The organism is Paenibacillus sp. FW126-R14 (assembly GCF_058789495.1).
Genome location: NZ_JBYTBS010000043.1, coordinates 1 through 56,114, shown reverse-complemented (window position 1 = coordinate 56,114; position 56,114 = coordinate 1). Strand labels below are relative to the sequence as shown.

The following is a 56,114-nucleotide window of genomic DNA, read 5'->3' as shown; positions in this document are numbered from 1 at the left end:
TGATTGCTCTCCGCAAAGACGTGGAGCGTGAGTGCGAAGTTCGGCTTTTGACGCCGGAAGGCGATGTCATTGCTTCGCTCCGCGAGCCGGTAACGGGACAAGCCACCTTAACCAACCGGGCGACAACAAACACATGGACACTGGATGTCGCGAATCCGAAGCTATGGTGGACGCATGACTTGGGCGAGCCTTACTTGTATGAGTTGGAAGTGCTGCTTTATGCGAATGGCGAGCTTGTCGACCGTTATCAGAAGCCTTTGGGAATCAGGACCATTGAACTTCAGCTGCACAATGAACAAGGCGAGCATGCATTTGCCTTCCTTCTCAATGGCGTCAAGCTATTCGCCAAAGGCGCGAACTGGATTCCTGCCGATCACTTTATCGGAAGTATCCCCGATCAGCGCTACCGCGATTTGATTGATCTTTCCGTGGGTTCGAACATGAATATGCTGCGCATCTGGGCCGGCGGTGTTTATGAGAAGGACGTGTTCTACGAGGAATGCGACAAGCGCGGTGTGCTGGTTTGGCAGGATTTTGCTTTCGCCAATGCCCTCTTCCCTGATTTTAACCAAGATTTTATGGACAATGTTCGCAAGGAAGTCATTTATAACATTAAGCGTCTGCGCAATTATACGTCTCTTGCTCTGTGGTGCGGAAACAACGAAATCGATTGGCTCTATGATATGAAATCGTCCGGCGGCGACATTAACTGCCCGTTCTGGGGAGAAGTCATTTACCATGAACTGATCCCGGAAGCGCTTGAACTGCTGGATGACAGCCGGGCTTACTGGCCCTCCTCACCTTTCGGCGGCAATGACGCGAATGATCCGGACGTCGGCGACCGCCATAATTGGCAGGTGTGGCACGGCTCCGTCTATCCCCGCCAATTCGGCGATGCCCCCTTGCTGGACTACAGCATCGAAGGCGTCACGTTTAAAAATTACAAAAAAGACTTCACCCTGTTCAGCAGCGAGTTCGGCATGCATGCTTCAGCTAATCGCTATACGCTTGAGAAAAACATTCCGGACGGCCAATTTTACTGGAACAGTGTAGAGATGGCCTATCGCAATAAAGATACGAACCATCAGAAGGGCATCCTGCTTATGGAGGGGTACACCGGCATTCCGTCCAACATTGAGGAGTACATGAACTTCTCCATGTTGACCCAAGCCGAAGGCTTGAAGTACGGTATCGAACATTACCGCCGCAATAAGCACCGTACGAGCGGATCGCTTGTCTGGCAGCTTAACGATAGCTGGCCGGGTACAAGCTGGTCGCTGATCGACTATGAACTGCTTCCGAAAGCCTCCTATTATTACGCGAAAAAGTTCTATCATCCGCTGCTTCTTTCACTCGATCATGAGCCAGGGCAGCCGCTCCAGGTTTGGGCGGTTAACGATACCTTGAACGCTCTCCAGGGTGAAGTCATACTGTCTGTGTATAACTTTTCAGGCGAGGAGCTCTTCCGCCATGCTTTCCATGCGGAGGTTAAACCGAATGCAGCCGTGCATCTCGGCAGCTTGGAAGAAACAGACGTACTGAACGGTACTTCGCCGGATCAGGTCGTCGTCAAGCTAAGCACTGCGGCTTGGGATGCGCCGGATAACCTGTTCTACCTGCGTGATCAGAAGGATCTTAAGCTTCCTGCTGCCTCGCTGGAAGTCCAAGTGGATGAAGCTGCGCAAACCGTTCAAATTACGGCTAATGGCGCCCACGCACGCTTGGTCAAAATCGATGTCCCGCAAGGAAACCTTCGCTTCAGCGATAATTTCTTCGACTTGCTGGCCGGTGAGCAAAGGATCGTTCACGTCAGCGACCCGTCCGGAGGCAAAGTTTCATTGAACAATGTGTCCGTAAGTGCTCTGAACTCATAATTCATCTTCGTATATAAAATAGGGCTGTCTCGCCAGGTGATTCTTAACCCGGCAGGACAGCCCTCTTCTTTTAAACGCTTTGCAAGTATGATTCCATGGCTTTCGCCAGCTTTTGCATCCCGAGAATTGTGTTCTCGCGATCTGTATGCGTGTAGTTCAGACGCATGGTGTTGTACTGCGGATTCTCGGCGTAGAAGGTGGAGCCTGGAACAAAAGCCACGCCCTCTTTTACCGCGATTTTCAGCAGATCCTCTGCGCGAATATGCGGCGGAAGCTCCACCCATATGAACATGCCGCCCTTCGGATCTTCCCACTTCAGACCTGGCCAGTTCAATTCCTTCAAAAGGCCAGACATGAATTTCATCCGATCCAAATACTGCTCGCGGATCAAAGAAATATGTGCATCGAGATCGAAGTGCTCTAGCAGATGATACAGCGTTTGCTGATCGATCGTACTGGAGTGCAGATCTGCCGATTGTTTAAAACGGGCGATTTGACGAATCAGGTTTTCGTCTCCCATCACCCAGCCCGTCCGGAAAGCAGGCGCTACCGTCTTGGAGAAGGTGCTCGTGTACACGACATTCCCGCCTTCGGCTTTACCGCCTAGCGAGAAGATGGATGGGTAATTTTCATTTTCATCAAATTGAATTTCCCCGTATGGATCATCCTCAAGGATAAGCACATCCGCCTCGCGGCAAATATTCAGCAAGCCTTGACGGCGTTCCAAGCTCCATGCCCGGCCTGCCGGGTTCGAGAACGTAGGAATGACATAAACCAGCTTCGGATTGTGCTGCGCCACTTTGGCGGCGAGATCTTCGAGAATCATGCCGTCGTTGTCGCTGTCGACCGAATAAATTTTCGCGCCTTTGGCTTGAAATACTTGAATCGCCGCCAGATATGTCGGTCTTTCGACCAGAATGACATCGCCTTCATCAATGTATACGCGCGTCAACAAATCGATCGCTTGCTGGGAACCTGTCGTCAGCAGCATCTCGTCCGGTGTGACGATCATATTTTTGGCGGCCATCCGTTTGCATAACGACTCGCGCAGCGGCTTGTACCCTTCGGTCAATCCATACTGCAGCGCTGACTTCCCGCCGCCAACAACTCGTTTAAACGCCTCGCTCACCGCGTCCAATGGGAAAAACTCTTCAGCAGGCAATCCGCCGGCAAAAGAAATGATCGAGGAGCCTTGTGTCAGCTTAAGAATTTCTCTTACTGCCGAGGATGAGAAGCCTTCCAGCGATTTAGAAAATCGATATTTCATATATGGACGCATCCTTTCGCATTTGCAGAAAGCACCCCTCCTCTAGCTTGGAGGTGAGGTGCTTATCCGGTAGTCCCTTGGACCCTGAGTAATTATATCAACGTAACGTTGCTTCTGTTGCTTGTTGGAGTTTTGCGTTTATCGATGAGTCTGTTCAAAGCGTCCAAGTAAGCCTTGGCGCTTGCTTCGAGAATATCGGTCGAGATGCCGCGTCCTTGAACGGACACATCGTTCTGTTTCAGAACTACGTGTACTTCGCCGAGCGCATCTTTGCCGTGAGAAACGGACTTAATGGAATAGTCATCCAGCTCGACGTCTTCCTTCGTCGCTTTATCGATCGCATTGTAAATGGCGTCGACGGAACCGTTGCCCACAGCGCTTTCCGCCACCTCGCTGCCGTCTTGGAAGCGAACATGCACGGTTGCTGTCGGCGTCATCTGGTTGCCGTAAGCCACTTGAAGCGTGCCCAGAGCGAAAACTTCCGGCGTTTCAATCAGCTTCTCTTCGATCAGCGCGCGAATATCTTCATCCTCCACCTGCTTCTTGCGGTCAGCCAAATCCTTGAACTTGGCGAACGCTGCGTTCACTTGCTCCTCGGCCAGGTCGTAGCCGAGGTCGATCAACTTCTCGCGGAACGCATGGCGGCCGGAGTGTTTACCCATTACGAGCTTGCTTTCCTTGACACCAATGGTTTCCGGGGAAATAATCTCGTAGGTCGTTTTCTCCTTGAGCATTCCATCCTGATGGATGCCCGACTCATGCGCGAACGCGTTAGCGCCGACGATCGCTTTATTGCCTGGCACCACCATGCCGGTCAGCTTGCTGACCAAACGGCTGGTGCGGTAGATCTCGTTCAACACAAGCGATGTTTTCGCTTGGTAGAAGTCCTGGCGTGTTTCCAGCGCCAGCACGACTTCCTCGATCGAGGTGTTCCCTGCCCGCTCGCCGATGCCGTTGATGGTGCCTTCGATTTGGTCGGCACCATTCAATACCGCCGCTAGCGCGTTGGCTGTCGCCATGCCAAGGTCGTCATGGCAGTGCGCGCTCAGCTGGATTTTCTCAATGCCTGGGACGGTGTCCTTCAGCATTTTGAAAATATTCCCGTAGTCGTACGGCGTCATATAACCGACTGTATCCGGAATATTCACGACCGAAGCCCCGGCACGGATGGCCATCTCCGTCACTTCCGCGATGAAATCGAGCTCCGTGCGGCCGGCGTCCTCGAGTGAAAACTCGATTTTGCTGAAATACTTCTTCGCATATTTAATCGCGGCTTCCGCGGTCTCCAGCACTTGGTGCTTCTCCATCTTCAGCTTATGCTTCCGATGGATCGGGGACGTTGCCAAAAATAAATGAATACATGGGTCCTGAGCGCCCTGCAGCGCTTCGCGAACGGCCTCGATGTCCGTCTCTTTCGAGCGGGACAGACCGATCACTGAGGCGTTCTTAACGGCTCTCGCTACGGCATTAACGCCTGCCAAGTCACCAGGTGATGCAGCGGGGAAGCCGGCCTCCATTCGATCGACACCCAGCTTCTCAAGTTGAAGCGCGATTTCGACCTTCTCCTGTGTGTTCAGGTTCACGCCTGGCGATTGTTCTCCGTCTCTGAGCGTTGTATCAAAGATGTAGATTTTGCGCACCATGGTCACCTCCTAAAAGATTTCTAGCAAATGGATTAAAACCTACTTCAACTGCCGACCGTTCCGTTCTTCAGCATTTGTCTCCGATCGTTTCTTGAAAACTTGTCCCCTCATCTAAATAAAACAAAAGGTTGGGACATGTTTTCAAATACGAACGCTTCGCTTCTCCGACAAACACTGAGCCCTCCACTGAGCAATTCCAAGAAGGTTTTAAAAATTTACGATAAATTTATACTCGTCTAAATAGTATTCACAGGGAGTGACTGGGAAATTCTCCTCAATCACTCCCTGTGGGATGTATAACTATATGATTCAATAAAGCGTTACATTACTTTTTGATCCAGTGCATCATTTCACGCAGTTCGGCACCAACAACCTCGATTGGGTGTTGAGCTTCGTTGCGGCGAGTCGCGTTCATGAACGCGAAGTTGGATTGGTTTTCCAAGATGAAGTCGCGAGCGAATTTACCTTGTTGGATATCTGTAAGAACAGCTTTCATTTCTTTTTTCGTTTCAGCTGTAATGATGCGTGGTCCTGTTACATAGTCACCATACTCCGCTGTGTTGGAGATGGAGCTGCGCATGGAGGAGATTCCGCCTTCATACATCATGTCAACGATTAATTTCAGCTCGTGCAAGCACTCGAAGTAAGCCATTTCTGGTGCATAACCAGCTTCAACCAAAGTTTCGAAACCTGCTTTAACCAGTTCAGACGCACCACCGCAAAGAACGGCTTGCTCACCGAACAAATCAGTTTCTGTCTCTTCGCGGAAGGAAGTTTCGATAACCCCTGCACGCGTACAGCCGATACCTTTTGCATAAGCAAGACCGATTGCTTTCGCGTTGCCCGTAGCGTCTTTCTCGATCGCGATCAAGCCAGGAACGCCGAAGCCTTCAACATAAGTACGACGTACCATGTGACCTGGGGATTTAGGAGCAACCAAGAATACATCCGTACCTTCAGGAGCTACGATTTGACCGAAATGAATGTTGAAACCGTGGGAGAACATCAAGGCTGCGCCTTTTTTCATGTTCGGTTGAATGGACTCACGGTATACGCGAGCTTGTGTTTCATCCGGCATCAAGATTTGAATAACGTCAGCGCGTGCTGCCGCTTCTTCAACGGATACCACTTCGAAACCGTCATTTTTAGCTGCGTTCCAAGAACGGCCTTCACGAAGACCGATGATTACGTTCAATCCGCTGTCACGCAAGTTTTGTGCTTGTGCGTGCCCTTGGGAACCATACCCAACCACTGCGATTGTTTTACCTTTAAGTACCGCTAAGTCTGCATCTTTTTCATAGTAAGTAGTAACTGCCATTTCGTATAAATCCTCCTTTGATATGATGAATCCGTATTGTCTACCCCTTGAGTGGGTGTTTCAACGGCTACCCCGGCTGCATGACCGGGCAGTTGACGAAGGTCAACGACCAGCCTTTTAAAGCGCTAAAGAGTCCACCGCTCAAAGCCCCACTCAAGGAGGCTTGCCTACTTTTTCACATTGCTGTATTTGATTCTTTATCTAACTGAGCCCCGGATCATGGCCGTTGCTCCCGTACGGGAAAGCTCACGAATGCCATAAGGACGAAGCAATTCTACCATTGCATCTATTTTATCTGAATCTCCCACAACTTGCACGATAATTGACGATGGGCCAATGTCGACAACCGCTGCGCGGAATGTTTCTACAATTCCGAGAATTTCAGGACGCATGATCGGTTCTGCATTTACTTTAATGAGCGCAAGCTCTCTGGCTACCATCGGGTTTGAGCTGAGGTCAACCACTTTGATAACGTCGATCAACTTGTACAGCTGCTTGGAGATTTGCTCCAGCGTGCTGTCATCCCCCGTTGTTACGATAACCATCCGGGAAAGTCCGAGTTCTTCGGACTCCCCTACCGTAATGCTTTCAATATTGAAGCCTCGGCGTCCGAACAAACCGGAAACGCGCTGCAGAACACCGGGCTGATTGTTTACGAGTACGGAAACTGTATGTTTAGTTGTCGTCATTCCGAATCCCCCATTAACATATCGCTAATTGTATCGCCCGCTTTAACCATTGGGAACACGTTCTCTCCTTTTGGTACGACGAAATCAATCAAGACCGGTCCAGGTGTATCAAGCGCTTCCTGCCATGCTTTTCTTGCTTCTTCTTTCGTCGTAGCGCGCAAGCCCTTAACGCCGTATGCTTCCGCAAGTTTCACGAAATCCGGGCTGCCGGCCAGATCGATGTGGCTGTAGCGGTTTTCATAAATGATTTCCTGCCATTGGCGAACCATACCGAGTACTTGGTTATTCAAAATAACGATTTTCACCGGAATGTTATGAATCGCACAGATGGCAAGCTCTTGCGCACACATTTGAACGCCGCCGTCACCGTTGATGGAAACAACCAGCTTATCCGGGTTGCCCATTTGCGCGCCGATCGCGGAAGGGAAGCCAAAGCCCATCGTACCGAGTCCGCCGGAAGTGACCAGAGAGCGCGGGTTTTTGAACTTGTAGAACTGAGCGGCCCACATTTGATGTTGACCAACGTCCGTTGTTACGATCGCTTCGCCTTTCGTCGTCTCGCTAATCATTTCAACGACGAATTGCGGTTTCAGTTCAGTTTCCGTGTCGCCGTATTTCAGCGGGAATTTCTCTTTGTTCGCTTGAACTTCAGCAATCCATGCTTCGCTCTTCGCAGGCTTAGCTTTCTGATTGGCCAAAGCCAGAACAGCTTTCACATCGCCGACGCACGGGATATCGGTTTTCACGTTTTTGCCGATTTCCGCAGGATCCACATCGATATGAGCGATTGTTTTCACCTTAGGAGCAAAACCGTTCAAGTTCATTGTCACACGGTCATCGAATCTCGAACCGATGGAGATCAAGAGGTCCGCATTCTGAATGGCTGTGTTCGCTGTGTATGTTCCGTGCATCCCCGGCATGCCGAGCCACAGCTCGTGTGCGCTTGGGAAGCCGCTGAGTCCGAGCAGCGTTGTCGCCACTGGAATTTGCGTAGCATTCACGAACTCGATCAATTCTTTGGATGCGTCTGCGTATACAACGCCGCCCCCTGCAATGATCACCGGACGCTCTGCTTCTTCGATCGCTTTCAGCAGCTTGTCGACTTGCAGCTTGTTCGGCTGTACCGTTGGATTGTAGCCGCGGATATTAACATCCGTTACAGGTTTAAATATCGTTTTATGAGCGGAGACATCCTTTGGTATGTCAATGAGAACCGGACCTTTACGACCTGAGTTCGCAATATGGAACGCTTCATGAATGATGCGCGGCAGATCGTTGACATCGCGAACCAAGTAGCTGTGTTTCGTAATGGGCATTGTAATCCCCGTAATATCTGCCTCTTGGAATGCGTCCGTACCGATAAAGCTTGTTGCAACATTCCCTGTTATAACGACGAGCGGAACGGAATCCATATATGCGGTAGCTATCCCAGTGACGAGGTTCGTAGCCCCCGGCCCGGATGTAGCGATACATACGCCAACCTTGCCTGTGGAACGTGCATATCCATCGGCTGCGTGAATGGCTCCTTGCTCATGTCTTGTCAACAGGTGGTTAAAATCGGAAAAGCCATGCATCGCATCGTAGATGTACAAAACAGCGCCGCCCGGATATCCAAAGACGCAGTCCACACCCTCCAGCAATAAGCTTCTTAGCAAAATTTCGGAGCCTGTGATCAGATCCGGTTTCATCAGCTTGTCAATCAGTTCTTCTTTTGACCTCTTTGGTTCAGTTTGAACATTCATTGTGATCCTCCTCTCAAAAAATAAGTTCATGTCATGCCTCGAGCTTTCTTAGACAATAAGAAAAACCCCTGTTCATCCCGCACACGCACTTAGCGTGCTAAACGGGACGAAAGGGGTTTAAGCTTCCGTGGTACCACCCAAATTTGCCACATGCCTCACAGCACATAGCCTTAGCAGGTATGTTCGATAAGAACAATACCCTCAGCACGATAACGTGTGCTTTTCCGATTCTCCCTACGCTTGCGGCCAATGCCGTAAGTTTCAGGAAAACAGCTCCGAGGTGACTTCGTACGTAAGGGATTAAGGCGATGGTTTCAGCAATTCCAACGCTCTCTGCGCATAAGTGCCCTTATGACTTCTTCCTCTTCATAGCCGATTCATTCGTGTAGATCATCGGATAAGATGATTTAGAGATTATTATATGCATCCCCGAAGCATTAGTCAATAGCAGAAAAAATAAAAGAAGCGGAATTGAGGGAATATACCATCAATTCAGGAAATAAAGGCTTCTGCCATTGGCTTGGGACAAGCTCTTTCTCAAGCTCGTCCCGATCCAATGGCCGCATAACCAAGGGGTACGCTGCGCTCACCCCCAGCCCAAAATAAAAAAGCTTGCCCCCTTACGGGGACAAGCTTTCAGAACGCTAAGCGAAGCTTACGCGTTTACTTTTGCTTTTGCAGCTGTTGCCAAATCGTTGAACGCTTTAGCATCGTTAACAGCCAAATCAGCCAAGATTTTGCGGTTGATGTCGATACCAGCCAATTTCAGGCCGTGCATCAATTTGCTGTAGCTCAAGCCGTTTTGACGAGCGCCTGCATTGATACGAGTGATCCACAGTCTGCGGAAATTACGTTTCGTTTGGCGACGGTCACGGTAAGCATACACTAAAGATTTCATTACTTGCTCTTTAGCTGTTTTAAATAAACGGTGTTTGGAACCGAAATAACCTTTTGCCAGTTTCAAAATTTTCTTACGACGGTGAGCGCGAATAAATCCGCCCTTGACTCTTGCCATTGTTAACTACCTCCTGGGATGTATAAATAATGTTCGAATGCTAAAAATTAGCCTTTAATAAGTGTCAGTTGTTGTTGCAAACGACGTACATCGCCAGGAGCCATTACTGGGTTCGTGGACAAAACGCGTTTTGTACGTGAAGATTTACCGGAAAGCAAGTGGTTCTTACCTTGTTTGTATCTCATCACTTTGCCTGTGCCAGTAATCTTGAAACGGCCTTTCAGGCTGCTGTGTGTTTTCATTTTCGGCATGGTGTATTTCCTCCTAATTTAGTATATCGCCTAGGTTGTCGCCTTCGGCGTTAAGATCATGATCATGCTTCTTCCCTCAAGCTTAGGAGCGCGCTCCTGCGAGGAAATGTCTGCTGTTTCAGTAGCCAGACGTTCAAGCACTCTGCGACCAATCTCCGAGTGCGCTATTTCGCGCCCGCGGAACCTGACGCTGGCTTTCACTTTATCGCCATCGCCAAGAAATTTAACCGCATTGCGAAGCTTCGTTTGGAAGTCATGTTCATCGATCGTCGCGCTTAAGCGAATCTCTTTGATATCCACGATCTTCTGATTCTTACGAGCTTCTTTCTCTTTCTTCTGTGTTTCATAACGGAATTTACCGTAATCCATGATGCGGCATACAGGCGGCTTCGCCGTCGGTGCCACGTTCACTAAATCCAAGTTCGCGTCGAGTGCGATTTGAAGAGCTTCGCGAATCGGCGTAATGCCGAGTTGTTCTCCGTCCGCCCCGATCAGGCGTACTTCCTTCACACGAATCTCGTCATTGATCATATGCTCTTTGCTAATAGTGTTCCACCTCCAAAAAGTATGTACCTCTCTATCCAATATAAAAAAGATGCGGGCACTGGTAACGGCCCACATCTTCATAAACAACAGGTTTAAGCAACCTATTCAGCATTCATGATGATTCATTCAAACCAGCCAACGGGTTGTCGGTCAGGTGAGAAGCGGGCGCTTCTGCTTTTACTTGAAGTATAATATCATCTCGGCGATGAAAAGTCAACTCACTTGTTTGCTTTTCATTTCATCCAGGCGAATGACACGCGTATGCTCCGTGTGGCTCCATTGTTTGTTGTTCTGCGTGAAGAACGCATAGAACGTAATCGGCCACCAAGACAGCATGAACACGGGATATAAAATTAAATATTTATACACTTTGCCAGGCGCCTTCTCAACCAGCATGGAGAGCGGCAGCAGCACATAGATCGCGATGCTCACGCTGTTGAAGAAAATCGGGTTGATGTCAGCCAGCATTGGCGTACCCGCCCATCCCGGCGTTACAGACTTGATCCATAGCAGCACGGAGATAATCGCTCCGAAGAAAAAGTTATATACGTTGGCAGAGTAAACAGCCGCGTCGATCTTCGTCCAGCTGCCTTCTTTGATTCCTTGCCACAACAGTGGAAAGAAGTAACGCTTAGCCACGTCAAAGTGTCCTTGCATCCAGCGCAAGCGCTGTTTGGCGGAAGCTTTGAACGTAAGCGGCTTCTCGTCGTAAACAATAGCTTCGTAATTGTATGTCGGTCTGATTCCCATCTTGATGCAGCGCATCGAGAACTCCAAATCCTCTACAAGACTTGTAGCTCCCCAACCGATCTGCTTCAGGAGCTTGGACTCAAAACACATGCCCGTACCACCCAAATAGTTGGCAAGGCCCAAATTCGTGCGGGGCATCTGCCAGAAACGGTTTGCAAAGTAGTACGAAATCGCGTAAGAACCGGTAACCCAGGAATCGTTCGGATTTTTGCTATCCAGGTAAGCTTGAATGACTCTGGAGCCGGAGCACAGATCATTGTTCATGTGAAGCAGGTAGTCCGGGCTGGCGAGATTGTCGGCATCGAACATAACAACCGCGTCGTACTGACGTTCACGCTTCCAAAGTTCTTTCAGCATCCATTCGATCGCATAACCCTTGCCTCTGAGGTTCGGGTTGTGCCTCTCCATCGCGTAAACGCCATGGCTGCGTGTAATTTCCGCGGTATTGTCCGTACAGTTGTCACAAATCACGAAGATGTCATACAGCTCTTTGGGGTAATCCAAAGCCTTCAGATTTTCAATCAATGCGCCAACGACCTGCTCCTCGTTATGTGCTGCGACCAGAACAGCAAACGATTTTTGCGGCGCAAACTTCTGTTTGTTTCTAGGACGGTACCATCCAAAGAACGTTAAAAATAACTGATACGCACCGACAAGCGCCAAGCCAATCTGAAACGTAAGCACAATCTTGTCAAGCATGAAGCAAAGTCCCCCTTTTTGTTTATGCACACAAGCTGTCTTTTTATATGCGTAGTGTGCAATTATGTACAGGTGAATTAACCGCTCTTGATTTTCCTCTCTTTCCCCCTATTTGTCAAAGTCTGCTTAGAACGAAAAATAGCCGGTTCTCTGAGATTTAAGGGGAACGTGCACACACTTTGCAGCAAGTGCTTGAAATCAGTTCGTTAATGTCCTGTTTTCAACGTTTTTCATTTTATTGTGTACAAAAAGTTCACCATTTAGACCAACAGCAACCCCTCGTGTGATTCGGGTTTTATTATAATTCACCCGGGCTTACCCTGACAACTTTTGCCGATCCTGCCGTAAAACGGCTGATGCCGGTGAAATGGAAGGGATCCTTCATAGCATTCGAACTGCTTTCAGGCAAAGAGTCCGTCATCAGCCAATCTCATTCTTAAGGACTGCAACTGCCCGACATAAAGCATAACGGACTCATGGATCCAGATGCCATATGACCTAAGTACTGACTTTCGTTCGGGCAGTTTCAACCAGAAGCGTCTTGCATCGACAGCTTATTCAAAAAATCCCAAATTGAAAGGGCTTGCATTATAGATGTTATAGGCATTAAGGAATGGGATAACACTGCGGGAATTAGGTTACAATGTAAAAGGAATACTATTCCATTCTTTCCATGTTTTTATCCGCGGCGAACCAGCTTGAAAATGTAAACGCGACTTTCTTAACATTTATTACTGCGTTAATCTCTTTTTAATAAATGTTCATTATAATTTGAAATAGCTGGTATCTTAAACCCGAAGGAGGCTACTGCTCATGAGCAAAGTCGTGAACTGGCTTCAGCATCATGAAACTCGCATGTTCCACTTTGTGAACCAACGTATTCAGCACTTCTTCCTGGATCATTTCTTTTCTAGAATCACGCATCTGGGAGGAGCTACGGCTACGATTGTCATTTCTCTCTGCTGCGCTTTATTCGGGCAAGGGCCTCTGAGAACCGCAGGCATTCAAGCTCTCATCGCCCTTACGTTCAGTCATATACCGGTTGCCGTAATCAAAAAGAAATATCCGCGGCTTCGGCCTTATCTGGTGCATCCCCAAGCGATTACTTACAAAAATCCATTAACGGATCATTCCTTCCCGTCCGGACATACGACCGCCATCTTCTCCATCATCATTCCATTTATGACAGCCATACCTGTTCTTGGCGTTATCCTTCTGCCGCTTGCTCTCATCGTCGGGATATCACGTATCTATCTAGGGCTGCACTATCCATCCGATTGTCTAGTCGGGTGTCTGATCGGTACGGCGACTGCTCTAACAACCATAGCTTTATGGGGGTAAAATGAATGAATGCTGTGCAGGGTAAAAAACGGGTACTCATCCTCTCGGAAGGCTTCGGGGCCGGTCATACGCAAGCAGCTTATGCGCTCGCAGTCAGCTTGGAGAAGCGGTGCGCAAACATTGAAACGCGCGTATTGGAGCTCGGGGCTTTCCTGCATCCGACAATAGCGCCATGGATTTTCCAAGCCTACAAAAAGACGCTGACCGCAAGCCCCAAACTTTACGGACGGCTATACCGCTCCCAATACAAGAAATCGTTAAACCGGTTGACGCAGCTGGCGCTGCACCGCATTTTTTACGCGCAGACCGCAGAGATTATCCGGAATTGGGCTCCGCAGGCTATCGTCTGCACCCATCCTTTTCCGAGCGTCGTCGTTTCCCGGTTGAAGAGGGCCGGCCTTGCCATCCCGCTTTGCACCGTCATCACGGATTATGATGTACACGGAACCTGGATCAGCAGAGAAGTCAACAAATATATGGTCTCGACAGAAGATGTCAAAAATAAACTGCTTGGCCGGGGCATCCCCGCCGCTCAAGTCGAAATCACAGGAATCCCCGTTCATCCGAGTTTCCGGGAGGCGCACGACAAAGCAAAGATCCGGCAGCAGTTCCAATTGGCTGCGATGCCTACGGTGCTCGTCATGGGAGGCGGCTGGGGCTTAATCGGCGGCGATTCCCTCAGTGAGCATCTCGTCACGTGGAGAGACCGTGTGCAGTTCATATTTTGTCTCGGGAATAATGCCAAAACGTTAGCCAAGCTCGCCGCGGACGACCGTTATCGGCATCCGAACATCCGTCTGCTCGGATTTACACCGGACATCGACAAATTAATGGAAGTTTCGGATTTACTCGTTACGAAGCCGGGGGGGATGACCTGTTCAGAGGGGCTGGCCAAATCCATTCCGATGCTGTTCTATGATCCGATTCCGGGCCAGGAAGAGGAGAATGTGCATTATTTTACCGAGCAAGGCTTCGGTGAGCCGATTCGGTCCGCAGACACCATTGCCAACTGGTTGACGATGCTGGTCAGCCGCTATACGGATGTGCAGGCCAGACGCGTTTGGAACTACCGTCAAAGAATGAATTTGCCTTCGGCTGATTGTTCGGAGGTTATTCTCCAAGTGCTCGGCTAACCATAGCTTGGCGCAAAAAAGGCCCCCTTTCTGCTGTCATCGAACAGAAAGAGAGCCTTTGTATGCGTTATTCCGTTTTCGCTTTGTTTAATTGGTCCAGATGCGAAGCAAGCGCGTCCTGACCGATCACAACTTCGCAGCGGTGAATGTTCATGCCTTGTGTTGCGAATTTGGTTTCATATTCCGTCATAACGTGGTCCGGGTGAAACCCTTCCGCGTGAAGATTTAAGGAAATATTCCGCATTCTGAGTCCCATATCGGCAAAAGAATTGAGCGAGAATTCGAAGAGCGATTGGGAATCGGTTTTCAAATGAATTTCGCCGTTTGCATTCAAAATCTGCTGATATTTGGCCACAAAGCCCGGGTGCGTCAATCGTCTGCGAGCATGCTTCTTCTTCGGCCATGGATCGCTGAAGTTCAAATACACCCGCTCCAGTTCTCCTTCGGCAAAAGCTTCTTCAATGTGTTCAATGTTGAACAGCATCAGCTTCAAGTTCGGAATGCCCGGCGCAGACTCCGTCTCTTCCTCGGACTTGATCTCATGAGCGATCTTCGCTTTCTCGCTTGCTTTGCGAATAAGCTCATCGTACATATCGACGCCAATGAAATTAATATGGGGATACTTCTTGCTCATTTCACTGATGAAACGGCCTTTCCCCATCCCAAGCTCAGCATGAATAGGATTGTTGTTGCCGAATAACTCGGCCCATTTGCCTCTATAATCTTTAGCATTGAGAACAACAAGTTCCTTCTGACGTTCTATATCTTCTCTGATTCCTTTTCTTCCCCGTAACCGCATCTACAATTTGCCTCCTACACGTACAAGCTATCGAATACAAATCATAGACCATTCCAGGGAAAAAATCAAAGGGAATTACACTTCCAGTTTATGATATTCAATGGTGGAGGACGCAGCAGGGAACAGCTTGCGCTCTAAAGAACGAAGCACTTTTTGCCGGGCTTCCTTCGATAGATTCGGATCGGCCACGTACTTCACGCCACTGCATAGAACGAAAGCTTCCTTAACGGTCAGTTCAACCGACAAGGTTTCTGCCGGTAAAGATAATAAGGTTGGAACCGCCATGATTGATTTCACCTGCTTTCCTTTTCAGCCTTTTATCCTAGTTTTGGTTAGAGCTGAACGCTTTATGCTTGGCAGATCGTGGCTAATCAAAAACAAAGCTGTCCCCAGTCATTTCAATGACTTGTGGGACAGCCTTTTGTGCAGTTATGTCTTACTTATAGCTCTCATCTCTACTTCTATTGCCTCCCCGTAGACCGGCCAGTCCCAGCAATCCTACCAGACCAAGCCATCCCCAGTTCGAACCCGTATTCGTAGGTGTAGTCGCATAAGTACGATAAGAGGTCGTATCATAATTGCCGCGGTTCGTTGCCGTCGTACCTGTCGTGCTCATTCGGTCCATGAGATTGTTGCCATAACCGTTAATTTGGCCCATAACCCCTGTACCGGTTGTGCTTTTCCCCGTGTACGTGTTGGTGGTTGTTCCGCTCGGTCTGTACGTTCCATCGTATTTGCCAGGATACGTCGTAGTTGTCGGAGCAAGCGGACTTGCAAGCGGGGTCGCGTTGTACGTATTCGTATTGGTCATCGTCCCCGTTCCGTTCAACATACCCGTTCCCGCGCTAGTCCCCGTTGTAACATCATAATTGCTTCCCGTATAACCCGAAGTTGTCGTAGTCCCCGTTCCCGCAGTTCCCGTAGTTCCCGTTGTTCCCATAGTACCCATAGTTCCCATAGTTCCCGAAGTTCCCGTATGTGTGTTCATCGTCGGTGTACTTACGTTTGCGTGCGCCCCAACTGCCCCAAAGCTCAATGCTGCCGTCAAAGCTACCGTTAATGTCACTGTACGAAACTTTTTCACTTGTTCATTTCCCCTCTCGGCATATGATCGTCATGCAAAGTTATCATGCTCCGATAAGCCCTGTTTTAACGGGGAAGTTGGTGGAAAGGCAGGGGTCGCTTTCATGTTTAATTTTCGCTACAATAGGGTGGAAGGAAAGGAGTACGAACCCGATGTCTACATTGATACAAGAATCACCCCAACTATGGGGGGATAAACGTTTCCATACATGGAATTATGAAATGCGCGAAGCTTTCGGCGGCAAAGTATTCAAAGTAATGCTCGATGCAGGCTTTACTTGTCCGAACCGAGACGGCAATATTGCGACCGGCGGTTGTACATTTTGCAGTGCGAGAGGCTCAGGAGATTTTGCCGGAAGCCGCCGCGACGACCTCGTTACCCAATTTAACAAAATCAGAGATCTCCAGCATCTGAAATGGCCCGAAGCTAAATATATCGGCTATTTCCAAGCCTATACGAATACGTATGCGCCTGTGGAGCAGCTGCGCGAATATTATGAGGTCATACTGCAGCAGCCGGGCGTTGTCGGCTTATCCATTGCCACACGGCCGGACTGCTTGCCTGATGATGTTATCGAATATTTGGCAGAGTTGAATGAACGAACCTACTTATGGGTTGAAATGGGCCTTCAAACCGTTCACGAATCCACGTCTCAGCTCATTAACCGTGCCCATGACACCCAGTGTTACCTGGATGCCGTCGCCAAGCTCCGCAAGCATAACATTCGCACGTGCGCACACATTATTTACGGATTGCCGGGAGAAACGCACGACATGATGCTGGACACCGGCAGAGCTGTCGCGCAGATGGATGTACAGGGCATCAAAATTCATTTGCTTCATCTAATGCGTAAAACGCCAATGGTGAAGCAATATGAAGCCGGCTTGCTGCAATTTCTTGAAAAAGATGAATATGTGAAGCTCATCGTCGATACGCTTGAGTTTTTACCGCCGGAAATGATTGTTCACCGGCTTACAGGGGATGCCCCGCGGGATCTGCTGATCGGACCGATGTGGAGCCTCAAGAAATGGGAAGTGCTCAATAGCTTTGACAAGCTGTTGAGGGAACGAAACACTTGGCAGGGCAAGTATTGGAAAGGCAAGACCAACTGACCGTAAGCTCTGGGATCAACCCAAATCATTATGGCAAGCACTAACAGCATGGAGGCTATTTCGCATGGGTTTTGTTTCTGTATTAGGTTTTGCTCATCAACTTATCGCGCAGCGCGTTCAGCCGGGCGATACGGTCATTGACGCAACCCTCGGCAACGGCGTAGACACCGTCTTTCTCGCGAAGCTGGCAGGCCGCCGGGGCCGCGTGTACGGCTTCGATATCCAGCAGCAAGCGCTGGATCAAACCAAGATGCGTCTGGAGAAGGAGCTCCCGGACGCATCTTCTTCTGTGCACTTGAGCTTATGCAGCCATGCGCTCATGGAGACGGCTGTGCCGGAAGACCGCCATGGCAAAGTAGCCGCGGTCACGTTCAACCTCGGTTACCTGCCAGGCGCCGATCCGGCAACGATCACCAAGCAGGAATCTACCCTTCCTGCTTTGGAAGCCTCTCTCCGCCTGCTTCGCAAAGGCGGCATTGTAACCATCGTGCTGTACAGCGGGCACGATGGAGGCTCAGAAGAAGCAGCAGCGGTCGAAGCTTGGGCGCAGCGGCTCCCGCTCGCCGCTTATCAGGTGCTGCGCTACCAATTCATGAATACAAGCGCGCATGCGCCCTATCTTTTAGCTTTAGAAAAAAGATAGACCCATGATATAATGCTAGATAGTGATTAGCACTATTTTGCCATTAGACAGAAGAATTATAGAGAAAGTAGGGATAGCAGTGAAATCATACCCGCTTCAATTTCAACCTGAAATGAAAGAACGCGTCTGGGGAGGCAGAGCCCTGGAGAAGTTCGGCTTTCAACTGCCGGAAGGGGCGATTGGCGAAGGCTGGATGATCGGCGATCACCCGAACGGAACAACGAAGGTCATTAACGGAGAGCTCGCAGGTCTGGGACTAGACGAAATTCGCGAGAAATTCGGTAAAACGCTATTCGGGACTAAAGGCTTTTCCGAAAAAAACGGCCGTTTCCCCCTTCTCATCAAGCTTCTGGATTGTGAAGACGACCTGTCCGTGCAAGTTCACCCGAACGATAACTACGAGAATTTGGCCGCCGGTGAGCTGGGCAAAACCGAAATGTGGTACATTCTGGATGCAAAGCCCGGAGCCAAAATTATATATGGCATGAAGGAAGGCGTAACACGCGAAAGCTTGGCGCTAGCGATTAGCGAGAACCGGATTCTGGACTGTCTGCAGGAAGTGCCTGTTGAAGCAGGCGATTCTTTCTACATCCCTGCGGGAACCGTTCATGCGCTGGGCGCCGGCGTTCTGGTTGCCGAAATTCAGCAAAACTCAGACACGACCTATCGCTTATACGATTACAACCGTCCCGGGTTGGATGGCAAGCCGCGCGACCTTCATATTGAAGATTCGCTCAATGTCATCGCCTATGAGGGCTCAGGCTCCACCCGTATGAAAACGAACATGAATGAAACCAGCACATGGCTGACGCTGGCCGAGTCTCCTTTTTTCATCGTGGAAAAAGGGCTTGTAGGCCCCAAATGGGAGCTGAGCACATCCCCTGAAAGCTTCGTGATCCTTGTTATCGCAGAGGGCAGCGGAACGCTTCAGTGGGAAGACGGCAGCATCTCCGCCAAACCGGGCGATTGCTTCTTGCTTCCAGCCAACCTGGGCAGCTATGCGCTTGAAGGCGGCATGACCGTTATCCGCAGCTACCTGCCTTAACGCCTTATTCTTCAACCCGCGTTGCATACAAAAGCGCTCCAACCGTCATCATTCGAGATGCGGTGGAGCGCTTTTTTTATGCCTGCTGTTCTATTCTTCCGACAAAGAACTCTCTTTTAAAATAACATCATGCGCTCCGCCCTCTACCAAGCTGGTCGCCGAAACAAGCGCAATTCTCGCTTTGCTTTTCAGCTCTTCCAGGCTCAATGAACCGCAGTTGCACATCGTGGACTTGATTTTGCCAATCGTCTTGTCCAAATTCTCCTGCAGGCTTCCCGCATACGGCACGTAGGAATCGACGCCTTCTTCAAACAAAAGCTTGCTTTTGCCGCCTGTATCGTAACGCTGCCAGTTGCGGGCACGATTGGAGCCTTCGCCCCAGTACTCTTTCACGAAGTTGTTGCCTACTTTCAGCTTTCTGGTAGGGCTCTCGTCGAAACGGGCAAAATACCGGCCCAACATGACAAAATCAGCGCCCATAGCTAAAGCCAGCGTAACATGGTAGTCATGTACGATACCACCATCGGAACAAATCGGAATGTATATGCCTGTTTCTTTAAAATACTGGTCTCTGGCTTCGACGACTTCCATAATGGCAGACGCTTGGCCGCGGCCAATCCCTTTCTGTTCCCGGGTGATACAAATCGAGCCGCCGCCGATCCCTACTTTGACGAAGTCCGCTCCAGACTCCACTAAGTACAGGAAGCCCTCCCGGTCGACAACGTTGCCCGCTCCTATTTTCACATTGAAATTCTCTTTGACATACTGTACCGTTTCACGTTGATATTCGCTGTAGCCGTCGGAGGAATCGATGACCAAGATGTCTACGCCCGCTTCAACGAGAGCCGGAACTCTGTCTTTGTAATCCTTAGTATTGATTCCCGCACCAACAATGTAGCTTTTGTTTCCGTCTAGAAGCTCCATCGGATTTTCTTTATGCTCATCATAGTCTTTGCGGAAAACAAGCGTTTCCAGCCTCTGCTGTTTATCCACAATCGGCAAGCAATTGAGCTTGTGATCCCAAATTAAATTGTTCGCTTCCGACAAGGAAATTCCCGATTGGCCGTAAATCAATTTATCGAACGGTGTCATGAACTGATGAATCGGACGATCCAGCGGATCGCGGCTTTTCCGGTAATCCCGTCCTGTTACAATACCGAGCAGTACGCCATTTGCTGTCCCGTCATCTGTAATCGCTACTGTGGAGTGGCCTGTCTCTTCTTTCAATGCCAGCACATCGCTTAATGTGTGATCGGGCGTCAAGTTGGAGCGGCTAACGACGAAGCCTGCCTTGTACCCTTTCACTTTCCGTACCATCTGCGCTTCCGATTCAATCGACTGGGAGCCAAAAATGAAGGAAATCCCGCCGCAGCGTGCCAAAGCAATCGCCATTCCGTCATCGGAAACAGCCTGCATGACAGCAGATGAGAACGGGATATTGAGCGAAAGAGCCGGCTCCTCACCTTGATTAAATTTCACAAGCGGGGTCTTCAGCTTTACATTCGCCGGTGTACATTCCTTCGTTGTAAGATTAGGAATTAACAGAAATTCGCTGAACGTGCGGGATGGTTCTAAATAATACGTGGCCACTTTACAATTTCCTCCTCATCGATCCATAGGTAAATTTTTTCAATCTTATCATTGAACCTCACCTGTGGTCAATGGTTATTTCAGGAAAGCTGCTCATCGTAAGGATGACGGCAGCAGGGGCTTTGATTATACGGTCGCTGCCTCGTGCAGCGGCATGCTGTAGCAGCTAGCCGGAAGCTGGGCATCCGGCGGGAAGTGCACCACAAGCAGCTCCCGGCTGGAGGTGTCGATCTCGCCTGTTTGCAGATACGTCTGCAAACCGAAAGGCAGCACCTCGACCATCACATGCTTGTGAAGGTCTTTCTCGCTGATGCGGAGCTGGTGGAAGTCGCCGCTTACGCGCTCCGGCTGCTCGGCCAGCAGCCTGAGGTAGGCGTTCTGTTCGGACTTGTCCAGCGTGAAGTCCCACCAGATTTTACGCGGCTTATATTTATGTCCGAGGAAATAATCCAGCTTCATGAGGCCTTCGATGACAGGCATATTCTTCGCTTCACGATGAAGGAGGAACTCTCGCAAGCGGGTAAACAGATCCTCGAGCTGATGCCCGATTTTCTGCCAGCCGCGGCCTTCCCAGAAATCGCCGAACTCTTGAAAGAAATCGAACGCCGACGCAAATTCGTTCGCGATCAAATATTTGACCGTGTGGTCCATGCGGTGCGCGTTCCAATATTTCTCCAGCACGTCCTCTACCCGTTTGATCCGAATGAGATCCGTGAACGGCAGGATGTCATTGCCCAGAATCTCATACGGCGCATGATCCATATACACATAGCCGTATTTATGCGCGTCTTTGCGCATACCCGTGCCGCGCAGCATTTTGAGGAATCCGAGCTGCAGCTCTTCCGGTCCCAGCTCAAACACATCGTTAAATGTTTTGCGGAACGAATGATAGTCCTCTTCCGGCAGGCCGGCGATAAGATCGAGATGCTGATCGATTTTCAAGCTGTTTTTCACCTTGGAGACGGTGCGGCTCAGCTTCATGAAGTTTTGTCGGCGCTGCACCAGCTCATTGGTGGTATCGTTCGTCGATTGTACGCCGATTTCAAAACGGAACGTGCCCGGCGGCGCATTTTCAGCCAAATAATCCAGCACTTCCGGCCGCATGATGTCCGCCGTAATCTCGAACTGGAACACGACGCCGCGATGGTTCGCGATCAGGAAATCGAATATTTCCATGGCATAGTCGCGCTTGATATTGAACGTCCGGTCGACGAACTTGATCAGCTTCGCGCCGGAATCAATTAAATACATAATGTCCGACTTCGTCCGCTCCATGTCAAAGTAACGTACGCCAACTTCGATACTCGAGAGGCAAAATTGACAGGAGAACGGGCAGCCTCGGCTCGTTTCGAAGTACACGACGCGGTTGGCCAAGCTCGGCAAATCTTCTTTGAACCGGTGCGGCGACGGGATGTCGTTCAGATTCAGCTTCGGTCTGCCCGGCATGAGCACGACTTCCTCAACTTTACGGTAAGCAAGCCCGTACACAAAGTGATATTTGCGCGTCGTCGAAATTTCCGTCAGCAGCTGGTGGAAGGTCTCTTCCCCTTCGCCCATGACGATAAAATCGACTTCCGGGATGCGTTCCATCCAATAGTCCGTATCATAAGAAACCTCAGGACCGCCGAGCACGATGAGGATTTCGGGCCTGATTTTCTTAATCATTTTAATAATATGAATCGTTTCTTCGATGTTCCAAATGTAACAGGAAAAACCCAGCACGTCCGGCGCCTTTTGATACAGGTCGGAGACGACGTTCATCACGGGGTCTTTGATTGTATATTCGGTAATTTCAATATCAAAATCCTTTTCGCAGAACGCTTTCAAATAGCGCAGCGCCAAGGATGTATGAATGAATTTGGCATTCAGTGTCGTTACTAGTACCTTCATTGTAAAAAGACCTCGTTCTATTCGTTTATCGTTCACTCTAATTCTACACGAAATCCGAGGAAATACAAAGAAGCAGAGAATGGTACGCGCTTCGGAACGGTTACAGCACCATATCATCGTCCACGAGCGGATTTTCATAGGGGAACTGCAAATAGGAGGCTTCCTGGATGGCATTCTTCCAACGTTCGGCATGAGCGTGCAGCTGCTGCTCGACTTCTTGAATTCTTAGCTGCAGGTCGCTGTCAGCCTCGGTCGTTCCGCTTTGCAGCGCGTGCTGCAGAGACGAACGTTCTTCGAACCACTGCGTTAATTGATATAAAAGCATAGGGAAAACCACCTTTCTCACACGTAGGACTGGGTATAGGTGTAAGTATTCCCTTCACGGTTGGCGTGCATACAGCGGGCACTGGCTCCCCTGCAACCCAAACAAAAAAGAACGCAGCCGCTGCCTGCGCTCTCCTCATTCATCTTCGCTTAAATAATAATTGGCCAGCTTTTTATATTCGGCTGCTTTCAGGCAGTTATTCCTCTTCTCCTCCTGCTCCGACATCCAAACAGCCAGAATGCCCAGCCTTAATTCCGTGCTTGCTTTTTTTTCTATAAACCATTGGTCAAAAATTTCAGGCATAATTTCTTTCTGACGCATGGATTCAAACAGTCGCTCGCAGCTGTCGTACTTTGCCTCTCCGTTGTCATCCAGCAGCAAGGTCCGTCTTAAATGATCAAAAAATGCAAGAAGATCGCATTCGATCCTGCACTGGAGATACAAATTTTGCCGGTCCGTTTTCAAGATGGAATCTTCATTGTGGACAACCAGCTTTTTCAAATAATTAATATACACTTTCAAATTTTTTTGAGCCGTGGGTAACGGAACCGTCGGAAAAACCGCATCGCACAGATCTTCCCTTGTCGAAGAAGGCTGCACGACCAGATGCGCAAATATGTTTTTGGCATACCGTTTGTTCCAGCCGTCCAAAATCTCCCGACCGTTCAGGGTTACGCGAAAACCGTGTAAGAGTTCTACTTTCAGCACGGGTTCCGTATTTCTTTTACTAATAAATATGGTTTGTAAAAAGGATTCCTTCAAGAGCTGGATCGAATTCATGAATTCCGATTGTTCCGTGGGTCTCGCTCCCGCCGGCGTGCTCATCTTTTTTTGGATAAAGCTCTTGATCCACTGAACCGTAATATCTGGCTGATCGATGAATACCGCATTCCCGGCATTTGGAACGACATAAAACGTTGAATGCGGAATAAGTCCTGACGTCATATTTTGGAATGAAGGCGGATACACTGTATCACATTCCCCTGCAAGCAGCAAAGTGGGACTTTGGATAGCTCCTAATTCGTTTATTGGCCGTTGTTGATTTTGAAGCTTAAACAGTTTGGCGTATATCTCGACTGACACATTCAAATACATGTTGTACAAATGCTGCGCTTCCTCATGCTCAAAGGGAAAAACCGTCAAGGAAGGCACGAGAAAATTTTCGAGAATGTAGGGAATTCCGTACTTTTCAACCAATGTAATATAATTGTCGATGACGACGTTCCCATCCTCCGGAAACAGCACATTAATCGAGAGGAGAATGAGGCATTGCACGAACTTTGGATACCGGGCAGCAAAGCAAACCGCCAAGGACCCTCCAAAGCTATGGCCCAGCAGGTGAAAAGCTTGTATGTTCAAATGCTTGATCAGCGCATAAAGATCATCGGTATAGAGATCCCATGAAACTTCGCCCGGAATGGATTCGCTTTTCCCGCATCCACGCAGGTCAACGAGCAGAAGATGATAATCCTCTTTTAACCCGTCAATCAGGCGTCCCCATCGTGAGGAATCAAAACCGTTTCCATGCAAAAAAACGATCGTTTCAGCGGAGCTGCGTGCAGATGGGATAAGTTCGTAGTAGAGGCTAACGCCATTGACGCGCGCAAAAGACACCCAGTCACCTCCCTTCCATACTATGTTAGGTTCTATCATATAAGGAAAGGGATATTTAAACAATATGACTAGCTGTACAAAAATATTTGGAGGTTTCAACCTTTCAAAACGAAAAAAGCGCAATCCGCAGATTGCACTTTACAAGGAATTTCCTTCTTTAATTGGCGATGCGCAGCGATGTTTTGACGATGACCATGGCATTGGCAATCGTGACTCTGTAGCCTAGTTTAACAGCCTCGGACACAAGGGTCAGAACCTGCTCCTGATTCAGCCGGGAGGCCGGAAAAAAGGTTCGGTAGATGGCAAGCACATCCTCGTGCACCTTGTCCAAAATTTCAAACGGAGGAAGCACAGCCTTATAATACTCATCGATGAAAGCATCGCTATCAATGAAAACATCCTCTGCGGGCAGCCCGTAGCCCCTTGCTTCCAGCACCATTTTGGCCATACGATTGCCTTTAATCGCTGCATAACAAACAATATTGTCTCTCAGCAACCGCGCCTCGGCCAGATCTAAAGCGCGCAGCTGCGGCATTTCTCCTGTGAGGAAAACCTCCCACATTGTTTCCAGCATAACCTGTGTATTTTGTAAAAGCGTGTCCGCTTTGTCATCTATCGCGACTTTGGCTTTTAATAATATCGTTTCGCTGTTATCATTTAACGTCGTATTCACAATCGCCATATACGAGTCCAGCTTGGCTTGGCTGCGCTTGAATGCCGCTCTTTCTTGAGCGACCGCACCTTTTTCCAACTGCTCGTTTACAGCCTGAACGATTTCTTTCTGCTTGCTTACATACCAAGAGAAACGGCCCGCACCTTGCTCAAAGGACCCTTCAATCCAAAAAACAGGGCGCCTGTCGATCGTGTCGATCCCCCAGTCCGTTATGCTTAGCAGCGGAAAAAGCGCCATCGCTTTTTTATTTTGGTGAAGGAATGCGATATAATGATTCGTCACCGCAAGATAGCCCTGTCCTTGTCCAAGGAAATAAGCATCTGTAAGGAAATGCGGCGCTTGTTTGGTTTGCTCCCGAACATGCGTGACTGCTCTCGTTTTATGCAAAAATTGAATGCCTTGCAAGAAGATCCTGCGTGTGTATCGAAACGTTAAGAACTCCCATGAATTTCCCATTTTCCAAAAGCACCCGCTTTCATCTGTGTGAGAAGCATCATCTCGATGTAATTGCTTTTATCATACCTTTTTTGGGGTTACACAAAAGTTACAGGGAGGCACCTTCCCCTTAGGCGCAAGGAAAATTAACCGGCTGCGTTTCTTTTGTTTTTGTTAACATGATATATTGATAGACATACACGATTAGATCGGCATGCGAATGTATTGAAAAAGGAGGTCATTGCTATGAACAAAAAGCCAAACAATCATCAAAGTCCAAGAAAAAACCAAAATCATAACCCTAAGCTCAAAATCGGCAAAAGCCCGACGCATAAACCTGTTTCAACCAAAGCGGCCACGGAGGGCAACACACGCCAATATACGGTTAAGGAGCCTATGGAGCTGCTGCCCTTTTTATTAGAAAAGCTGTCCGGCGCAGGCCGTAATTCCGTGAAAGCCACGTTGGCCCGCGGGCAAGTTTCCGTGAACGGAAAAGCCGTCACTGCTTACAATCACCCGCTGAAACCCGATCAAACGGTAACTGTCAGCAAAGAAAAAATCGTAGAAAATATTCCGCTGGCCGGAATGTCCATTCTGCATGAAGACGAGGATGTCATCGTCATTCAAAAGGATTCGGGGCTTCTATCGATCGCCACCAACCCGGAGGAAAACCAAATTACCGCCTATCGCCAGCTCACGGCGCATGTGCGGAACCATGATCCGAAGGCCCGGATTTTTGTCGTACACCGGCTCGACCGGGATACGTCCGGCGTCATGATGTTCGCTAAAAACGAAAAGGCCCAGCAGCACTTGCAAAATACATGGCAGGAAAGCGTGAAAGAGCGCACTTATGTTGCTTTGGTAGAAGGCATGGTTAAGAAGCAAGAAGGAACCGTTTCTTCCTGGTTGAAGGAGCATGCCAAATCTCTCAAAATGTATTCGACGCCTTATCCGAACGACGGCCAGCATGCCGTTACGCATTACAAAACGCTGCAAGCGAACCGCAGCTTCTCCCTGCTTGAAGTCAATTTGGAAACGGGACGGAAAAATCAGATCCGCGTCCATATGCAGGACATCGGGCACCCTGTAGTCGGCGATAAGAAGTATGGCTCGAAAACAAAAGAAATCGGCCGTCTCGGACTCCATGCGCGCGTGCTTGCCTTTTTGCATCCGACAACAAGCCAACTGCTGCGTTTTGAAACGAACATTCCGAAGGTATTCATGAACCCTTTCCGTGAAATGCCGGCAAAAAAATAATAGGAGACTGTAGAAGATGCGAATTGTTGTGCTAGATGGTTATACATTGAATCCCGGCGATTTGGATTGGGATGGCTTGCATGCACTAGGCGAAGTAGTTATCTATGACCGTACGGCCGAAGATCAGATTATAGACCGTGCGGCGGACGCCGAAATCGTGTTAACGAACAAGACGCCGCTCTCCGCAGCCACGCTTGAGCGGTTGCCAAAGCTCCGCTATATCGGCGTCCTGGCGACGGGCTATAACATCATTGATTTGCAAGCGGCTAAGGAGCACGGCATCCTTGTGACGAATGTTCCTGCTTACAGCACGCAATCGGTTGCTCAGTTGGTATTTGCTTTACTGTTGGAGTTTTGCCATCGGGTACAGCGGCATAGCGACAGCGTCGTGAACGGGGACTGGGCCAGCTCGGTCGATTTCAGCTACACGGTATCTCCGCTCACGGAACTAAGCGGCAAAACCATAGGGCTCATCGGGCTAGGCCAAATCGGCAAGCAAACTGCGCTCATCGCACAGGCGATGGGGATGAAGGTGCTTGCGACAGGCAGCGGCAGACGGACGCCTGAGCCGGTCGAGGGTCTTACTTGGGTGGGGCTGGAGGAGCTTCTCCGGCATTCCGATGTGATCTCTCTCCACTGTCCTTTGACACCGGAGACCAAAGAACTTATCAAAGCAGAGCGAATTGCACTTATGAAGCCTACGGCTATATTGTTAAATACGGCAAGAGGCGGCCTTCTGAACGAAGCCGATGTTGCGCAGGCACTGAACGAAGGGCGTCTGGGTGGAGCCGGGCTTGACGTGTTGACGCTAGAGCCACCAGCGCCGTACAATCCTTTGCTGCATGCCCGCAATGTGCTTATTACCCCGCACATCGCCTGGGCTACCAAAGAAGCGCGAGCGAGGCTGATGGCCACTGCCGTCCTCAATGTGCGTGCTTTTATTGACGGGCAGCCGCAAAATTTGATCGGGTAAATAGAGAGGGGACCGAGATTCCATGGTTATTGGAATCTCGGTCCCCTTTTGTGTGCCTTGCTGCTATTTCAATAGTGCCGCATAATCCAACTGCGGCACGATTCCTGCCTCTGCCGCCCGCTGAAGCAAGGTCAAGACAGCGCCATAGCCGTCATCGCCGAGATTAGCGGTGAACTCGTTCACATACAGGTCGATGTGCGCTTGCGCGACCTGAGGGTCCATCTCCTGCGCGTGCTGCATCACGTAGTCACGCGAAGCTTCCGGATGCGCCCACGCGTATTGAACGGAGGCGCGGGCCCAGCCCGCAAGCGCCTCCAGATCCATCGAGCGCCGCGCGACAATGGCGCCGAGCGGGATCGGCAAGTTGGTGTCCTCTTCCCACCAACTGCCCAGATCTTTGAGAAGCGCTAACCCGTACGACGGGTAAGTAAAGCGCGCTTCATGAATCACGAGGCCGGCGTCGATGAGGCCGTCCCGTACGGCTGGCATGATCTCGTGAAACGGCATGACCACGATTTCACCGACGCCGCCGGGGACGTTCTGTGCCGCCCACAGGCGGAACAGCAAGTACGCGGTCGAGCGCTCGCTTGGCACGGCGACCCGGCGGCCGCTGAGCTGGGCCGGGTCAGGCGTTGTGCCGCCGGACTGCGTCAGCACCAGCGGACCGCAGCCTCTGCCCAAAGCGCCGCCGCAAGGCAGCAGCGCATACTCCTCCAGCACCCATGGGAGTGCAGCGTAAGAGATTTTGAGCACATCGGGGCCAGTGCCCTCTGCGGCCAGCCGATTCGTAATGTCGATATCGGCATATAAGACATCCAACTCCGGAGCGCCGGGGATTAAGCCATGCGCCCATGCATGGAATACAAAAGTATCATTAGGACAAGGTGAATACGCAATTTTCATCTTAAAGCACCTCCGCTAGGACTGAACTTGCTGCTTCTAGAGCTTTTAAAGCATCGCCGATGCGCCAGGCATCGCGATCACGGGGACCTACCGCGTTGGAAATCGCGCGGATTTCGATCACAGGCACGCCGCGCAGCGCTGCGGCCGTCGCAATGCCGAAGCCTTCCATGGCTTCGGCTGCGGCTCCCGGCACGCGTGCCGCCAGCCGGGCCTGCGTAGCGGCCGTCCCGGTGGCTGTCGCTACCGTGAGCACCGGCGCAGTGCGCGCCTTAAGGCCGGCGGCTGTGAGCGCCGCCGTCAACCGCTCGGCTGTGCCCGGGTCGACGCTGATGCGCGTCGACCCGAAGCCGAGCTCATCCAGGGAGCTGTAGCCATCCAGCAGCTCCACACCAAGATCCGCGGCGATGATCTCGCTCGCGACCACAAGCGATCCGATCTCCGCTTGTCCCGGGAACCCGCCGGCAATACCAGCGATAACTACCAAATCATATTGTGCGGCAGCGAGCACCATTGCGCCATTAGCGGCTGCTGCCGCAAGCCCTACGCCGGCCAAGGCGAACTCAAACCGGCTGTCATGGCCAAGTCCACGCTGTACGGCGTCTCTTTCAGGCGCTACTGCCGTCATAATTAGTACACGCATTGTTAGGCCTATCCCCTTTTTAATCAATCACCATGATGAACGCTATATAGATTATTTTACATGACCAGGACCAAATAAGAAACTTTTTGAACATTTCCGCCATAGCCGTATTGACTTCCCAATCTAATTTAATTATCATCTAATTAGATTAATGTCTAATTAGATTTAGAGAGGTGCTGCCACCATGCAGTTAGATAAAATTATCACCTACCACAAAGCGCTCTCCGACGCGACGCGTATACGCATGCTCATTTTGCTGGGGGAAGGAGAGCTGAACGGGCAAGTGTTAGCCGACAAATTGGGGGTTACGCCCGCTACCATCACCCATCATGCCGCTAAGCTTCGCGAGGCCAGCCTCATTCATGAACGCAGAGAAAAGAACACGATTTACTTTGCCTTGAACGAATATTTTATTCGCAGCAACGCCAGCGCTACAGCCGATCTCATTTTCAAACATCAGAAAGGAGGGTCATCGCTGCCCATGAAAGATACAGACGCCAATCACAACCTCAAGCAGTCCGTCATTCGCAACTTTATTACGCAAGACGGCAAACTTAAGCATATCCCTTCTCAGCTCAAAAAAAAGCTCATCGTACTGGAGCACTTCATCGGACAACTCGAAAAAGGTCGCACGTATACCGAGAAGGAGCTTAACACTTGGATTAAAAACTACCATCCCGATTTCGCAACGATTCGCCGGGAATTTATCATGCATCAATTTATGTTCCGGGAAAATGAAGTGTATGAATTGAATCCGCCCGAGATGTGGGCCAAGTGGGAAAACTTATCTTGATCGGCTAGGGACAATTTAAAGCACTTGAACAATTATAACACAAATGTTATAATATAACGAAAACGTTATATTTGAAACCTAAAAACAAAATAAACGAGGTGCATTCATGTATAAGATTATTCTTTACGAGGATGCCCGCGGCAACTGTCCATTTCTTGATTTCCTTAATACTCTCGATATTCAAGCAAAATCAGATAAGAAAGCAGCTGGTCTAAGAAAAAAGATTAACTACTGCATTGATCTGATTAAATTCGGGGGTACTCGCGTCGGAGAAAAGTTTACCAAACAAATTGACGGCAAATTATGGGAACTTCGCCCGGACGATCATAGAGTTTTCTTCTTCATGTGGAATGGGAATCATATTGTACTGTTACATAGCTTCCGCAAGGAAACTCAAAAAACTCCGCAGCATGAGATCGAAAAGGCGATAAGAGAAATGAATGATTGGACAAAGCGCATGGGGCTTGGAGTAGATCGATAAGCGCCTCCCGTCTCCATGAATACCTTTTTATTTTACAAAGCTAAAAAGAGGTGATATACACATGCGTAATTGGGACGATGTTAAGTTTAACAGCTCGTCTGTCCCCGAGGAGGAGCTTCGGGCCTTAGAATTTACAGCCATGCTCGTAGCGAAGATCATTCTGAGAAGAAAAGAGCTCGGCATGACCCAAACACAATTAGCTGAAGCGACAGGTCTAAAACAATCCGCAATCGCGAGAATAGAAAGTGCAAAAAGTATCCCGCGTATCGATACAATTCAAATATTAGCTAAAACTCTGGGAATGAAACTAGACTTGATCATTGATGAAGAAGCTGCCACAGCAATGGCTTATGCTTAAGCGTCATTTATCATCCCGCTCGAACACTTATATGGACACGTCCCCAATTAAAAAAAGCAAATCAGGACATTCATCCATACGCCCTCTAGATGAATGACATATATTGATTTTGTGAAGGGAGGGATAGACATGAGTTGTGAAACTGTAACACCCTACTACAATAGCGCGGCTGTTGTCCTCGTTTTGTTCATCCTCTTGGTTATCGTTCTTAGTACTTTTGGTTTTGGCTGGTAATAACGGGATAGCGGCTGAGACGATGAATTCGTTTCGGCCGCTTACTTTTTTGTGAGCTTTTACGCTATAATGAAAGCCTACAGCATGCTTTGCATGTATGACCTATTCAGGATGGAGACGAGGATTTGTGGCTACTCCGATTTTGACCATTGTGGTCCCTTGTTATAACGAAGAAGAAGTTCTTCCGGAAACGGTATTCCGGCTTAGCGGCGTGCTTGACGCCCTCATCTCGGATCAACTGGTTGCAAGCACCAGCACTATGCTCTTGGTTGATGATGGCAGCAAGGACGCTACTTGGTCGCTTATCGAACGTTTTCACGCCTCCAACTCTTTCGTTACCGGGCTTAAGCTAGCCCGCAATGCCGGCCATCAAAGCGCCTTGCTTGCCGGTCTTATGCAAGCCAAAGCTTATTCCGATTGCGTCGTATCCATCGATGCCGATTTGCAAGACGACACCGACGCTATTCGCGAGTTTGTCCTCAAATTCCGCGAAGGCTACGATATTGTATACGGTATCCGTCAGGACCGGTCCGCAGATACCTTTTTCAAACGGGCGACTGCGCAAGGCTTCTACAAGCTGATGACTTCCCTTGGGGTGAAAATTCATTACAACCATGCGGATTTTCGCTTGATGAGCAAGCGTACCCTCGACAATTTGGAAAAATTCCAAGAGGTTAACTTATTCCTGCGCGGCATGGTGCCTTTGCTGGGCTTCCCGTCCACTCAGGTGTACTATGACCGGAAAGAACGATTCGCCGGAGAATCCAAGTATCCGCTGCGCAAAATGCTTGCCTTCGCTTTCGATGGCATCACCTCTTTCAGCGTGACACCGATCCGATTCGTAACCGTGATGGGTTTCGTCCTATTCCTGCTCAGCGTGTGTGCCGGCATCTACGCCATTATCGGGAAAATGCTGGGAGCCAATGTCACAGGCTGGACTTCGCTGATCCTGTCTGTCTGGTTCATCGGCGGGGTACAGCTTCTGGCCCTCGGCTTAATTGGCGAATACATAGGAAAAATATATAAAGAAGTGAAGCAGCGGCCGCTTTTTGTCATTGAAAAAGAATTAAAAGGGAGCTCACAGGAACAAGCGGAGCTGCCTGCTGCCGCCCAGGCTATCCCTGCCGCTGCGGTCCGTCGATAACATGGCACAACGATTACGGGCTTTATTGTCAGGCAGCTTCATCCGTTTTCTACTTGTCGGCGTGTTCAATACATTGGTAGGTCTCTCCGCCAGCTTCGCTTTCTTTAATTTGCTGCATCTGAATTATTGGATCTCGACATTTGCGGGCAACACCATCGGCGCCGTCGTCAGCTATACACTCAACCGTACGTTTACATTTCGCTCGAGGGCAAGTGTCGGCAGCAGTTGGTGGAAATTTGCCATCGTTATTTTCAGCTGTTATGGCTTGTCTTATGGCAGCAGTCTATTATTGGTTGAAGCCGCAGCCTCCTTATGGCCAGACATGCCGGCGGATTTGGCGCATAATGCGGCCATTTTGCTTGGAAATGGCATGTACACCATTGGCAATTATTTGGGGCATAAATATTTTACATTCCGGACTAATGGTCTTTCGGGCAGCAGGGTATCCTAATCACCAAGAGGTGATGCCTAATGGCACGTAGAAGAAGCAACCGGGCCATCGTGCCCGGATCGGAGCACGGACTTGGAATGCTCAAGGCTCAGGTGATGCAAAACCAAGGCTATAAAGTGAATCCGGAGCGTCCTGACTTAGTCAAATACGAGGTTGCCCGAACGCTCGGCGTTCCCCTGCAGCAAGGCTACAACGGCCAATTAAGCTCGGAAGACGCCGGCAAAGTCGGCGGACCTATAGGCGGTGCCATGGTGAGGGAACTTGTGCGGATGGCGCAGCAGCAATTGGCGGAGCAGCGTCCGCCCCAATAACTCGCTTTGGGATCGATTGCCATAATCCGCCGCTGGTTCACATAAACTAATAGCAAGCTGCTTGCAGCGCTATTTTCTATGTAAAAGTCAGGTGATGATGGCCAATGAATCCTCCAGGCAACCGTCCGCCAAAGCCCGATTGGAAAGGGCTCTCGGCGCAAGCCGGCGATGTGCTTGGCCCCGAATTTTGGCAGGACATTGCCAGTATCATCCCGTTAACCGGGCCAAGAATTGATATGTATGAGACTCCGCAGGAGATGGTGGTTGTCGCTGAAGTTCCCGGGTTATCCTCACCCGAGCAAATTCAAATTTCTTTCCGGGATCAATCGCTTTTAATGCGTGGAATGCTTGTTCGCCCCTATCAGGTGCTTGATGAGCAGATGAGACTTTCCGAGCGTTTCTTTGGCGCCTTTGAGCGCGTCATTCGCTTGCCCGGCAGAGCTCAGACCGAGCAAATGCGGGCCCAGTATCATAACGGGCTGCTCATTATTCGAATTCCTCTGGCGCCGCCCGATGGGGAAAAAGTAATTCCTATTCAGTTCACATAACGCTCGACCGCCCTGTGCCCGCCGGTGACGCCGTCACCTGCCCGCTAAGAGATAAGGTTGAGCGTTATTTGTTATGCTTTTTGGGAAAAGAGATATGAATCTCCGTTTGTCCCCATATAAATAAAAAATAGAAATGCGGATATGGAGGGGATTATTGTGGTGCGCATCCAATTTCAATCAATTCATATCGACAGCCTGGCGGATTCATCCAGTGTAAACAAGGGCACGAATCGGATATATGGCAAGCGGGACTTCTCCAAAAGCAATCAGGGGCTCGGAGCCGTACATGGCGAACGCAATGTCATTATAGGCGGCAAGCATGCCGTTGACGATGGCGATTTTTTTGATTATAAACCCTTTATACGAAAGAGCTGAGAAACGATCATGTGGTTTCAAAAGAAAAAATCGCCGCCTCCCAAAGCGCAAGAAGCGAAAGCAGCGAAACCAGTGACACCGGTGACACCGCCGCCAGCTGAGGCAGCACCTCCTGTTAGAACGGAGCCTGTCTCAGCTCCCGCCTCTTCCTTAACCATTCAGCAGTTCGAGAGACGCCTGAAGAAATTAGAAGAGGAATTAGCCAGTCTGACCGCCAAACATCCGCAGATTCATATAGATGCCCTGCATATTCATCAGCCTGTTTTAGAAAATTTAACTTTTCGCTTGGATCATTTGGATATTAAGGAATTGAGCGGCTCCTTTAACTTGGGGAACAATTTTGGAGCCAAGCCGAACGAGAAGAAAGGCCCTCTCGATGAAGCTTTTAAACACGTTCAAGTGTCCAAAGAGCCTGCGACTGCCGCTTCCCGATCAACCCGCAGCGATAAGCCGCCCGCTGCCGCAGAGTCCGGCCGCGACAGCGCCGCGCCTGCACCGGAGCGAACCTCCACCGGCTACCGGTACACGCCACCATCCAAAACGAAATGAGGTGTTTCCCCTTGTCATCGTTCATGTCGCCAACGTTTATTATCGGCTCGATCCGGATCGGATCGGTGGAAAGTGCTTCCTGCATCAATATGGGTAACAATTGGCCAACCGATTTTCAAAGCAATCAAAAGACCGTACAAGGATTTGGCGCTGTTGAAGGCGACAACAATCAGTTAGTCGGAACCCGTTCCATGCTCAATGATTCCGATTTTCTGGATATGCTCAATGTCGGCGATAACGAAACACCCGAATGGCTGCAGGAGATGATTACAGCGCAGGCGGCAGCCTCCGGATTTACCCCGGCTGCAGCTGCAGGCAAGCCTCCGGAGGAGGTGGCCAGTACGCCGCAGGCTTCGGACTAAAGCCGCTGAAAGCGCGCGCTTCAGACCCGGCCTATAATGAGATCCCCTTTCGTGTAAGGCGCATCAATAATGTCATTATCATGAACCGTGTTGAGATTGTTAACCACATAATTGTTCTCGCCTTTTACTTCGCCAATACCGGAATTTTCCTTGCTGCTTGTCGCCCAGTACATTTGTGCATTCGTACCGATAAAAATACCGGAACAATCCGATATCGCATTCACATGAATGGCATCGAATTGAATGAGCGGCGGGTCCGGAGGAAGCACCGGAAAAGCGGCTTTCTGCATATGGCTCACCCCTTTTTCTGCTAGGCTTGATTCGTGACGGCCGGTTTGAAGTCCTGATCGTTAATCGGAGCATCGATAAAGTCGTTGTCGAAGATTACATTCAGGACATTGACGGATATGACATTGCCGACGAACTCTCCTGTTCCGTAATTGTTTTTACTGTGCGAATCCCAGCTCGACTGTGCATTCTCACCGATTCCGATGGTGGCATTTGTATTCTGATTATTGATGTTAATCATGTTAAAAACAATGGAACTCGGCATACTGCTCACTCCTATCATGGGTTGACAAGGCTATGGGATGAATCCTGTATGCTAGCCTATTCAATCGTCACCGGATTGGTGTACGAATCGCCAGATGATCGTGAATAAGAGGAGTTCATTCAACCGTTTGGGTCCCTTTACGCAAAAAGAGGGCTGCAGCGAAAGCAATCTTTCGCGTGCAGTCCTCTTATTTGATCTTACCAGAAGAATCCAGGTCCGCCGAAACCAAACCCAGGGCCAAAGCCACCCCCAAAGCCACCACCAAAGCCTCCATAACCAAAGCCGCCATATGCAAAAGGTGAAGTACCGATTGCTAACAGGTCAAACAGTACCAATGGGATGATCGCCTTAACTTGAGCTTTTTTGCCTTTTTGTTGAGAAACAATCAATGTGTTTCCACTGACTCTCATCAATTTGCCGGACACGCTTGTTCCATCTTTCTTAATAGCCACAATCTGTTTACCGACCAATTTAAGAACGTCCTCTTTACGAATATGGGATGTCATGAACGTCTACCTCCTTTTATCCATCAGGGATACATTGCTCTACAGTGTACTCCTGTGTAGGTAAGAACGCTTGGATAGCTGTCCACCCCTCGTAAAAATGGTCGATTGTCCGTAAAAAAATACCGCATTTCCAGGCCATACGGCTAGAAAAACGGTATTGTATCCATCATGTGCTTACGCTTTGCGAATTTTTCCAAGCTCTGTCGTAATCGCATCGATCTCGCTGATACTGAATTTATCTTTGCTGATGACCATGTCATACAAGTCTTTCAAATCCTCATACACGTCTTCCTTCACATTCGAGGCCTTAATGGAGCCTCCCGTCGCCATGCGCAGCTTCTTCTTTATTTCTTCAAACATAAATTCCACGTTTTCTTCCGACCAAGTGTTCAAATTCATTGTAAAACCCCTCATCCTTCCCAGCTGTTCTTTTTCCTATATTAATGCACATGGGGGCTAATGTAAAATACAAGCTTCATAACCGGCAAAAAAAAGAAGAAAGACCGTCGCCTTTCTTCCTTACCTGTTTATATGGCATTTGTGAACGGTACATGCGAACTTACCATTTTGACAAGCGGCCGCTGCTGCTGATAAGAGTCGAATTCAAGGCTTACACAGATGAGGCGAATGTGCTCTTCAGCCAGTTTCCGGGCATCTTCATAAGTAAGTTTAAACTGAATACAGTACGATATGAGACCGTGTAAAGACATAAACAAATTCCAAGGAAGCGTAAACTTTCTGTTTTCGAATCCAGGCTGGTCTGCCACGACCTGACGAACGACGATGGAAAACATTTCAAGGCATTGTGCTTGCTCGGTACGGGAATACTGCTGCAGTTCAGGTTCATTCAGCATGAACATCATTTCATAGTGATTCGGATTGCTAAGACCAAACCAGACGAACTCCATCATTAACTTTTGAAGCAAATTCACGCTAAATCCATGTTCGCGAACGATCATTTCCCGCTGACGCTGCATCAGCATGGAGAAGTCGTCTTTAATTAACGCGTAAAACAGTTCCGCTTTTTCAGTAAAATGATAATATAGCGCTCCATGACTGTAACCCATTGCTTTTGCGATGCTGCGCATCGTTAAAGCGCGATAGCCAAAAGTAGCGAATAATTCCCGCGCCTCGGCAAGTATTCGTTCTCTGCTAAGCTCTTGTGCGACTGCTTTCCTAGCCATTCCTATCCCTCCGCATCCTTAGCCTATTTAATTTTGTTTAGTCTCGAACCTGCCTATCCGGGCAGGTTCTTGTGAACAATGTACTCGTTCTCTCCAGCGATAATCATGCCTTGACCTTGCGTAATATCTGTAGCCCAGTTGATAAATGACGCCGCTTCCGCTGCCAAAGGATAGCAAGTTACCGATACCTTATCGGTAAACGCAATATCCCCGAGAAGCATTCCCTGATTTCTCAGCTCGTTCTCGATTTTGCCATACCACGTATAATCAACCTCAATCGTCACTTTCTGATGATTCACTTTGTAGATCGGTTGTGCGGCTTCAATGCCCACCACGGCTCCATCCGTATATGCCCGAATGAGTCCGCCCGCGCCGAGCATGATGCCGCCGAAATAACGGGTTACGACAACTGCGATATTCTTGAGCCCTTGATGCTTGATCACTTCCAGAATCGGCTTGCCTGCCGTGCCGCTCGGTTCCCCGTCATCCGATTGCTTCTGAATCTGGTCTCTGTCCCCGATGACATAGGCACTGCAATTGTGCGTTGCCGCTTTGTGCTCCTTCTTGATCGCTTCAATAAATTGGGCAGCTTCTTCTTCTGACTCCACGGGTTTGGCATGACCGATGAAACGCGACTTCTTGATGATGATTTCCGACGATCCGTACGATTGGATAGTTTTGAAATGTGCTAGCATAGCCGACCTTTCTTGGTAGAAGGAAACAACTGTTTCATTACATTCTACACACATCTTTTGACTTCGACAATATAGAAAGAAAATTTACCACATAAATAATGGAAATTTACCGATAGAAAAAACGACCTATCCGATTGGATGGATCGTTTTCTCTGCCCTGCTTGAATTACTGCTGCAAGCGTGCTTCCAGCTCCGCTTTTTCTTTCTCATAGCCCGGTTTGCCCAAGAGCGCAAACATATTCTTTTTATAAGCTTCAACGCCCGGTTGGTCAAAAGGATTCACACCCATCAGGTAACCGCTGATGCCGCATGCTTTTTCAAAGAAATAAACCATATAACCGAAGGAGTAAGGCGTCATATCCGGCAGAGTAACGATCAGGTTCGGAACGTGTCCGTCCGTGTGGGCGAGCATCGTGCCTTGGAACGCCTTTTTGTTCACGAAATCCATCGTTTTCCCGCTCAGGAAGTTAAGACCGTCCAAATCATCGGCATCCGTACCGATCGTAATATGATCAGCCACTTGGTCAACTTGAATCACCGTTTCAAACAAAATGCGGTTGCCGTCTTGAACGAATTGACCCATCGAGTGAAGATCCGTCGAGAAATCAACTGAAGCCGGGTAGATGCCTTTGTAATCTTTCCCTTCGCTTTCCCCGAACAATTGCTTCCACCATTCGGATACGAAATGCAGGGACGGCTCGTAGTTCACGAGTATTTCAATCGTTTTGCCTTTGCGGTAAAGCGCGTTGCGAACGGCAGCGTACTGATACGCCTGGTTCTCGCTAAGCTTCGGATTCGCATACTCGCGCTGAGCGTCGGCAGCACCTTTCATGATCGCTTCTACGTCAATACCTGCCGTTGCGATTGGCAGCAAGCCAACAGCCGTCAGAACGGAATAACGTCCGCCTACATCGTCCGGAATGACGAAAGATTCGTAGCCCTCTTCATTGGCCAGCGTTTTCAAAGCGCCTCTCGCTTGATCCGTTGTTGCGTAGATCCGTTTGCGGGCAGCTTCTTTGCCATATTTTTTCTCCAGAAGCTCACGGAAAATACGGAAAGCAATCGCCGGCTCCGTTGTCGTACCGGATTTCGAGATGACGTTCACGGAGAAATCTTTGCCTTCCAATAGTTGAAGAAGGTGTGTCACATATGTAGAGGAAATGTTATTTCCTACGAAATAAATTTCAGGCGTTTTTCTTTTATCTTTAGGCAAAATGTTATAGAACGAATGGGACAGCATTTCAAGTGCAGCGCGCGCTCCCAAATAAGAACCGCCAATACCGATAACGACAAGCGCCTCGGAGTCGGACTGAATCTGTTTAGCCGCCGCTTGAATGCGAGCAAACTCCTCACGGTCATATTTCTCCGGCAGATCCACCCATCCTAAATAATCAGCCCCCGCACCTGTTTTGTTGTGCAGCTGTTCATGCGCCAGTTCTACCTGTGCAGACAAATAGTCAACCTCATGTTGGGATAAAAAGGATAATGCCTTGCTGTAGTCAAATTGTAACTTAGAGCTCAATATGCTCGCCTCCATCTCTATATTTTTCCTGTTCCTAGCATACTTATTTGCTTGTACAAAAGCAAGTAAGAAGGCATTCACAGGCAACATTTCCCATGATAAAATGAATTCAGAGGTGAATGATCATGAAACGTATCGGCTTTATCGGACTTGGCACAATGGGTAAACCCATGGCTGCTAACCTTATTCAAAAAGGTTTTACGGTGACGGTTTATAATCGTACTATTGAAAAAGCGGACGAGCTGGCTCGTCTTGGCGCAGAAGTTGCCTCCACACCTGCCGAGGCTGCCCGCCATTCGGATGTACTTTTCACCATGCTCAGCAATGATGCCGCTTTGTTGGATATATTTTACGGCGAACATGGCATTCTGAGCGGTATTCATCCGTCTCTCACGATTATTGATTCCAGCACAGTTTCTCCCCAAACAAGCCAAAAGCTGGCCGAGGAGCTCGCCGCCCATTTCGTCGACTTCCTCGACGCGCCCGTTACAGGCAGCAAGCCTGCAGCCGAAGAAGGCTCGCTAACGTTCATGGTCGGCGGCAATCAGGAAGTGTTCGAAGAACATCAACAGCTGTTCCTCGCGATGGGCCGCAAAGCGCTTTATTTGGGCCCTTCCGGCTCCGGTTCCTATGCCAAGCTTGCCAACAATACGATGGTCGGCATCAATCTGGTCGGACTTGCCGAAGGCTTATCCATCGCTTCCAAAGCAGGGATTGACCTTGAGAGATTCCTGGACATCGTCCGCTCGGGCGGCGCAAACAGCAAAATGGTCGACCTCAAAGGCGATAAAATATTGAATCGCGATTTCAGCAACCAATTCTCCTTGAAGCTGATGCTCAAGGATCTCTTAATCGCTCAGGGACTGGCCAGCGAGTTTCAATTGCCCGCTCCCCTGCTGCAAACAACCGCCACCTTATTCCAGATGGGACTAAGCAAAGGCCTCGGCGATGAGGATATGAGCTCCGTCATCCAGTGCTATGAGGACTGGATGGGACAGCAGGTCGCTAATCCAAGCAAGCCTGCTGCCGCAGTTGAAGAGAAGCCGGCCTCGGCGCTCTCCGGTCGCGATCGCCGCCGGAACACGCGCGTGAAGCTGGACATCAACCTGAAGCTGTCCATCTATCAATGGGAGCAGGAAGGCTCCTTCTCCGGCCAAAACATCGACGGCACCCTCTTCGACCTGTCGGAGAGCGGACTGCAAATCACATCCGAAGCGCCGCTTGCCCCGGATATGTTCATCGTCATCCACTTCCCGCAGGAAGCGGAGCTTCCGCCAATCACCGCTCGCGTGATCCGGATCGAGTCCGAGGGCCGCAAGTTCCGGTACGGCTGTATGCTCTCCGGCCTTCCGCCGTATGTGCGGATTAAGCTGGAGAAGTATATTGATGAGCATATTGGGAATGCGGTTTAGGGCTTTCACAGCGAGTTATGTGGCGCTGCCAAATTAATATTGAATTGACGCGTGAAGCACACCGTCTTTCCCATTTGGGAGAGGCGGTTATTTTTTTGTTTGGAGGGGATTGGGTTGCGCTTTGAAAACGAACATGAAGCTTGGGTAGACTTCCATGAGAAGAAGCGTTCAGGGGAGCGGCTGCGCAGATTGCGGGAAGGGCGTGGACACGCCGGATCAAAAATAAGAAGACACGAGAATAAGAGTCCCATAGAGACTCTTATTCTCACAACTCACAATTGTCCGGACACTTTCCGCAGCTCGTTTGCCAAACGGTGAAACTCCGCTCTCGCATCTTCACTCTCAGTACTCGTCCAAGCAGCGGATAAGAACGCGATAATTTTATTCGCATCCTCTGCACTCATCATATACTCCCCTTTCACTTCAATGTGATCGAATCGTGTTAGATCGCTCCCTTCAATTATGCGAATCAATTTGTCCGCATACAGCGGATCGGTTGCGTAACCTGCACGCTGCAGCTTCTGACAGGCCAACCGGTAGTCGGGCTCGTACAGCACGTTGGCATATCTGGGATTTTGAGAGAGCAGGTACGCATGGTCGCGTATGCTGTCCGCCCAGCTGTCGTACGCTCTAAAACCGTCTACAACTTGGATCCATTTGCCGTTAATGAACTCCTGCGTCGCTAGCTGCTGCCCGCTCCCTTTGATGCCGAACAAATTGTTGCGTGGCGCGTGGCTTCCCCAACCGCTTTCCAAGATCGCCTGGGCTAATGTCACGCTGGCCAAAATGCCAAACTCCCGCATAGTCGCCTGTGCCGCAGGTGCAATTTGCAGGGTGAAGCTTTCCTTGCTCATAATCCTTCACCTTTGCTGCGAAGTACCTGAATCATCTGTTTCAAAAAGCTGGGCAGCGGCAGCCCTAACCGCCCGTAATTTTCAGTGATCGAAATAAACTCATTTGCCAAGTAAAAATAAATCGCCCCTGTCATCATTACATCTATGTTTAATAACAGGTCCATGCGGTGCGCCAACATGATGACGAGCAGCATCATCCCTTTGCGCGTAAGGCCCCAAAAGCCGACCTGACTGTTCAAACCGCGCTGCTCCTTCATAGAGGCGGCAATGCCTGTAACATAATCTACGGCGATTGCCATCAGAAAAAGGCCAAGCAATTCGGTCCACCCGCCGAAGGCATATGTCACGCACGCGCCAAGCGCGGCCAAAATCGAACTGAACATGAATTGGTTCATCGGTTTCGCTCCTTTCATTTGAGTTGGGAAAGAGAATGGTCGTCTTTTTAAAACATTTACCATGTTATGGCTGCCACTTCCTCTATGCAGTTTGCTGATTCGGCCGCTGTTTTTAGACGCCAGTACTTGCTGATGTTGGCGTTTTTGTGGGTGAGTGCGTCTGCGAAAAGCGACTTGAATTGTTCAATCGTATGAGGCTGGGGCGTACCGGATGCTTTCCACGTAATAGGATCTGCGGCTATGCCTGCTGCGATTGCGTTTAACGTACTGTTGAGATTTGTTTGGGCTTCGTAGTCGAAGTCGTAGGAGTGTTTTGAGCCTAGGGCGTTAGAGGTAAAGCCTGCCAGGATTGTTGTGTTGCAGGTGGTGTTGAGTTCTTCAGACTTTGATTGCTTCGACTGTGACAAAACTTGCTCCGGAGTCGGTTGCATCGCTTCCCAGGCGGATTGGAGTTGTTCCTCCGTTGGCTCGAGAGATTCTAGGTTCCATTTTGCAATGTAGGGACCTTGTCCGTCACTGTCGTCTTGGACGATGAAATCGGCTAAGGGCTTGGCATCTGGGTATAGATGCATGATTGCTTGTGCTATGTTCATGTGGGTTTCCTCCTTTATGCGATTCTTGTTACGGAAATAAATGAACTGGATCCTTCTGGGTTTGTTGAAACCGCTGAGGAACATGTGCCGTAGAATTCAGCAGTATCCCCCGTACCCAACCTAGCTTCAAATGACCCCATTATTTGTGGAAAGCCAACTGCACCACTAGTACTAATCGCTAGTGTTCCTATTCTAAGCGTATATGCTCCGTTCAAATAGTACTGTAATAAAAATGCCGAACCAGCAGAAATTGATACCAATTGAATGCTAACTGTAAACTTGTACATACCAGTAGATGGTGCTGTGAACTTACCATTTGTATCAAAGTTTCCAAGATTATCAAATGTTAGACCAGTAAAGTTTAGTTTTGTCGCAACGTTTGCTGTTAAATTTTGCGATATAACGTGACTCTTATGTCCTGCGGGTCTGGTTGATAGTGTGTTATCTCCCCAAGGGTTAAGAACACCGCTTACAGGAGCAATAATACTACCGTCATTGACGCTCTCCCCATTTGCACTTGTGACGCTTATTGTTCCTCTCTTGTGAATAATACCTCCTTGGGATGCATAAAAGGAATATGAGTTTCCGCTTCCTGTAGGATTATAGACACGGATGCGAGAAAGTGTATCGGCACACGCATAACTAAATTTGTTCGAGACCTGGCTTGAGTCTATGAACATATTAGATCCCCAAGCATGGAAACCATGAATCCCAGTCGCTGTCGCAATTGTATTGCAATACTGGAATCCTATAGCGTTACAATAAATCACTTCGTAATTGTGATTGCTTGTTGATGTCGTGCAAAATCCAATAATGGATACTGAGCAGGTATTACGCGATAAAAAGAAATTGTTGACGTTGACGTTTAAGCTAATTGTGTTATCTCCCTGTAAGGTGATTCCACCAGACCCAGTAAATCCGTTAACATTTACTGTCTCATTATAAGTACCAAAAGCAACGTTAATCGTTACCGTGTGGTTCACAACTTGCGGAATGCTGTTAACAGCTTTCATGATCGTCTTAAACGGTCTACCTGCGTTTCCATCGTTGTTATCCGCGCCGTTCGTACCATCGACGTACAACGTCACGTTTGCACTTGTCTTTTGCGGTACATTATATATTTGTCTAGCTAGAATTTCATTAGCACTAATACGTGCTTCTTGATCTGCTTGATTCATGGACAACGTATCGACAACGGTTTTTAGATTACTTCCAGTTTCCCCCCTCACTGCTTGAAGTTGAGCAGACAACAAGTATTGATCAAGTGCAATGTAAGAGACTTCATACGTTGCTGTAGGGTCGTAGTTCGATATGTTAGCGATAGTTGCTGCGCCCCCACCATACCAATAGGCAGTTGTATTATTGCTTGAAATCTGCCATGCGGGATCAAATCTTCCGTTTCTATATACTGCTAATATACGATTTGTTCTTTTTTTCAATGGCGATAGTGTGAATTGGTTAAGTTCTACAGATATCCCCGAAACAATGTCTGGAACTACCTTCTCACGTATAACTATCCCCTGTCCCACTTCAATCTGATTTAATCCCTCATGAAGTGTCATGCCACCTTCACTTTGTACTCCTTCAAACGTTGGCTTTGCTAGCTGATAGGTGAGTTTATAAGGCTTCCAGCCATTTGCGGCCGTAGTAGGTAGTGTCCCTGTAGAGCCTGCCCCCCCTAACACCGTATTATATCTCCAAAGTTTCGTTCCACTTTTATTGTAAGGTGTATTTCCTGTAGGATCATTGCTTGTATACATTGTCCACCCATGAAAGTAAGCTTGAACCTCTGCAGCGCTTGGGACATAACTTTCACCCCAACCGCTGTCCATATTGCCGACTAACACATACAAAAATCCCCCTCCGCCTACAGGGTCTAATACAAATGTGTCCGCCGTATTATTTCCTGCACCATCCCACTTTAAGACTTTCCCATCAAATTTAGTCATTATCTGATTGTACGCACTTGCAGATGCTACAGCGGCAGGGTAATTAGCCATTGAAATAATGACTCGTTTGAATCCTAAGTAATTGTTATTCCAACTCCAAGGTAAATTTCCATCCAGAACCCAATCCTTAAACCTTTTCTCTATATAGTATTTCCCGTCATTTTTAATTAACGAATCATATACTGAACCATCCGCACTAGATGCTAATTGTACGCTAGGAAATGCTAACATATTATCATTAACAGGTTTGAAAGGTTTAGCTGTTGTGCCAAGGTTAAGCATTGGATTAGTGAATGTGAATGTTCCTGCCGAAGTGTTCGAAAAGTCGGGAATCGTTCCATTGGCTGTGGTATTTGTAGCATGTATCCTTAGTGCAACCGCACTAGGTACAATTGTTAGTGAAACAGTTTGACCGCTTGTAACGATAAGTCTTGGAGCAACTACAGTACTTGTCGCATCCATTTGAGACAATCTATATATGCAGCCGGAACCATTACTAAATGTATAAGTTTCGCCAAACTTAACAGGAACTTCAATATAGCACATTGATTCACTAGATGTATCAGTTACGACAACTTGCAGCTTATAAGGTTCTATGAAGTTTTTTACACTGGTTGGCGGAAAGTAAGGAGCATCTATCCACTCATTGAAAGGCGGCAACAAGTTTTCCCCATACTTAATAGCATACGGAGCGGTTACATGCTTTACATCGTCTACGTACGGGTATTTTACTGAAATTTGCGCGTCTGTCATGCTGCCAAGTGCAGTGTATTCCACGGATGTAACTTCATAGATTCTAAACCCATCAGCGTAACCATATTGTCCTACAGGGGTCCCGTGAGCCCCATAAGCATAAATATAGGATAAACCTGTTGCAGGTGCTTGAAACTTAAGTGCTTTTGACTGATAACTCGCAGTTGTATTTGGTGTAGATTGAAGTAAGTTTCCGTTATAATTTACTTGTAACCCTACGCCTGTATTAACATTTCCATTTTTGAATTCCCCTACGACAACATAATACTTCCCTGGGGTAATTAAATTCGTGATGTCCTTAAAAAAGCCCGTAGGATTGGAAGCCGAAGTGCAAGTAAATTTAATAGCGTTGCTTCCGTATTTTTGATTTGCACTATCCAAAGAAAGAGTAGCCCCGAAATATTGCTCCCACCTCCCCACATCCTCACAATTCCCATCCCGCCCCAACAAATTAACCAGCGTTCGTCCCGTTATTCTCAAATTCTCCAACGGCGCACTCCTCGGCACATTCACAACCTGCAATCCATTAACCAAATTCACAGCCGTAGGCGAAGAATTACCCAACTGCCCCCCAACCTGCGCATCAATTCGATCCCAGTTATCATTCAACATGGTATTAATATCAAAAGTATCGTTCCCGTCCGTAGACGGGTTTTTCTTATAAAGCCCTAAATTCGTAGTCGTGCTCGGCATAGGCTTGCTTCCTCCTTTATAAAATGGGGATAAATGGCGCGAAGTCGGTCATTTTCCTCGTTTGCATGTCCTTGATGGTCATCGTTTGGTGAAGCTGATTGAGCAAAAAGTATTTGTACTGGTACACGACCTGCAAATGAGCGGGCTTGATCTCCTCAATGGCCGCCTTCAGGTCGGCCAAGTTCGGCGGCGTGCCGAGCGTGTCCACGAACCGCACGGTGAACTGATACGCAGCCGGCTGCTGCGTCACCTCAACCGTGCCGCGACTGTACGCGCTGGCCACGCTCTCGATCAGCTCGACGGTCACGGTTCCCACGCCGCGCAGCTTGGCGTTGATCACCGACCGGCGCTGATCTTCGGGCTTGCCCGGCACTGGCGCGATGCCGAGCTCGGCTTCCCAAACGTCGAGCCCCCACGTTGCGGAGCCGACGAAGAACTGCGCCAGTGTCTCCTCCAAGGAGACACGCAAAAGATCAAGCTCCGCGCCCTGCGCTTGCAGAATGCCATCCATGATCCGCGAGGTCTCATAGTAGCGGGGCAAATATCCCTTCATCCTGCCCCCACTCATACTCGCATTCATACCCGCATTCATGCTCATACTCATATCCACACTCGCCTCGCATTCATCCCCGAACTCATACTCCCGCTCTTTCTCGTACTCTTTCTCGCACTCATACCCGTATTCACACTCACAGCGTCACCGCCCCGATGACGGCAACTTGCCCAGCGCCGATCACAATGTTGGTCCCGCCGCCGTTCAACTGCAAACCGGCATAATCCTGCACACCCGGGGTATCCAGCAGCAAGGAGCCGATTCGCACATAACGCACATACGGATCCGCAGAGAACGCTATTTCGGCTAAATAGCTGCGAACAGTCGTCATAAAATCAGCTTTCACCTGCGCTAAGGTTCGACTCCCATTCAAAGTCACACTCGCAGAGATGCCAATCATGACCTCGGCAGCCGCAACGACGGTGACGGCCGCACCGATAGGCGCTTTGCCAATCAAAGGAGGCGCTGGATGGATGTATTGCTGCACAGCAGAGACAACGGAAGCCGAAGCGCTTCTTTTATCCGTACCGATGACAACAACTTTTACGGTACCCGGACCATTCCACAAAGGCAGTACTTGAGCCGCACCAACGCCTGCTACATCGAGCGCCCAGTTGAGATAATCCGCTTTATTCCCGCTTGTTCCAGGGGAGCGAACTTTTGCATAATAGCGGTTCAATAGTGCGGAATCGCCCTCCTTCTCTGCCCCGCCCGTCATAGCCCCAGCATTCGTCACTCCCGTAACTCCAGCTATAGGCGAAATCAACAGGCTGATTGCCCCACTGGGTACATTCCCCCCTGTCCCGCCATTCACAGCAGATGCCGGCACAACAACGCGCCCCGAGCCATCTACAACTCCCGCATCCTGCGTCTCAAAAATAATTGAAGCCGTCCCCTGATACGTATCCGCCATCGTTCCGATGCGTGTACCTTTAGGTACTACGGTGCCCGGAATTCCTGCAAACTCAACCATGCCAGCAGCCTTAACGGCCTCCTTGCGAAAAACACCATGCTCAGCACAACGCATATCCAAATAGGGGCCAAAGGTCGTCCCTGCAAAACCTCGCCGCAAAACTTCCTGCGACTGAATCGCCGCCTGTGCCAGCTCAATTGCTGCCGGAGCCAAAGCATCCCAAATGAACGACCCTTCCGATTGATCCCAATCGGACGAAAGCCGATCCAGCATTCGCCCGCGAATCGCTTCTTCGGTCTGCTCGGCCAAATAATCCGGTAAAATTGCCATATTAACTGATCACCACACTTCCCTTGATGTTCTTTTGCTCGCCTCGCACATTAGTGATTTCGCACTGAAACGAACACTCGTTATTTTTCCATTCAAATATAAAATGACGCACATCCGCCGTACGCGGATCGATTTTCAACGTCTCCGTCGTAATGCGTACGATTTCCATTTCATTCGCTTGACGTGACAAATGCCGGGCAACCAAGTCCTCATACTCCTGGCCATAAGCCCGTGAGTAGACTAAATGCGCATAGCGCTCCGTACGAAGCGCCTTTTGGCACCATTCCAGCCATGCTTCCGTATCTGTGCATTCGGCAATTCTCCCCGTTTGGGTCGTTACGAACTCACCAAGCGAATGGTTAAATTTAGGGCTGCGCCCGAACTTAACCGCACCCTTGCGCTTCTCTCCGACAAGTGCCCCGGTCCCAAACCCAACCTGCGGAAATAAATTTGGCATCTATTTCACCACCTTGCACAGGATCACAGCATCATTGCCGTCATTGATCGGAATTGCCAAGACGCGGTCGCCCGGCTTCAAACCATGCCGAAGCTCCAAACGCACATCTTCCACCTCGGACTTGCCAAAAGCAAATGTCCCCTGCCCTGTCACAGCAGTGTTTCCACTAGTCAAGCCTGTAACGGTTCCACCTAGTGTGAAAGCAGGCAGATGCAGCTTCGCCATCCAATCGGCCACATAATAATCGGCAAGCTCATGTTTAAAACGATCCAGCTTCAATCCGCCAGCCGTCATCGTTCCGAGTTCTGCAGGCATGCCTGCAACGGCTGCCGCAGCATGCCCCGACATTCGATTGTCCAGCGTAGTCGCGAGCTTTTTATACGGATTCATTCATGTAATACCTCCTTCTTACCAGCTCAGGGGTGCCAAGCTCCAACACCATCTTGCCGGGATCGCCCAGCTCATGCCGAACGGACATCGCAATCAGCTCCATCCCGCTTCCGGCCAAATCAACCTTATCGCCTGCGCGAATCGTATTAATATCCAGCGAAGTTACGCTGATCGTTTCCTGCACGCCTGAGAGCATAGCTTGCGCCGCCTCTTTGGCTTCGCTGACAGAGGTATAACTACTGTCCTGTACAATCTTCTGTAAGGTTCCTAGCTCAGCAAGCTCACCCTCTTCGACAGCCAATACTTGGGCAGAAGCACCCTCACCAATTTCTTTGGTGCCAAGCACCTTAACCTTGGTCACAGCGCCTTCGAGCGTTCTTTTCTGCATAATGCTGATCACATTCTCGCTGGGCTCCAACGACCAGACGACCTTGTTGCTGCCAATTTCCACGAGATCCAGTCCACTCACAGTCATGCGGGGGCGATACATCGGCCCGCCTTTTTTGGCTGTTTCCTTCAAATCTTTCATCATCATCCCGTAGATCGACTCCGCGCGATAAAGCGCCTTGGCCAGCTTAACTTCTGTGTCCGGCAGATTGCCATACCGAATGTTCCAATCATCCGCATACTTACGAATGCGCTCATTCGCCGTCATCCCCGCTGGGAACGCATATTCATCCTCGGATTTCGCCAAATAAATCGTTCTATCATACATCGTTACCGTCAGTCGGTCGCTTCGTTCGTAATGATTCTCACACTGCCAAACGACAGCGGGGTGAAGCAAATCCACCTGCTGCGTCGCCCTGAAGGGTACTCCTAATACACGAACCGCTTGACCAGGTTTCATTCCTGGGAAATCCGGTGACACGACGAGTGTCGCCTGAGCCCTGTAGGAGATCTCATCAAGTGCTTCCTCCAGCGTCAGTTCATAAATCAAATCCTGAAGGGCATACCGATCCTCCAGCCAAATATCATAAAGGCCAGCCATCCTCTTCGCTGTCATCCCGGCATCACCAACTCTTGATCAGGCTGAATCAAATCGGGATTATCGCCGATAACCCCACGATTCGCCTCATAAATTTCCCGCCAACGGCTGCCTGAGCCCAGATTCATTTTGGCAATAGCCCATAGAGAATCGCCCGGCTTAACCTTATACGTGGCTGGCAATGGTTTGATATCAGGCCTTGACTCCCCGCCTGGGCTTCCCATCCGCTCGTCCAGTGTCCTCACTTTATAGTCATTCCAAGTACGAAAGGTCACATCGAAATATACATCGCCAGGCTCCCCGCCTCTGAAACTGCTGTTGTGCGCCGATAGCATAACGAGTACATTTACCTGTGTTCCAGTAATACGGAGACGAAGCGGGTCCTGACTCTCCATCCATGTATTCAGGAGATTCATCGCTGTTTGGGGGTCTGGCAGCGGTTCATATTGGCAGTAGCTTGCATCATAATTTGCCGGAAAGAAGGAGGAGAAGGCAATCTCCTTCACCTTCACGCCCTGGGGAACATCCAGCTCGCCACCACGAATAATTGTGATCGTTTCGAAGCTTTTATCCCGGCGGATGTTCACTTCAGAGGGATTGACAGGGAAATGCAGCGTCAGCCCGCTCGGATCCTCCAGTGAGAAATCCATTTCCTGACTAGACATAATACATCCTTCCGTTCTCTGTGCGATTCTCCACCGCAGCGTTAATTTGCGAGACAATGTGATGCCCGATCGTCAGGGCTAATTGTTCCTCATTCACTTTCTCAGTTGGAAAATTGATCGTAATGCCATCCACCGTAATGCTATATTCTTGTGAAGGAGCAGAGCACCGGGAAGAACTGCTTCTATCCGAAGATTCGCTCTGCAAAGGATCCGCAGCCGCAGACTCGCGGCCGGCAGGCAGCAGATCCGTCTTGGACTCCTGATCCTGAGATATATCCTTATTCCCAAACAATTTATCATTCAAATAAGAGCCCGCTTTATCGCCGAGCCAACCGCCGACAATACCGCCAACGGCAGTCCCTACGCCTGGCAAAATGAATGAGCCAATTGCTGCCCCGAGTGCAGTACCCGCTGCACCTGAACCTGCTTGAATAGCTGCGGCCGCCTTATTGTCGGAGGTTAAAATATCTACGGCTGATAGTCCGATACCGAGCGGCTTCAACACTTTTCCACCCATTTTCAACAACTTAGAACCTTTCTTGAACAACTTGCCCAAGCGCCCTCCTTGCGAAGCTGCCGGATTTTCTTCCGGTATCGCATCGGCAGCAGCCGGTACTGGCGGATTTCCACGCGCTCTTTCCCTAGCTCTAGCTTTCTTTGCTGCTTTCTCAGCCTTGGACTTTCTTGCAGGTTCGGCACTACCTGTTTTTGTTTTGGTTTTACTGCCCGCTTTACTCTTCGTCTTCGAGCCAGCCTTGGGCCTGGTTTGCTGGGCCCCTTTGCATTTGCCCTTGCCTTTCGTGCAGCACTCCGTCTTGGCTCCTGCTCCCGACTTCGTTCCCTTACCCCCGCCGCTAAACAAGCCCTTCAAAGATTTGATGCTGGCTACAATGGATTTAACACTTTCCGCAAATGAGGCAAAGCTCTCGGATATCGACTTGATTCCCTCTGCAAAAATCTTGCAGCCTTCGCCAATCCCTTTGGCTCCTTCACCAATTGCTTTGAAACCTTCTCCAATTGCTTTGAAGCCTTCCCCGAAGCTTTTGAACGCTTCTCCAAAATCCTTGAGAATGGGTCCCAGCTTCTTCAATCGCTCAATCCAAATATCAATCGGATTAGTATCCGGCTTGGTCGTAATTGTAAGCATCGCGACGGATGCTGAGGCAGATGCCGAAGCCGAGGCCTCACCCGATCCTTTGGCCGCTACATCAACGGACAAAGTGCCTCCGAGACCCCTCAGCAAGTCTCTTAGCTGTTTCGCCGACTGAATCACCTGATCGTTCAAGATCAGCTTCAAATCCACCTTCGTATGCCCCAAATCAGCCAATTGCAGCAGCAGCCGGTCAATCACGAAGGAGAAATAATCCCTGATCGCAATCGTCGGTCTCGCGGTAATCTGGCTTAATCTTGCGCTGGCCTCAGCAGCCTTGCCAAACCTATCTTCCAGGCGCCTCGTCGATGCGCCCGTCCGGTCCACCATACTGCGCAAACGGTCCTGCGCAGCCATCATTTTGGCCATATTGCCAACTATCGCTGTATCGCTCATTCCTCTCACCTCCTTGCGCGCTCACGCTCACGCTCGCGCTGCTGATCTTGTTCCAGCTCGAGCTCCAAGCTGGCGAGCAAGAACAGCTGCTCACCGCGAGGCAGCTTCCAGAATGCTCCGGGGCGCAGATGGTGACGCGTCCACATCGCATGGAGCATCGCCGGGAGCCCCCCGGAGGCAATTAGTTTTTTACTTCATCCAGCGTTGTGTTGAAACCGCTCAGATCCAGCACTTCATCCCCAAGCGCGGACAGCTCGCCTGCGAGCAAAATCCGCTTGATCACTTCCTCGCCGGAGCTGGCCTGATACTTCGTCAGCAGCCTCGAGTCCCCCCAGTTGGGGGACACGGTGGCGGCGGCAATCAGCGCGACGTTGAACTGCTCTTCGTCCAATCGGTCCGTTTGCACACCCCGGCGGTCCGAACGTTCCGTGCAGCGCTCACGAAGCGCAAACACCTGTTTCCCGGTTAATCCGCGCAAAATAATCGGGACGCCGACCCTCGAAAGGGTCACCGTTTTTTCTGGCAATTGATCCGCGCCGAGCAGCTTTTGCAAAATTTGTTCATCCGTTAACATAATCGAGTTCCTCCTCTTTTAAATAGCCTTGATCGGGTCATTCAGTGTATAGCCTTCAAATGTGAAAGCAACCTCTTCTTTGACTTCCTCACCGGCCGTCCAATTCGCCAGCTGAAGCTTGTCCAGCATGACATTATTCAAGGTAATCCGCTCAAAACCATAGGCATCGGGATCGTTTAATTTGGAAACGAGACTGAATTTATCGAATCCGCGGGCAAGCATATCGCTGGTCACTTTGAACCCGCTCATCGTCCCCGTTCCCTTCATTGCGCCTTTCTTGTGGCGTACCCAAGGGTCACCAGCCAGGTTTAATTCTTTCTTCTGAATTTCCACATTGGCTTCCAAGTGGTTAAAATTCGTCTGCCATACGCCTGCAATAAATACTTGACCATATGTCCCTAAAATAACTCTGCTTGCATCTAAGCTCATCGCTAGTCCCCCTTAATTTACGGTAAATGTGCCAAAAATTTGTTCCATCACATCTGTCAGCTTCGCTTCCCACTTGATGTACACTTGGTCGGCAGCCGGTGCCAGCACAGAGCCTGTACCATAATAGGCCGGATTCAAGTACACATTGAAATTGGCGGCTTCAATCACCCCAGCTTGAGCCAGTGTCTGCATATACTGCTTAGCCGCTTCCACCAGCGCCAGCCTCCCTTCTTCTGTGTTGTTTACCTTGCCGATATAGCTGTCTTCCGCTGTGCGGAGCAAATCGTTGTTAATCGTATCCATTACACGAATGGTGCGGATTTTTTTCCAAGCCGCGCTCTGTCCCTGACGCAAGCTGACCAAAGCATTCATCCCGCGAAGCGCCTTCACTTTCTGACCGTCATGGTACAAAAGGAAGACCCCGTTCTTCACAGCCGTTTCCTGCTCGCTTCGTGTCCAGCGGCGTGTCACGTCACTGAATGGCGCTGCCGCATAGGTCGTGGATTCACTCAATTTCTGACCCGCGATGAGGCCGGCGACATAGGCGGAAATATAGGCTGAGCTATAGCTCGTCCCTGCCAAAATCGCCCCAGCTCCCACATTCACGATCGCTTCATGATTAAAAGCTGCGCTTCGCGCTGATGCCCGGTTGACCGCATCGGCGGCGATATCGTCGGCGGCTGAACCGCCCAGCACCGTTACAATGCCTCTGCCTTCGCTGCGCAAACGCGTCGTCCATGCAACTGTCGAAGCTTGAATGCTCGCATCCGATACCCCATCCAGCGCTAAAACATGAAACTGCTGGGTTTCAAGCGCGCTGAGCGCATTCACATAATCTGTGGAAGCGATGCTGCTGATACCCGAGTTGCCCCCTGTTAATGCGCTGCCTGCAACCGGAGCGAGTGTGCCATTCCCTGGAGCAAGCACTGATGCTGTCAGCCATACGTTGCCGGCATCCTGATTCATCGCATCTGCTGCCGCTTGGATGGTGCTGCCGGAGAACGTGAACACCTTCAGAACTGCTGTGCCTTCAAGCAGCTTGAGATCTTTTTTGGTCCCATCCACCGCATTCGTCTGTACGATGACAGAGAAGTTATTGCCCCGTGTACCCTCGTATTTGGCGGTAAGCTTTAGCACATTAGCCGATGCCGAGTCCTTCAGGGTTACACTAGCTTTGGCCGCTGCCGTATCCGCGATCCGGTAAGCGAGCAGCTTTTTCGGCTTGCCGAGCAACGCCAGCTTCAACACAACCGGCGCAGTCGCCGCATCCCCTTGATCAACCCCATAAGCATCATAGATGCCTTGCTCACTTGTAATTTCCACAAACTGCCGCACCGCGCCCCAGTTCGCCTTCACCGGGATAGCTACTACGCCTTGCCCGCCAGGCTCAATAGCGCTTAACGCCGCCGCTTCAAAATTCATATAAAATCCCGGTAATACCGGCCGATCCGTCCCGCTCCAAGTTCCACCTGCCATTATGCAAGCACCTTCCTTTGTAAAAAGTTATGAATACGTTGATTCGCTGCTTCAACCGTAAATTCGTTCTCTTCGCAGCCATGCAGCGCACCGATTAGCACTTCCGGCGTACAATTAAACAACGCTTTGGAATGCGCCATTAATTCCTCTTTGGCATACATCGCAACTTCCTCCGAATTGCCGATTGATTGAGTCTTGCTTTGTCTCAAAATCCATCACCTCATTGTTAAATTTGCGTTTCTATGTGCATTTCAGCCATAAGCGGCATTGAAACTTGCGGAGTCGCAGCACCGCCCGTTAACGTCACGGTCATCACCCCCGTGGACAAATCGCCTGAGCGCGTCGCAGTTTGCGCATCCAGCACCGTCAACCACCTGCCGCCCAGCCCTCCCAGCGGCAATTTCGCCTGCTCCGCCAATCCCAGCATCAGCAGCTGCGCTGCCAACTGGTATTCGCTTGCCGACCTGGCGGCTATTTGTCCGACGAACTGCTTGGACAGCTGAGGAGCGCCTCTCGTCACTGCTGCGCTGTGCCAGCCTGTACATTGCCACGAGACCGCCGGGCGGCAGGTTCCGTTAAATCCGCGATAGACGCGCCACTGCAAGCCAAGCACGGATTCTGTGTATTGCGAAATGGTTTCGAGCCACGATTCGGCGACAGGCATCACCTGCTTAAGCAGTAGGACGGCTTTCATGGAGCATCTGCCTTCTGCATCGAAAGCCTGGACGGCAGGCAGCGCTGTAATCTGCGCCGTGTACAGGCCGCCATCCACATCAATAACGCCTTCTGCCGGCTCCAGTAACTTGCCAATGATGCGCCAAATCCTTTCTTGCGCTCCTTCGGAAGACTCACTCCTGACCAGCAAGCTCAGCTTGCGCCAGCTGCCCGGCGCGTCGAGTTTAAATTCGGCGCTGCCTCCTGCGTGACAAAGTGCAACAGACTCAACAAGATGCTGCGATTCGCTATCCACGAGCAGATCGGAGCCGAGTACTCCCTCTCCTTTCCCTTGCAAAAACAACGCCAATTGTTTGGCCATGTTACTCATTCATTCTCTCACCTCCTTTCCAACAGTGATCCGTAAATGTTTTGAAATTCAAAACATTTTTTTCTTTATCAAAACCACTCCTTCGCCTCTGTTCTCCATAAGCCTTGCGTGAGGGCCTTCGGAGCTTAATCACTCCTCCGTTTTTCCAGCAGCATCACCGCCTTCTTGGTCTATGCAACGATCTTACCATGCCTGACAGCGGATGAGTTGCCAACAAGCGGCCAACCGCTGCAGCTAGCCAAGCGTTCGAACCACTTCTGCCCGCAGCATGTAGGCGAGCTTCTCCATCGCGCGTGATTTCACCCTTCGATAGGTGCGCTCGCTCATATTAACCTCATAGCATAGCAGGTAGTCCAATATTTTCTCCTTCTGCAAATAACGTCTCCGTACAATCTCCTGCTCCTGCTCGTCCAGCCGCGTCAACGCCTGCTCAACCTCGGCACTTAAAAGAGCAGTCTGCTCTTCAGAAGCAGAACCGGCTCTATATTCGGCCGGGTTCTCCGCCACGCGGTACTCATGCGGCCTGCTGCTCTCTCTGCGCACACCTCCGAGCGTTTGATACAAACGAACCGTTTCGAGCAGACCTTCCACCTTTTTCCGAGTAGCCCGCTTGTCCATCTGTTCCCCCTCTATGTGTAACATTTGTTCCAGCATCGAGATCATCTCCCAAAATTTGTCGTTTTGAAATACTAAACAAATCATACTCTAAACTTGTTTCGTATTTCAATACAAAAGTTTTGAAAGACAAAAAACCTCTTGTTTTTTATACCTATAAGCATTTACAA

At 49.6% G+C, this 56,114-nt stretch carries 65 protein-coding genes and 1 other annotated feature (1 of these 66 running past the window's edge); of the genes, 20 read left to right on the top strand and 45 right to left on the bottom strand.

Features of this window, described 5'->3' with window-relative positions; genetic code table 11:
- On the top strand, nt 1-1,874 hold the 3' portion of the coding sequence (locus tag AC3WRW_RS23565) for a beta-mannosidase (RefSeq protein ID WP_492548716.1). The gene continues 658 nt to the left of window position 1, outside the view; only the last 1,874 of its 2,532 coding nucleotides appear in the window; its start codon lies beyond the left edge, outside the window; its stop codon occupies nt 1,872-1,874.
- Between the two features lie 70 nt (nt 1,875-1,944).
- Here AC3WRW_RS23565 and AC3WRW_RS23560 read toward each other — a convergent pair whose 3' ends face one another.
- The 10 genes from AC3WRW_RS23560 to AC3WRW_RS23515 form a co-directional block, all read right to left on the bottom strand.
- On the bottom strand, nt 1,945-3,141 hold the full coding sequence (locus AC3WRW_RS23560) for an aminotransferase-like domain-containing protein (protein WP_492548715.1): 1,197 nt from the start codon (nt 3,139-3,141) through the stop codon (nt 1,945-1,947).
- 92 nt (nt 3,142-3,233) lie between these two features.
- Nucleotides 3,234-4,781, bottom strand: a complete 1,548-nt coding sequence (locus tag AC3WRW_RS23555; protein WP_492548714.1) for a 2-isopropylmalate synthase — start codon at nt 4,779-4,781, stop codon at nt 3,234-3,236.
- 328 nt (nt 4,782-5,109) lie between these two features.
- Nucleotides 5,110-6,102, bottom strand: coding sequence for a ketol-acid reductoisomerase (gene ilvC / locus AC3WRW_RS23550; RefSeq protein WP_171683004.1), 993 nt, complete (start codon nt 6,100-6,102; stop codon nt 5,110-5,112).
- 197 nt (nt 6,103-6,299) lie between these two features.
- Nucleotides 6,300-6,791 carry an acetolactate synthase small subunit gene (gene ilvN / locus AC3WRW_RS23545; protein ID WP_492548713.1) on the bottom strand — a complete coding sequence of 164 codons (492 nt, stop codon included), beginning with the start codon at nt 6,789-6,791 and terminating at the stop codon, nt 6,300-6,302.
- Nucleotides 6,788-8,533 (bottom strand): biosynthetic-type acetolactate synthase large subunit, encoded by a 1,746-nt coding sequence (gene ilvB / locus AC3WRW_RS23540; protein ID WP_492548712.1) that lies wholly within the window; start codon nt 8,531-8,533, stop codon nt 6,788-6,790. Before ilvB ends, ilvN begins: the two co-directional genes overlap by 4 nt.
- A 655-nt stretch (nt 8,534-9,188) precedes the next feature.
- Complete coding sequence (gene rplT, locus AC3WRW_RS23535; protein ID WP_127455519.1) at nt 9,189-9,548, bottom strand: 50S ribosomal protein L20; 360 nt, start codon at nt 9,546-9,548, stop codon at nt 9,189-9,191.
- Between the two features lie 47 nt (nt 9,549-9,595).
- A complete protein-coding gene (gene rpmI / locus AC3WRW_RS23530) occupies nt 9,596-9,799 on the bottom strand; it encodes a 50S ribosomal protein L35 (protein ID WP_171683006.1) in 204 nt (67 codons plus the stop codon).
- Nucleotides 9,800-9,829: 30 nt separating this feature from the next.
- Complete coding sequence (infC, locus tag AC3WRW_RS23525; RefSeq protein WP_167067530.1) at nt 9,830-10,330, bottom strand: translation initiation factor IF-3; 501 nt, start codon at nt 10,328-10,330, stop codon at nt 9,830-9,832.
- Nucleotides 10,331-10,382: 52 nt separating this feature from the next.
- Nucleotides 10,383-10,528 (bottom strand) — a sequence feature (ribosomal protein L20 leader region).
- A gap of 30 nt (nt 10,529-10,558) precedes the next feature.
- The gene (locus AC3WRW_RS23520; protein WP_492548711.1) at nt 10,559-11,794 is read right to left on the bottom strand and encodes a glycosyltransferase family 2 protein; all 1,236 of its coding nucleotides are present in this window, start codon (nt 11,792-11,794) and stop codon (nt 10,559-10,561) included.
- 298 nt (nt 11,795-12,092) lie between these two features.
- Complete coding sequence (locus tag AC3WRW_RS23515; protein ID WP_492548710.1) at nt 12,093-12,215, bottom strand: hypothetical protein; 123 nt, start codon at nt 12,213-12,215, stop codon at nt 12,093-12,095.
- A gap of 392 nt (nt 12,216-12,607) precedes the next feature.
- Here AC3WRW_RS23515 and AC3WRW_RS23510 point away from each other — a divergent pair, with 392 nt between their 5' ends.
- Together AC3WRW_RS23510 and AC3WRW_RS23505 are read left to right on the top strand one after the other, a co-directional pair.
- Entirely contained in the window at nt 12,608-13,135 is a 528-nt protein-coding gene (locus tag AC3WRW_RS23510; RefSeq protein WP_492548709.1) for a phosphatase PAP2 family protein, read from the top strand.
- Nucleotides 13,136-13,140: 5 nt separating this feature from the next.
- On the top strand, nt 13,141-14,268 hold the full coding sequence (locus AC3WRW_RS23505) for an MGDG synthase family glycosyltransferase (protein WP_492548708.1): 1,128 nt from the start codon (nt 13,141-13,143) through the stop codon (nt 14,266-14,268).
- A gap of 67 nt (nt 14,269-14,335) precedes the next feature.
- On the opposite strand, the gene trmB is transcribed toward AC3WRW_RS23505, so the two are convergent.
- The 3 genes from trmB to AC3WRW_RS23490 form a co-directional block, all read right to left on the bottom strand.
- Nucleotides 14,336-15,067 carry a tRNA (guanosine(46)-N7)-methyltransferase TrmB gene (gene trmB, locus AC3WRW_RS23500; RefSeq protein ID WP_492548707.1) on the bottom strand — a complete coding sequence of 244 codons (732 nt, stop codon included), beginning with the start codon at nt 15,065-15,067 and terminating at the stop codon, nt 14,336-14,338.
- 75 nt (nt 15,068-15,142) lie between these two features.
- Nucleotides 15,143-15,352, bottom strand: a complete 210-nt coding sequence (locus AC3WRW_RS23495) for a hypothetical protein (RefSeq protein WP_492548706.1) — start codon at nt 15,350-15,352, stop codon at nt 15,143-15,145.
- A 151-nt stretch (nt 15,353-15,503) separates the two neighbouring features.
- Entirely contained in the window at nt 15,504-16,151 is a 648-nt protein-coding gene (locus AC3WRW_RS23490; protein WP_492548705.1) for a WGxxGxxG-CTERM domain-containing protein, read from the bottom strand.
- A 152-nt stretch (nt 16,152-16,303) separates the two neighbouring features.
- On the opposite strand from AC3WRW_RS23490, the gene mnmL reads away from it, so the two are divergent.
- The 3 genes from mnmL to AC3WRW_RS23475 all read left to right on the top strand — a co-directional run bounded on the left by mnmL (nt 16,304) and on the right by AC3WRW_RS23475 (nt 18,951).
- Complete coding sequence (gene mnmL / locus AC3WRW_RS23485) at nt 16,304-17,263, top strand: tRNA modification radical SAM protein MnmL/YtqA (protein WP_492548704.1); 960 nt, start codon at nt 16,304-16,306, stop codon at nt 17,261-17,263.
- 64 nt (nt 17,264-17,327) lie between these two features.
- Complete coding sequence (gene mnmM / locus AC3WRW_RS23480) at nt 17,328-17,906, top strand: tRNA 5-(aminomethyl)-2-thiouridylate-methyltransferase MnmM (protein ID WP_492548703.1); 579 nt, start codon at nt 17,328-17,330, stop codon at nt 17,904-17,906.
- Between the two features lie 79 nt (nt 17,907-17,985).
- The gene (locus tag AC3WRW_RS23475) at nt 17,986-18,951 is read left to right on the top strand and encodes a type I phosphomannose isomerase catalytic subunit (RefSeq protein WP_492548702.1); all 966 of its coding nucleotides are present in this window, start codon (nt 17,986-17,988) and stop codon (nt 18,949-18,951) included.
- Between the two features lie 90 nt (nt 18,952-19,041).
- Here AC3WRW_RS23475 and AC3WRW_RS23470 read toward each other — a convergent pair whose 3' ends face one another.
- From AC3WRW_RS23470 to AC3WRW_RS23450, 5 genes are all read right to left on the bottom strand, one after another.
- Nucleotides 19,042-20,541, bottom strand: coding sequence for an IMP dehydrogenase (locus AC3WRW_RS23470; protein ID WP_492548701.1), 1,500 nt, complete (start codon nt 20,539-20,541; stop codon nt 19,042-19,044).
- 126 nt (nt 20,542-20,667) lie between these two features.
- Complete coding sequence (locus AC3WRW_RS23465; protein ID WP_492548700.1) at nt 20,668-22,431, bottom strand: B12-binding domain-containing radical SAM protein; 1,764 nt, start codon at nt 22,429-22,431, stop codon at nt 20,668-20,670.
- Between the two features lie 100 nt (nt 22,432-22,531).
- A complete protein-coding gene (locus AC3WRW_RS23460) occupies nt 22,532-22,756 on the bottom strand; it encodes a hypothetical protein (protein ID WP_492548699.1) in 225 nt (74 codons plus the stop codon).
- Between the two features lie 135 nt (nt 22,757-22,891).
- The gene (locus AC3WRW_RS23455) at nt 22,892-24,370 is read right to left on the bottom strand and encodes an alpha/beta fold hydrolase (protein WP_492548698.1); all 1,479 of its coding nucleotides are present in this window, start codon (nt 24,368-24,370) and stop codon (nt 22,892-22,894) included.
- Nucleotides 24,371-24,527: 157 nt separating this feature from the next.
- Entirely contained in the window at nt 24,528-25,430 is a 903-nt protein-coding gene (locus AC3WRW_RS23450) for a hypothetical protein (RefSeq protein WP_492548697.1), read from the bottom strand.
- 294 nt (nt 25,431-25,724) lie between these two features.
- On the opposite strand from AC3WRW_RS23450, the gene AC3WRW_RS23445 reads away from it, so the two are divergent.
- Both AC3WRW_RS23445 and AC3WRW_RS23440 read left to right on the top strand, forming a co-directional pair.
- Nucleotides 25,725-26,735 (top strand): RluA family pseudouridine synthase, encoded by a 1,011-nt coding sequence (locus AC3WRW_RS23445; protein ID WP_492548696.1) that lies wholly within the window; start codon nt 25,725-25,727, stop codon nt 26,733-26,735.
- Nucleotides 26,736-26,751: 16 nt separating this feature from the next.
- The gene (locus AC3WRW_RS23440) at nt 26,752-27,708 is read left to right on the top strand and encodes a D-2-hydroxyacid dehydrogenase (protein WP_492548695.1); all 957 of its coding nucleotides are present in this window, start codon (nt 26,752-26,754) and stop codon (nt 27,706-27,708) included.
- 63 nt (nt 27,709-27,771) lie between these two features.
- Here the strand turns inward: AC3WRW_RS23440 and AC3WRW_RS23435 are convergent, their stop codons facing one another.
- Nucleotides 27,772-28,611, bottom strand: a complete 840-nt coding sequence (locus tag AC3WRW_RS23435; protein ID WP_492548694.1) for a 1,4-dihydroxy-6-naphtoate synthase — start codon at nt 28,609-28,611, stop codon at nt 27,772-27,774.
- Nucleotide 28,612: 1 nt separating this feature from the next.
- The gene (locus AC3WRW_RS23430; protein WP_492548693.1) at nt 28,613-29,251 is read right to left on the bottom strand and encodes a futalosine hydrolase; all 639 of its coding nucleotides are present in this window, start codon (nt 29,249-29,251) and stop codon (nt 28,613-28,615) included.
- A gap of 184 nt (nt 29,252-29,435) precedes the next feature.
- Between AC3WRW_RS23430 and AC3WRW_RS23425 the strand changes: the two genes are divergently transcribed.
- The 11 genes from AC3WRW_RS23425 (at nt 29,436) to AC3WRW_RS23375 (ending at nt 34,857) form a co-directional block, all read left to right on the top strand.
- A complete protein-coding gene (locus tag AC3WRW_RS23425; protein WP_492548692.1) occupies nt 29,436-30,044 on the top strand; it encodes a DUF2087 domain-containing protein in 609 nt (202 codons plus the stop codon).
- A gap of 106 nt (nt 30,045-30,150) precedes the next feature.
- Nucleotides 30,151-30,525, top strand: a complete 375-nt coding sequence (locus AC3WRW_RS23420) for a type II toxin-antitoxin system RelE/ParE family toxin (RefSeq protein WP_492548691.1) — start codon at nt 30,151-30,153, stop codon at nt 30,523-30,525.
- Between the two features lie 61 nt (nt 30,526-30,586).
- The gene (locus tag AC3WRW_RS23415) at nt 30,587-30,883 is read left to right on the top strand and encodes a helix-turn-helix transcriptional regulator (RefSeq protein WP_171683027.1); all 297 of its coding nucleotides are present in this window, start codon (nt 30,587-30,589) and stop codon (nt 30,881-30,883) included.
- 129 nt (nt 30,884-31,012) lie between these two features.
- A complete protein-coding gene (locus AC3WRW_RS23410) occupies nt 31,013-31,117 on the top strand; it encodes a YjcZ family sporulation protein (RefSeq protein WP_492548690.1) in 105 nt (34 codons plus the stop codon).
- 97 nt (nt 31,118-31,214) lie between these two features.
- The gene (locus tag AC3WRW_RS23405) at nt 31,215-32,261 is read left to right on the top strand and encodes a glycosyltransferase family 2 protein (protein WP_492548689.1); all 1,047 of its coding nucleotides are present in this window, start codon (nt 31,215-31,217) and stop codon (nt 32,259-32,261) included.
- Between the two features lies 1 nt (nt 32,262).
- Nucleotides 32,263-32,712 (top strand): GtrA family protein, encoded by a 450-nt coding sequence (locus AC3WRW_RS23400; protein WP_492548688.1) that lies wholly within the window; start codon nt 32,263-32,265, stop codon nt 32,710-32,712.
- Nucleotides 32,713-32,732: 20 nt separating this feature from the next.
- A complete protein-coding gene (locus tag AC3WRW_RS23395) occupies nt 32,733-33,023 on the top strand; it encodes an alpha/beta-type small acid-soluble spore protein (RefSeq protein WP_492548687.1) in 291 nt (96 codons plus the stop codon).
- A gap of 104 nt (nt 33,024-33,127) precedes the next feature.
- Nucleotides 33,128-33,571, top strand: coding sequence for an Hsp20/alpha crystallin family protein (locus tag AC3WRW_RS23390; RefSeq protein WP_492548686.1), 444 nt, complete (start codon nt 33,128-33,130; stop codon nt 33,569-33,571).
- Between the two features lie 156 nt (nt 33,572-33,727).
- Nucleotides 33,728-33,946 (top strand): hypothetical protein, encoded by a 219-nt coding sequence (locus AC3WRW_RS23385; RefSeq protein WP_492548685.1) that lies wholly within the window; start codon nt 33,728-33,730, stop codon nt 33,944-33,946.
- 9 nt (nt 33,947-33,955) lie between these two features.
- The gene (locus AC3WRW_RS23380; RefSeq protein WP_492548684.1) at nt 33,956-34,495 is read left to right on the top strand and encodes a hypothetical protein; all 540 of its coding nucleotides are present in this window, start codon (nt 33,956-33,958) and stop codon (nt 34,493-34,495) included.
- Between the two features lie 23 nt (nt 34,496-34,518).
- On the top strand, nt 34,519-34,857 hold the full coding sequence (locus AC3WRW_RS23375) for a hypothetical protein (RefSeq protein ID WP_492548683.1): 339 nt from the start codon (nt 34,519-34,521) through the stop codon (nt 34,855-34,857).
- A 20-nt stretch (nt 34,858-34,877) separates the two neighbouring features.
- Here the strand turns inward: AC3WRW_RS23375 and AC3WRW_RS23370 are convergent, their stop codons facing one another.
- From AC3WRW_RS23370 to AC3WRW_RS23340, 7 genes are all read right to left on the bottom strand, one after another.
- Nucleotides 34,878-35,147 (bottom strand): hypothetical protein, encoded by a 270-nt coding sequence (locus AC3WRW_RS23370; protein WP_492548682.1) that lies wholly within the window; start codon nt 35,145-35,147, stop codon nt 34,878-34,880.
- Between the two features lie 20 nt (nt 35,148-35,167).
- Nucleotides 35,168-35,410: a spore germination protein gene (locus AC3WRW_RS23365; RefSeq protein WP_492548681.1), complete on the bottom strand. Its 243-nt coding sequence runs from the start codon at nt 35,408-35,410 to the stop codon at nt 35,168-35,170.
- 197 nt (nt 35,411-35,607) lie between these two features.
- Nucleotides 35,608-35,916 carry a hypothetical protein gene (locus tag AC3WRW_RS23360; RefSeq protein ID WP_492548680.1) on the bottom strand — a complete coding sequence of 103 codons (309 nt, stop codon included), beginning with the start codon at nt 35,914-35,916 and terminating at the stop codon, nt 35,608-35,610.
- Between the two features lie 174 nt (nt 35,917-36,090).
- On the bottom strand, nt 36,091-36,315 hold the full coding sequence (locus AC3WRW_RS23355) for a DUF1128 domain-containing protein (RefSeq protein WP_492548679.1): 225 nt from the start codon (nt 36,313-36,315) through the stop codon (nt 36,091-36,093).
- Nucleotides 36,316-36,443: 128 nt separating this feature from the next.
- The gene (locus AC3WRW_RS23350; protein ID WP_492548678.1) at nt 36,444-37,100 is read right to left on the bottom strand and encodes a TetR/AcrR family transcriptional regulator; all 657 of its coding nucleotides are present in this window, start codon (nt 37,098-37,100) and stop codon (nt 36,444-36,446) included.
- Between the two features lie 53 nt (nt 37,101-37,153).
- Nucleotides 37,154-37,795: a YigZ family protein gene (locus AC3WRW_RS23345; protein WP_492548677.1), complete on the bottom strand. Its 642-nt coding sequence runs from the start codon at nt 37,793-37,795 to the stop codon at nt 37,154-37,156.
- Nucleotides 37,796-37,961: 166 nt separating this feature from the next.
- Nucleotides 37,962-39,317, bottom strand: a complete 1,356-nt coding sequence (locus AC3WRW_RS23340; protein WP_171683040.1) for a glucose-6-phosphate isomerase — start codon at nt 39,315-39,317, stop codon at nt 37,962-37,964.
- Between the two features lie 119 nt (nt 39,318-39,436).
- Here AC3WRW_RS23340 and AC3WRW_RS23335 point away from each other — a divergent pair, with 119 nt between their 5' ends.
- A complete protein-coding gene (locus AC3WRW_RS23335; protein WP_492548676.1) occupies nt 39,437-40,729 on the top strand; it encodes an NAD(P)-binding domain-containing protein in 1,293 nt (430 codons plus the stop codon).
- A 272-nt stretch (nt 40,730-41,001) separates the two neighbouring features.
- Here AC3WRW_RS23335 and AC3WRW_RS23330 read toward each other — a convergent pair whose 3' ends face one another.
- The 18 genes from AC3WRW_RS23330 to AC3WRW_RS23245 all read right to left on the bottom strand — a co-directional run bounded on the left by AC3WRW_RS23330 (nt 41,002) and on the right by AC3WRW_RS23245 (nt 55,983).
- Nucleotides 41,002-41,583, bottom strand: a complete 582-nt coding sequence (locus tag AC3WRW_RS23330; RefSeq protein WP_492548675.1) for a glycoside hydrolase family 73 protein — start codon at nt 41,581-41,583, stop codon at nt 41,002-41,004.
- Complete coding sequence (locus tag AC3WRW_RS23325; RefSeq protein WP_492548674.1) at nt 41,580-41,996, bottom strand: phage holin family protein; 417 nt, start codon at nt 41,994-41,996, stop codon at nt 41,580-41,582. Before AC3WRW_RS23325 ends, AC3WRW_RS23330 begins: the two co-directional genes overlap by 4 nt.
- A gap of 38 nt (nt 41,997-42,034) precedes the next feature.
- Nucleotides 42,035-42,571: an XkdW family protein gene (locus AC3WRW_RS23320; protein ID WP_492548673.1), complete on the bottom strand. Its 537-nt coding sequence runs from the start codon at nt 42,569-42,571 to the stop codon at nt 42,035-42,037.
- Between the two features lie 14 nt (nt 42,572-42,585).
- Complete coding sequence (locus tag AC3WRW_RS23315; protein ID WP_492548672.1) at nt 42,586-45,966, bottom strand: hypothetical protein; 3,381 nt, start codon at nt 45,964-45,966, stop codon at nt 42,586-42,588.
- Between the two features lie 16 nt (nt 45,967-45,982).
- On the bottom strand, nt 45,983-46,519 hold the full coding sequence (locus AC3WRW_RS23310) for a YmfQ family protein (protein WP_492548671.1): 537 nt from the start codon (nt 46,517-46,519) through the stop codon (nt 45,983-45,985).
- A gap of 136 nt (nt 46,520-46,655) precedes the next feature.
- Nucleotides 46,656-47,762, bottom strand: coding sequence for a baseplate J/gp47 family protein (locus AC3WRW_RS23305; RefSeq protein WP_492548670.1), 1,107 nt, complete (start codon nt 47,760-47,762; stop codon nt 46,656-46,658).
- Nucleotide 47,763: 1 nt separating this feature from the next.
- Entirely contained in the window at nt 47,764-48,219 is a 456-nt protein-coding gene (locus AC3WRW_RS23300; protein WP_492548669.1) for a DUF2634 domain-containing protein, read from the bottom strand.
- Nucleotides 48,220-48,609 (bottom strand): hypothetical protein, encoded by a 390-nt coding sequence (locus AC3WRW_RS23295; RefSeq protein ID WP_492548668.1) that lies wholly within the window; start codon nt 48,607-48,609, stop codon nt 48,220-48,222.
- Complete coding sequence (locus tag AC3WRW_RS23290) at nt 48,596-49,612, bottom strand: XkdQ/YqbQ family protein (protein ID WP_492548667.1); 1,017 nt, start codon at nt 49,610-49,612, stop codon at nt 48,596-48,598. The genes AC3WRW_RS23295 and AC3WRW_RS23290 overlap by 14 nt, the downstream gene beginning before the upstream one ends.
- Entirely contained in the window at nt 49,609-50,244 is a 636-nt protein-coding gene (locus AC3WRW_RS23285; protein ID WP_492548723.1) for a LysM peptidoglycan-binding domain-containing protein, read from the bottom strand. Before AC3WRW_RS23285 ends, AC3WRW_RS23290 begins: the two co-directional genes overlap by 4 nt.
- A 7-nt stretch (nt 50,245-50,251) precedes the next feature.
- Complete coding sequence (locus tag AC3WRW_RS23280) at nt 50,252-51,805, bottom strand: glycine zipper domain-containing protein (protein ID WP_492548666.1); 1,554 nt, start codon at nt 51,803-51,805, stop codon at nt 50,252-50,254.
- A gap of 5 nt (nt 51,806-51,810) precedes the next feature.
- Nucleotides 51,811-51,963, bottom strand: coding sequence for a hypothetical protein (locus tag AC3WRW_RS23275; protein ID WP_492548665.1), 153 nt, complete (start codon nt 51,961-51,963; stop codon nt 51,811-51,813).
- A gap of 23 nt (nt 51,964-51,986) precedes the next feature.
- Entirely contained in the window at nt 51,987-52,379 is a 393-nt protein-coding gene (locus AC3WRW_RS23270) for a phage tail assembly chaperone (RefSeq protein ID WP_492548664.1), read from the bottom strand.
- 18 nt (nt 52,380-52,397) lie between these two features.
- Entirely contained in the window at nt 52,398-52,808 is a 411-nt protein-coding gene (locus AC3WRW_RS23265) for a phage tail tube protein (RefSeq protein WP_492548663.1), read from the bottom strand.
- Between the two features lie 12 nt (nt 52,809-52,820).
- Entirely contained in the window at nt 52,821-54,284 is a 1,464-nt protein-coding gene (locus AC3WRW_RS23260; protein ID WP_492548662.1) for a phage tail sheath subtilisin-like domain-containing protein, read from the bottom strand.
- Entirely contained in the window at nt 54,284-54,493 is a 210-nt protein-coding gene (locus AC3WRW_RS23255; protein ID WP_492548661.1) for a YqzN/YkzM domain-containing protein, read from the bottom strand. Before AC3WRW_RS23255 ends, AC3WRW_RS23260 begins: the two co-directional genes overlap by 1 nt.
- A gap of 17 nt (nt 54,494-54,510) precedes the next feature.
- A complete protein-coding gene (locus AC3WRW_RS23250) occupies nt 54,511-55,329 on the bottom strand; it encodes a minor capsid protein (protein WP_492548660.1) in 819 nt (272 codons plus the stop codon).
- A 234-nt stretch (nt 55,330-55,563) separates the two neighbouring features.
- A complete protein-coding gene (locus AC3WRW_RS23245) occupies nt 55,564-55,983 on the bottom strand; it encodes an ArpU family phage packaging/lysis transcriptional regulator (protein WP_492548659.1) in 420 nt (139 codons plus the stop codon).
- Nucleotides 55,984-56,114: the final 131 nt, after the last annotated feature.

Coding starts and splice junctions, on each gene's coding strand:
- AC3WRW_RS23560 (WP_492548715.1), bottom strand. CDS start 3,141: ATGAAATATCGATTTTCTAAATCGCTGGAAGGCTTCTCATCCTCGGCA.
- ilvC (WP_171683004.1), bottom strand. CDS start 6,102: ATGGCAGTTACTACTTACTATGAAAAAGATGCAGACTTAGCGGTACTT.
- ilvN (WP_492548713.1), bottom strand. CDS start 6,791: ATGACGACAACTAAACATACAGTTTCCGTACTCGTAAACAATCAGCCC.
- ilvB (WP_492548712.1), bottom strand. CDS start 8,533: ATGAATGTTCAAACTGAACCAAAGAGGTCAAAAGAAGAACTGATTGAC.
- rplT (WP_127455519.1), bottom strand. CDS start 9,548: ATGGCAAGAGTCAAGGGCGGATTTATTCGCGCTCACCGTCGTAAGAAA.
- rpmI (WP_171683006.1), bottom strand. CDS start 9,799: ATGCCGAAAATGAAAACACACAGCAGCCTGAAAGGCCGTTTCAAGATT.
- infC (WP_167067530.1), bottom strand. CDS start 10,330: ATGATCAATGACGAGATTCGTGTGAAGGAAGTACGCCTGATCGGGGCG.
- AC3WRW_RS23520 (WP_492548711.1), bottom strand. CDS start 11,794: ATGCTTGACAAGATTGTGCTTACGTTTCAGATTGGCTTGGCGCTTGTC.
- AC3WRW_RS23515 (WP_492548710.1), bottom strand. CDS start 12,215: ATGACGGACTCTTTGCCTGAAAGCAGTTCGAATGCTATGAAGGATCCC.
- AC3WRW_RS23510 (WP_492548709.1), top strand. CDS start 12,608: ATGAGCAAAGTCGTGAACTGGCTTCAGCATCATGAAACTCGCATGTTC.
- AC3WRW_RS23505 (WP_492548708.1), top strand. CDS start 13,141: ATGAATGCTGTGCAGGGTAAAAAACGGGTACTCATCCTCTCGGAAGGC.
- trmB (WP_492548707.1), bottom strand. CDS start 15,067: ATGCGGTTACGGGGAAGAAAAGGAATCAGAGAAGATATAGAACGTCAG.
- AC3WRW_RS23495 (WP_492548706.1), bottom strand. CDS start 15,352: ATGGCGGTTCCAACCTTATTATCTTTACCGGCAGAAACCTTGTCGGTT.
- mnmL (WP_492548704.1), top strand. CDS start 16,304: ATGTCTACATTGATACAAGAATCACCCCAACTATGGGGGGATAAACGT.
- mnmM (WP_492548703.1), top strand. CDS start 17,328: ATGGGTTTTGTTTCTGTATTAGGTTTTGCTCATCAACTTATCGCGCAG.
- AC3WRW_RS23465 (WP_492548700.1), bottom strand. CDS start 22,431: ATGAAGGTACTAGTAACGACACTGAATGCCAAATTCATTCATACATCC.
- AC3WRW_RS23460 (WP_492548699.1), bottom strand. CDS start 22,756: ATGCTTTTATATCAATTAACGCAGTGGTTCGAAGAACGTTCGTCTCTG.
- AC3WRW_RS23445 (WP_492548696.1), top strand. CDS start 25,725: ATGAACAAAAAGCCAAACAATCATCAAAGTCCAAGAAAAAACCAAAAT.
- AC3WRW_RS23440 (WP_492548695.1), top strand. CDS start 26,752: ATGCGAATTGTTGTGCTAGATGGTTATACATTGAATCCCGGCGATTTG.
- AC3WRW_RS23435 (WP_492548694.1), bottom strand. CDS start 28,611: ATGAAAATTGCGTATTCACCTTGTCCTAATGATACTTTTGTATTCCAT.
- AC3WRW_RS23430 (WP_492548693.1), bottom strand. CDS start 29,251: ATGCGTGTACTAATTATGACGGCAGTAGCGCCTGAAAGAGACGCCGTA.
- AC3WRW_RS23425 (WP_492548692.1), top strand. CDS start 29,436: ATGCAGTTAGATAAAATTATCACCTACCACAAAGCGCTCTCCGACGCG.
- AC3WRW_RS23420 (WP_492548691.1), top strand. CDS start 30,151: ATGTATAAGATTATTCTTTACGAGGATGCCCGCGGCAACTGTCCATTT.
- AC3WRW_RS23415 (WP_171683027.1), top strand. CDS start 30,587: ATGCGTAATTGGGACGATGTTAAGTTTAACAGCTCGTCTGTCCCCGAG.
- AC3WRW_RS23410 (WP_492548690.1), top strand. CDS start 31,013: ATGAGTTGTGAAACTGTAACACCCTACTACAATAGCGCGGCTGTTGTC.
- AC3WRW_RS23405 (WP_492548689.1), top strand. CDS start 31,215: ATGACCTATTCAGGATGGAGACGAGGATTTGTGGCTACTCCGATTTTG.
- AC3WRW_RS23400 (WP_492548688.1), top strand. CDS start 32,263: ATGGCACAACGATTACGGGCTTTATTGTCAGGCAGCTTCATCCGTTTT.
- AC3WRW_RS23395 (WP_492548687.1), top strand. CDS start 32,733: ATGGCACGTAGAAGAAGCAACCGGGCCATCGTGCCCGGATCGGAGCAC.
- AC3WRW_RS23390 (WP_492548686.1), top strand. CDS start 33,128: ATGAATCCTCCAGGCAACCGTCCGCCAAAGCCCGATTGGAAAGGGCTC.
- AC3WRW_RS23380 (WP_492548684.1), top strand. CDS start 33,956: ATGTGGTTTCAAAAGAAAAAATCGCCGCCTCCCAAAGCGCAAGAAGCG.
- AC3WRW_RS23375 (WP_492548683.1), top strand. CDS start 34,519: ATGTCGCCAACGTTTATTATCGGCTCGATCCGGATCGGATCGGTGGAA.
- AC3WRW_RS23370 (WP_492548682.1), bottom strand. CDS start 35,147: ATGCAGAAAGCCGCTTTTCCGGTGCTTCCTCCGGACCCGCCGCTCATT.
- AC3WRW_RS23365 (WP_492548681.1), bottom strand. CDS start 35,410: ATGCCGAGTTCCATTGTTTTTAACATGATTAACATCAATAATCAGAAT.
- AC3WRW_RS23360 (WP_492548680.1), bottom strand. CDS start 35,916: ATGACATCCCATATTCGTAAAGAGGACGTTCTTAAATTGGTCGGTAAA.
- AC3WRW_RS23355 (WP_492548679.1), bottom strand. CDS start 36,315: ATGAATTTGAACACTTGGTCGGAAGAAAACGTGGAATTTATGTTTGAA.
- AC3WRW_RS23350 (WP_492548678.1), bottom strand. CDS start 37,100: ATGGCTAGGAAAGCAGTCGCACAAGAGCTTAGCAGAGAACGAATACTT.
- AC3WRW_RS23345 (WP_492548677.1), bottom strand. CDS start 37,795: ATGCTAGCACATTTCAAAACTATCCAATCGTACGGATCGTCGGAAATC.
- AC3WRW_RS23335 (WP_492548676.1), top strand. CDS start 39,437: ATGATCATGAAACGTATCGGCTTTATCGGACTTGGCACAATGGGTAAA.
- AC3WRW_RS23330 (WP_492548675.1), bottom strand. CDS start 41,583: ATGAGCAAGGAAAGCTTCACCCTGCAAATTGCACCTGCGGCACAGGCG.
- AC3WRW_RS23325 (WP_492548674.1), bottom strand. CDS start 41,996: ATGAAAGGAGCGAAACCGATGAACCAATTCATGTTCAGTTCGATTTTG.
- AC3WRW_RS23320 (WP_492548673.1), bottom strand. CDS start 42,571: ATGAACATAGCACAAGCAATCATGCATCTATACCCAGATGCCAAGCCC.
- AC3WRW_RS23315 (WP_492548672.1), bottom strand. CDS start 45,966: ATGCCGAGCACGACTACGAATTTAGGGCTTTATAAGAAAAACCCGTCT.
- AC3WRW_RS23310 (WP_492548671.1), bottom strand. CDS start 46,519: ATGAAGGGATATTTGCCCCGCTACTATGAGACCTCGCGGATCATGGAT.
- AC3WRW_RS23305 (WP_492548670.1), bottom strand. CDS start 47,762: ATGGCAATTTTACCGGATTATTTGGCCGAGCAGACCGAAGAAGCGATT.
- AC3WRW_RS23300 (WP_492548669.1), bottom strand. CDS start 48,219: ATGCCAAATTTATTTCCGCAGGTTGGGTTTGGGACCGGGGCACTTGTC.
- AC3WRW_RS23295 (WP_492548668.1), bottom strand. CDS start 48,609: ATGAATCCGTATAAAAAGCTCGCGACTACGCTGGACAATCGAATGTCG.
- AC3WRW_RS23290 (WP_492548667.1), bottom strand. CDS start 49,612: ATGACAGCGAAGAGGATGGCTGGCCTTTATGATATTTGGCTGGAGGAT.
- AC3WRW_RS23285 (WP_492548723.1), bottom strand. CDS start 50,244: ATGGATTTCTCACTGGAGGATCCGAGCGGGCTGACGCTGCATTTCCCT.
- AC3WRW_RS23280 (WP_492548666.1), bottom strand. CDS start 51,805: ATGAGCGATACAGCGATAGTTGGCAATATGGCCAAAATGATGGCTGCG.
- AC3WRW_RS23275 (WP_492548665.1), bottom strand. CDS start 51,963: ATGCTCCATGCGATGTGGACGCGTCACCATCTGCGCCCCGGAGCATTC.
- AC3WRW_RS23270 (WP_492548664.1), bottom strand. CDS start 52,379: ATGTTAACGGATGAACAAATTTTGCAAAAGCTGCTCGGCGCGGATCAA.
- AC3WRW_RS23265 (WP_492548663.1), bottom strand. CDS start 52,808: ATGAGCTTAGATGCAAGCAGAGTTATTTTAGGGACATATGGTCAAGTA.
- AC3WRW_RS23260 (WP_492548662.1), bottom strand. CDS start 54,284: ATGGCAGGTGGAACTTGGAGCGGGACGGATCGGCCGGTATTACCGGGA.
- AC3WRW_RS23250 (WP_492548660.1), bottom strand. CDS start 55,329: ATGAGTAACATGGCCAAACAATTGGCGTTGTTTTTGCAAGGGAAAGGA.
- AC3WRW_RS23245 (WP_492548659.1), bottom strand. CDS start 55,983: ATGCTGGAACAAATGTTACACATAGAGGGGGAACAGATGGACAAGCGG.